Origin of the sequence: Streptomyces sp. Je 1-369, from assembly GCF_026810505.1 — a bacterium.
Classification (GTDB): Bacteria; Actinomycetota; Actinomycetes; order Streptomycetales; family Streptomycetaceae; genus Streptomyces.
In genome coordinates this window covers 8008199-8065869 of sequence record NZ_CP101750.1, presented here as the reverse complement: position 1 = coordinate 8065869, position 57671 = coordinate 8008199, and the positions used below count along the sequence as shown (strand labels likewise).

The following is a 57671-nucleotide window of genomic DNA, read 5'->3' as shown; positions in this document are numbered from 1 at the left end:
TCGAGGACGCGGATGACGGGCATGAGGAGGCGGCGCAGCGGCGAGATGACCGCGACGACCGCGCAGAAGACGCCGAGCGCGCCGAAGAAGGCGGCGAAGCCCTCCGGGACGCGGCCGAGGAAACCGTCTCGGGCCCGTATCCGTCCTCTGGCCTCGGGCTCCTCCGTGCTGACCGTCATGGCACGACTCTAGGAAGAGGTGTGCCACCGCGCAGGTCGAGAGCGGCGGGACGGGGCACGGCGGCCCTGGACGGCATGCCCGGACGACAGGCCAGGACGGCGGGGCGCGGCGGCCCGCCCCGACCGGCCCGGAACACAGGCGGTATGACTGCCTCCGCTAATCTCTCGGCGTGAGTGAAGACCAGTCCCACCAGTTCGAACGCGGCACCGACGGGCCCAAGGTGATCGTCGTCGGGGTCGACGGCTCCGACTCCTCGCTGAGAGCCGCGGCATATGCCGGTGGCCTGGCCCGTCGGCAGCGGGCGCTGCTCGCCGTCGTGTACATCCAGCCGGTGATGGCGGCGGGCGCCGCGTTCGGCGTACCGGTCGCCGAGACCACCGACGAGATCGCCGAGGGGCTGATCACGGAGATCCGGGCCGCGACCGAGCGGGTGAAGGACATATTCGACGTCCGGTGGGAGTTCCATACGTTCCGCGGTGATCCCTACACCGGTCTGGTCACCGCCGCCGACGACCTCAAGGCCGACGCCGTCGTCGTGGGCGCCTCCGAGCAGGCGGGCCACCGCATCGTGGGTTCGGTCGCCGTCCGTCTGGTGAAGGCGGGCCGCTGGCCGGTGACGGTGGTCCCGTAGGGAACCGGTGACGGTGGCCTGGTGTGGCTCCTTCCGTAGCGCCCCTTGCTGGGCCATCATGATCCGCCATCAGCCGACGGCCGGCTGCGAAGAGGTGGAGCTCATGTCGGGACTACGGATGGGGCAGGGCGTGCTGCGCCGCAAGCCCATCGAGCACATCGATGAGTCGGAGCCCGGGGCGGGCGGCGGGCTCGCCAAGTCCCTCGGGCTCTGGCAGCTCACCGCCATCGGCGTCGGCGGCATCATCGGCGCCGGCATCTTCAGCCTCGCCGGGGCGGTCGCCAACGGCACGGCGGGCCCCGCGGTGCTGGTCTCCTTCCTGATCGCGGGGGTCGCGAGCGCGGCCGCCGCCTTCTCGTACGCCGAATTCGCCGGGATGATCCCGAAGGCGGGGTCGGCGTACACGTACGGCTATGTGGTGCTCGGCGAGCTGACCGGCTGGTTCATCGGCTGGGACCTGCTCCTGGAGTACACCGCGATCGTCGCCGTGGTCGCGATCGGCATCTCCGGCTACTTCGGTTTCCTCGTCGAGGAGATGGGGGCCGAGCTGCCGAACTGGATGATGGGCGCGCCCGGCACCGGTGACGGGCACAAGGTCGACCTGTTCGCCGCGGTGCTGTGCCTGTTCATCGCGTACCTGCTCACGCTCGGCATCAAGAACGCCGCGCGCTTCGAGATGATCGTGGTCGTCCTGAAGGTGATCGTGGTCCTCGTCGTGATCGCGGTCGGCTTCTTCCACATCGAGACCGGGAACTACGATCCGTTCTTCCCCTACGGGGTCAGCGGCGCGTTCACGGGCGCGGCGACCGTGTTCTTCGCGGTGTTCGGCTACGACGCCATGTCGACGGCGGCCGAGGAGTCCAAGGACGCGCAGCGCCACATGCCGAAGGCGATCCTCTACTCCCTCGCGATCTCGATGGTGCTGTACGTCCTCGCGTGCCTGGTCCTCACCGGCATGCAGAGCTACAAGGACGTCGACCCGGAGAGCGGCTTCTCCACGGCCTTCAAGTCCGTGGGGCTCGGCGGCCTCGCGGACGTCATCGCGGTCGGCGCGATCATCGGCATCCTCACCGTGATGTTCACGTTCATGCTCGGCTGCACGCGCGTGTGGTTCTCGATGAGCCGGGACGGGCTCCTTCCCAAGTGGTTCGCCAAGACGCATCCGACGCGGCACGTGCCGACGCGCGTGACGTGGATCGTCGGGATCGCGTCGGCCGCCATCGCCGGGTTCCTGCCCATCGGCGAGGCGGCCGAGCTGACCAACATCGGGATCCTGCTGGCGTTCGTCGTGGTGTGTGTCGCGGTGATCGTGCTGCGCTACAAGCGGCCGGAGCTGCCGCGCACGTTCCGCTGCCCCGGCATGCCGGTGGTGCCCGCGATCGGGGTGGTCTTCTCGATCTGGCTGATCACGTTCCTGCAGTGGCAGACCTGGGTGCGGTTCGCCGTGTGGTTCGCGCTCGGCCTCGTCGTCTACTTCGGCTACTCGTACCGGAAGTCGGAGCTGGCGAAGACGGACGGAACCACCACCAAGAGGTGACGCGGGTCAGGAGCGTCCGAGCAGGGGACGACCGCGGCTACTTCCCCATGACGAGGCCGTCCTTGCCCGCGCCGCGGCTGAGGACGACACGGCGGACGCGGTCGCGGACGTCGCTCACGTCGGCGCCGCGGTCGAGGGCGGTGTTGAGGTTGACGACGCGGACGGAGTCCGTGTCGAACCACATCGGCAGGAACTCGGCCTTCTTGACCTGCCAGCGGGCGCCCGGCTCGGCGGGCGGCGCGAAGGTGAAGCGGCCGATGGTGCCCTGGTTGCCGCGCGGGTCGTGCGCGCCTTCGTGGTTGATCATCTCGCCTGCGACCTGGTCGCCCATGCCGTAGACGACCCAGGTGCCGTTGACCTTCTCGTAGGCCTGCGGGACGTGGGCGTGGGTGCCGAGGATGAGGTCGATGTCGGGGCGCCCGTCCGTGCGGGACGCGGTGAGCTGCTTGCCGAGGCGCAGCTGCTGCTTGTCGGGCGCGTCCTGCCACTCGCTGCCCCAGTGCAGGCTGACGACCACGACGTCGGCGCCCGCCTCGCGAGCCGCTCGGGCGTCCGCCACGATCTTGCCGCGGTCGATGAGGTCGACGGTCCACGGCTTGCCCTTCGGCAGGGGGTAGCCGTTCGTGCCGTACGTGTACGCGAGTTGCGCGACCTTGGCGTCGCCCGCCCGCAGCCACGCCGGGGTCCTGTCCTCGGCGGCCGTGCGGGCCGAACCCGCGTGCTTGACGCCCGCCTTGTCGAGCGCGTCCAGGGTGCGGCGCACACCGTCCGCGCCGTCGTCGAGGGTGTGGTTGGAGGCGGTGGAGCACGCGTCGTACCCGGTGGCCTTGAGGGCGCGGGCCACCTGGGGCGGGGACTTGAAGCTGGGGTAGCCGCTGTAGTCGCCGTCCGCGCCGTAGACCGTCTCCATGTGGCAGATCGCCAGGTCGGCCTTGCTGATGACGGGCTTGGCGCCCGCGAGCATCGGCCTGAAGTCGTAGCCGTCGCCGCCCGCGTCCGCGTTGGCCGCACGGATGATCGAGTCGTGTGGCAGGACGTCACCGGAGGCGGCGAGCGTGAAGCCGCGCTTGCCCGCCGCGGATCCGCCGGCCGGATGGGGCGCCGGGGCCGTGCAGGCGGTTGCGCCCGCGAGACCGGCGATGAGGAGGGCCGCGGTGGCGGCCGTCGCGGGACGCGGACGCGGGGCCTTCAATGGTGCATTCCGCGAGGTGTGGGAGGTGGCGGCGGGACGTGTGTGCCGTGTGATCCGTGCGCGCTGCTTCATCGGTCGGACTCCCTGGCTGGGGCGATATTCGGCCAGATGAATCCACATACGTACTTAACGGATAATCAAGGAGCATTGCCGTTCAAGTACCTGAAACGGAGTCATACAATTCCACCTGTGACGCGAACAACACAGGGCCGCCCACCTGCGGTGAAACCGACGCCCGGGTCAAGCCTCCGTAAAGCGCCTTGCTCCGCACCCCTCTCGGGTAATCGGCTGTCCTCACCGTGTGCCGGATTGGGGGGCCAAAGGCCGGTGACGCGCACGGACCGTAGGAAGGCGGAGCGGATGCGGCAGGAAAGCAGCGGGAACACGGATGGCCCCCGGGGCGGCGAACTCGTCGTCCCCATGGCGTGGTTGTACGCGGAGTACATCGCCGACGAGTTGCTGCGCACCGGCGATCTGATGCCGCCCACCTCCTTCGAGTACCGGGCGGGCCGCGACGCCCTGGCCCTGACGATCTTCCTGTCGGACACCAGAGGCGAGCTGTCCGGAATCCGCGTGGTCTCCCAGCTGGAGACGTGGCTGAGCCTGACCGCGTACGGCCAGCCGTGGCAGGACTGGGTGCGCGAGCGGATGGCGCTGCTCACGGCCGACGCCGTCGCCGCGGGCCCCGCGCCCGACCTGGACCTCGCCGACCAGGCGTGGCGCTGGCTCCAGGAGACCGAGCTGCTCGCGCCCGACCTGGACTCCGTGCCCGGCCGCGCCGTCCAGGGCGAGGAGGACGGGCCGAAGGTGTGGACCCCGGCGTGGCGGCTCGGGCTGCCGCTGGGGCATCTGGCGATCCATCTCTTCTGAGACCGTTCGGCCCTTGAGTGATTCCGTCTTCCGCCGCGTACCGGAGGAGGAACGGCACTCCGCACCGACACGGAACGGCAGGGAACGCCATGAGGCCCCTGGAGCGGCATCGTGACGCGGGCGCCTACGCGCTCGGCGTCCTGGACGAGGCGGACGCCTTCCGCTTCGAGGACCACCTCATGGACTGTCCCGCCTGCCTGCTGGAGCTCGACGGACTCCACACGGCGGCGCTCCAGTTGGAGCTCTACGGCCGGGCGACCCGGGCTCCCGTGGAACCGTTCGCCGCGCCCTCCCCCGGCCTCCTGGACCGCCTTCTGAGCCGGGCAGGGCGGCTGCACGGTGTGCGGTGCGGACGACGGCTGTGCGCGGTCGCCGTGGGTGCTGTCCTGGCCCTCGGCGTGCCCGCCGTGACCCTCGCTCCGAAGGACGGTCCGGGGCCGGTGCGGATCACCGCGCGGGACGCCCGCGGCGGGGTCTCCGCCACGCTCACCGCCCGGGGCCGCGCCTGGGGGGCGGAGATCGGCCTCACGGTGCGGGATACGGCCACACACGCGGCGGGCGGGGAGCGGGTCTGCGAGCTGGTCGCCGTCGCCACCGACGGATCCGAGCAGAGCGTCATGTCGTGGCGCGTGCCCGCACCGACCGTGCGGACGGAAGGCACCGCGGCCCTGCGCACCGCGCAGACCGACCGGTACGAGGTGCGCACGGCCCGGGGCGAGCCGCTCCTGACCCTGCGGCGCCCCTGAACCTGCGGCGCCCCTGAACCGCGCCACAACACCGCGCCACACCACCGCGCTACTTCAGCAGCCTCGACATCCTCCGGTCCGCGAGCAGCTTCCCGCCCGTCTGGCAGGTCGGGCAGTACTGCAACGACGAGTCGGCGAAGGAGACCTCCCTGATCGTGTCGCCGCACACCGGGCACGGCTCGCCGGTGCGGCCGTGCACGCGCAGGCCGCTCTTCTTCTCCGCCTTGAGACGGCCCGCCGCGACACCGCGCGAGCGCTCCACCGCCTCGGTCAGCGTGGCCAGCAGCGCCACATGCAGCCCATGGACATCCTCCTCGGTGAGGCTCGACGTGAGCCGGAACGGGGACATGCGGGCCGCGTGCAGGATCTCGTCGCTGTACGCGTTCCCGACGCCCGCGATCAGACTCTGGTCGCGCAACGCCCCCTTGATCTGCCGCCGTTCGCCCGCCAGGAGCTCCGCGAACCGCTCCTCGTCGAAGTCCGCGGCCAGCGGGTCGGGGCCGAGCCGCGCGATGCCGGGCAGGTCGAGCGGCGCCTCCGTGACGTACACCGCGAGGCGCTTCTGCGTGCCCGCCTCCGTGAGGTCGAAGCCCGCCCCCGTGTCCAGGACGACGCGCAGCGCCAACGGGCCCTTGCCGGGGCGCGGCAGGCCTTCGGGGAGGCTGTCGTGCCAGCGGAGCCAGCCCGCGCGGGCGAGGTGGGTGACCAGGTGCGTCCCGTCGGCGTCGATGTCGAGGAACTTGCCGTACCGCTCCACGGCGGTGACGGTGCCCTCCAGGGCGGTGGGCGGTGGGTCGTACGTCTTGAGGACGCTGACGGCGACGGGCAGCACACGCTCGATCTCCCGGCCGACCAGATGGCCCGTCAGGAACTCGCGCAGCGCTTCCACTTCTGGCAGTTCGGGCATGGCTCTTCCCTCACTCCCGCTCTTCTCTGACGGGCACGATGAACTCGCACCACACGCACTTGCCGCCGCCGCGCGCCTCGACGCCCCACGCGTCCGCGAGCCGGTCCACCAGGAGCAGGCCGCGGCCCGACACCCCGGACTCGCCCGCGTCGCGGCGGCGCGGCAGGGCGCTCGACGAGTCCTCGACGTCCACGCGCAGCCGCCGGTCGGTGCCGGTCAGGACGCGCAGGGTCACGATCGCGGACCCATCGGTGTGCATGAGGGCGTTGGTGATCACTTCGTCGGCCGCCAGCTCGATCTCGTCGGCGCGCTCGCCCGCGCCCCAGGCCCGCACCGCGGCCGCGATCATGTGCCGGGCCTCGGCGAGCGCCTCCGGGTCGCTCGGGGCGACGTGCTGCTGGAGGCGGCCGCCCGCGCGGGGCACGTCGTCGGTGCGGCGGCGCAGGAGCAGGAGGGCGGCGTCGTCCTCCCCGCCGCGGCCGTCGACGATGCCGCAGAGCCGGTCGGCGAGCCGCTGAAGGTCGCGGGGTGCGACGGCGGCGAGTTCCGCGAGGGCGCGCATGCCGTCGTCCAGGTCGGCGCCGGGCTCCTCGACGAGGCCGTCGGTGCAGAGCAACAGGGTCTGGCCCGGGTCGAGTTCGAGGGTGGTGACGGGGTAGTCGAGGCGGCCGAACTCCGCGGAGAGGCCGAGGGGCAGGCCGCCGTCCACGGGGACCCGGCGGCAGGAGCCGTCGACGCGCTGGAGGAGTGGGTCGAGGTGTCCCGCGCGGACGAGTTGCACCACTCCGGTGGTCAGGTCGGCGTCGGCGTAGAGGCAGGTCGCGAAGCGGTCGGTGTCCAGTTCGTGCAGGAACCCGGAGGCGCGGGCCATGACGGTGGCGGGCGTGTGGCCCTCCGCGGCGTAGGCGCGCAGGACGATGCGGAGCTGGCCCATGACGGCGGCGGCGTGCGTGTCGTGGCCCTGGACGTCGCCGATGACGGCGCCGACGTGGCCGCCGGGCAGCGGGATCACGTCGTACCAGTCGCCGCCGATGTCCCGTCCGATGGCCGCCGAGCGGTACCGGACGGCGATCTCGGCGCCCGGCACGCCGGGGATGGTGCGGGGCAGCATGGCTTGCTGGAGGTTCTGGGCGAGGTCCTTCTCCTGCTCGTAGAACATGGCGCGTTGCAGGCTCTGCGCGATGCTGCTGCCGAGGGCGACCAGGACGTTGCGCTCGTCCTCGGTGAAGCCCGTCTTGTCCTGGTAGAGCAGGCCGAGCACGCCGATGGGGCGGGCCTGCGCGATCAGGGGCAGATAGGCGGCCGCGGTGATGCCGAGCTCGTCGATGTGCGGCCAGAGCAGCGGGTAGGACTCGGCGAAGTCGTCGGCCGTCTCGATGTAGCGCGGCGCGAGGGTGCGGACGACCTCGCTCATGGGGTAGTCCTCGTCGACGCCCGTGAGGCGGGTGCCGGGCACGAAGCTGCCCGCGGGGCCCTCGGCGACGAGCCGGATGCGGCCGGCCTCGACGAGCCCCATGACCAGGTTCGACGCGCCCAGGTGGGCGAGGCCGTGGGTGTCGCGCAGGACGTCGATGACGTCCCGGACCGTGCGGGCGTGCGCGAGCGCCGCCGTGGTGCCCTGGACGAGGCTCGTGGTGCGGCGCCGCTCCGCCTCCTCCTCGGCGCGCTCGCGCAGCGCGGCCGGGCTGTCGCCGAGTTCCCGGGTGGCGTCCCTGACGAGGCCCACGATGCGGCGCGGGCGGCCCGTGGCGTCCCGCTGGATGCAGCCCTGGGTGTGGGTCCAGCGCAGCGCGCCGGTGTGGCAGCGGATCCGGAAGTACGCGCCGTACGTCTCGCTACCGTCCTTCAGGGCGTGCGAGACAATCTGGTCGAGGCGGTGCCCTTCGACGGTCGGCACGCGGGACGCGAGGGTATCGGGCCGGTTGTCGTACTGCTCGGGGCGTACGTCGAAGACCTCGTGGGCGGTGGCGTCCATCGTCATCAGGCCCGTGTCGAGGTCCCAGTCGAAGCGGCCCGTGCGCAGCGCGGCCCCGTACAGCGCGAGGAAACAGCCGGCCGGTTCCCCGGCCGGCTGTCCACAGCGGCATTGCCCCGCCGGGTCGCGCTCCATGGGCCCACGCTAGGCGGAGGCTCCCGCGCCCGCACGCGGGAGCACGGCGCCCGGAGCGGGGCGGCGGCGGGCGGCGGGCAGGGCTCCGCCGTCCAACCGCGGGCCCCGCCCACTTGGACACCGTGCGACGGGACGGCTGGGCCGTCCGGCGGGACGGTTACGCCGTCTCCGCGACCTTGCTCTGGACCCGCATCGCCACCTCCGCCCACATCTCCGCGCTCTCCCCTGCCAGGTAGGCGACGATGCCCCGGCAGTGCGGCGGGACCTTCTCGATGATCTGGTCCCACTCCTCCATGCTGATCGTGTGGATGTTGAGCAGCCGCAGCAGGGTGCGGCCGATCTCGCTGAAGCGCAGGGCCGGGTCGGCCTTGAGGCGCTTGACGGCGGCGGCACGGTCCTGGGCCGCGTCCCGGTCGGGCACGGCCGAGGGGCGGGCGATCCGCGGTGCGGGGAGGTGGCTCCCCTGGTCGGTCCGTTTTCCGCGCTGCGGAACGGGGTCCTCGCCGCGCATCATGCGGTTGCGCACGTCCCGTACCGTCTCCGGCGAGATGGAGGCGACGCGGGCCACCTGGCGCAGCGACAGGGCGGGGTTCTGCGCGATGAGCTCGCTGGCGACCCTGCGCCCTTCGGCGCCGTTGATGGGCCGCACCCGGCCGTCGTGGCCGATCCGGCTCTCCTCGCCGTCCCTGCTGCCCGGTGCGCGCCTGCGGATGTCCGCGACGGTGCCGGGCGCGATGCCGCTGACCGAGGCGATCATCCGGTCCGACCACTGCGGATGCGTGGCGATGATGCGGGCGGCCGCCCGCTTGCGGTCGGCCGTGGTCAGCGGCAGGCCGTGGGTGACGTTGGACTCGACGGCGAGGACGAAGGCGTCGTCCTCCGCGCCGTCGAAGTACTTCACTGCGATCTTGCGCTGCCCCTGGAGTTCGGCGGCGCGCAGGCGGTGCAGTCCGTCGATGACGCGCATCGTCGGGCGGTGCACCGTGATGGGCGGCAGCGGGGTCTGTACGACCGCCAGTGCCTGTACGTGCTCCGGATCGACTCCGGCTGTCCGCGGTGAGTCAGCCGTCGAAAGCGAGCCGATCTCGACTTCGACGACCATTAATCGGTCGATCTCTGCGTGCTCGGGTGTTGCCAACTCAACTCCCCCTCAAGCTCTGATGTCCCCCGTGCGCGTGTCCCGGCACGCCGACCGGTCACGCCACACCGCCGCTCCGCGTACGCGTTCGCCCTTGGTCGAGGGCCCTGAAGTGAATGCGTTGCGCGCTCTGGAGGCGTGTGTTCTCCCGGATCACGGCGAAGGGTGCGGCGCGCACGGATGCGCCCTTCGCCGTCTTCAACCACCGCAATCGGATTCCGGGAATTCACGGAATCCGTACCGTCAGGCCGCGGGATGTGTTTCCCCGGCCGGGCATGTTCACCTTAACAACGCGTTTTCCGGCCTGGTACCCCTCACTAGTTGCACGCCACGGGCTCCGCCACCCCTATTCACCCCTACCGGCCTGCGCACCGGCGGCGGGCCGCGCCAGGGTGCGCCCCATCAGCGGCGACAGGGCCCCGACGGCGTGCGCCACCTCGTCGACCTCCGCCTGGGTGAGGGCCTGGTCGCCGTCGCAGAGCGCGGTCCCCGGATCGGGGTGTACGTCGATCATGACGCCGTCCGCACCGGCCGCGAGGGCGGCGCGGGTCAGCGGCAGGACGAGGTCGCGGCGGCCTCCCGAGTGCGAGGGGTCCACGATCACCGGCAGGTGGGAGAGGCGCTGGACGACCGGCACGGCGCTGATGTCCAGGGTGTTGCGGGTGGCGGTCTCGAAGGTGCGGATGCCCCGCTCGCAGAGCACGATGTCGAGGTTGCCGCGCTGGGCGATGTACTCGGCGGCCATCAGCCACTCCTCGACGGTGGCGCCGAAGCCGCGCTTGAGGAGCACGGGCCTGCCTGCCGCGCCCACCTCCTGGAGGAGGGCGAAGTTGTGCATGTTGCGGGTGCCGATCTGCAGCATGTCGGCGTAGGGGGCGACGAGTTCGACGCTGGCCGGGTCGATGACCTCGGTCACCACGGGCAGCCCCGTCTCCTCCCGCACATCGGCGAGGATGCGCAGGCCGCTCTCGCCGAGTCCTTGGTAGGCGTACGGCGACGTGCGCGGTTTGAAGGCGCCGCCCCTGAGCAGCGTGGCACCGGCCGCCTTGGCCATCCGGGCGGCGGCGAGGGTCTGCGAGGCGGTCTCCACCGCGCAGGGGCCCGCGATCACGGTCAGCGTGCCCGGGCCGATGGGGACGCCGGCCACGGTCACCACGGAGCGGTCCAGGTGGTGTTCCCTGCTGACCAGCTTGTACGGCACCGAGATGCGCACGACGTCCAGGACTCCGCGCAGGTGGGCGAGGTTGAGGGCGCCGAACGCGGCCACGTCCCCGACGAGCCCGACGATGGTGCGGGTCACGCCCCGGCTGACGAACGCGTCCCCGCCCGCCGTGCGCACCAGATCGACGACCGCGTCCACATCCTGCTGCGTGGCCTCGGGGGCCATCACGACGACCAAGGGTTCCTCCCGTGCATGTGGGTATTCCCCGGAATTCTCTCGGGCCCGTCGTGCGGGCCCCTTCGGGGAATTACGTCGGGCGACCACGGTAGGAGGTGACCAGGGTTTTTCTCAATGAAATCCCGCATTCTTGTCCAACTGCCCAATATCGTCCGCCCCTTTACGTGGATCTCCGGTCCGTATCGGAAAGGCGACTTCCACGGAGAGTCCGCCGTCCGGGCGGGCGCGGGCGCTGATCCCCGCTTCGTGGGCGAGGGCGATGGCGTGCACGACCGCCAGGCCGAGGCCGGGGTGGCCGTCACCGATCGAGCGGCCCGGGCCCCGGAAGGGCGCGAAGAGCCGGTCCACCTGGTCCGGCGCCACCCGGTCGCCGGTGTTGGCGAGAGAGATGACCGCGTGTCCGTCCCGGACGGCGGTGGTGAGGTCCACCCGTCCGCCGGGGCGGTTGTGGCCCACCGCGTTGTCCACGAGGCAGCCCACCAGGCGCTGGACGAGCGCCGGGTCACCCAGGACGGGCGCGGGCCCGGTGGCGGCCGTCACCCGCAGTCCACGCCGCTCGCTCTCCGGGCGCGCGACGTGCAGCGCCCACTCGGCGAGGCGCGCGAGGTCCAGCTCCTCGCGGTGGACGAGGCCGCGGTGGCTGCCCGCGAGCGCCAGCAGGGACTCCAGGAGGCGGGCCTGCCGTTCGCTGATCTCCAGGAGCCGCTCGGTGCTCCCGCGAAACGTTTCCGCGGTGGCGTCGCAGTCGATGAGCGTCTTCCGCAGCAGCGCGCGCTCCAGCAGGAGCGGGGTGTGCAGGGCGTGGGCGGCGTGGGCGACGAATCGCCGGTGGGAGTCGATGGCCGCTTCCAGGCGGCCGAGGAGCCCGTCCACCGTGTCGGCCAGCTCCTTGAGCTCGTCGGCCGGGCCCTGGACGGCCAGCCGCTCGTGGAGGGTGTGCGCCGAGATGTGCCGGACGGTGCCGGTCATCGCCCGCAGCGGGCGCAGCACACGCCGGGCGACCAGGCCCCCGAGGACGGCCGAGACCACCAGCATGACGGCGAGTGCGACACCCGACTGCACGAGCAACTGCCGCAACTGGTCCGTGTGCTGACCGACCGCCTGTTCCTGGAGCTGCGCGAAGACGTCGCCGGAGCGAGCCGCGGGCCGCACACCGGGCAACCCTCCGCCGGAGCGCCCGGTTCCCGCGTCCGCCCCCGCTCCCCCGCCCGCTTCCACCCCGTCCACGAGGACGCGGTCCGCGGGGAACCGGGCGACGAGCAGATACGTGAGCGCGAGCAGGACCGCGCCGGAGGCGACGAGCAGCGCGCCGTACAGCAGCGTGAGGCGTACGCCCGCACGCCGCGAGGGCAGGTGCATGGGCCCCTCAAATTCGCCTTGACGGTGGTGGTGAACGGGTACGTCGCCTCGTCCCACACCCGGTCCAAGAGCTCTTCGGCCGGTACGACACGGCCCTGGGCCGCGAGCAGGTACTCCAGGACCGAGAACTCCTTGGGCAGGTCCCGGCCGAGCACGAGCACGTCGTAGTCGGTCGCCGAGGTGCGGGCGACGGCGACGGCACCGTCACGGACGACGTCGACCACCATGCCCGCGCGGCGCGACACCCGCGCCACCGAGCGGGCGAGCTCGGCGTGGTCCGCGACGACCAGGACCCTCATCGGGACGGAGCTGATCATGAAGTCCACGGTGCCCGAACGTCCGTCACGCACCGGTCACAGCGCGGGCTCGTGCGGGGCGTTCCTGTGTGCCGGTCACAGATCTTCGGACCGCGGTGTGACCGCCTGCCGCGTAGAAACGGAACCGCGTCACCGCAACGGCAGCCACGGCCTCACCGAGGGGGAGACGGACACATGAACGTTGTCCGGCCATCAGCCCACGTGCAGCCGGTCGCAGGCGTCGTGTGTCGCGGGTTCCTCGTCGTCGCCCGGTCCCGTGACCGGGCCGATCTTGGCCGCGAGGTCCGCGCGCCGCTGGACGGCGAGTTTGCGGTAGGCACGCGTCAGGTGCTGTTCGACGGTACTGATGGTGATGCAGAGCTTGTCGGCGATCTGGCGGTTGGTGTGACCTCGGACGGCGAGCGTGGCCACACGGAATTCGGCGTTGCTGAGTTCGTCGGGATGTCGGCGGTTCCCGGCCGACCACGGCTGCTCGGCCGGGTGCGGGCTACCCGTGTCGGCCGCGGACGGCGGCACCGGCATGCCGCACTCCCCCGCCAGCTGCTGCGCCTTGCGGGCCAGGGCCCTGGCCTGACCGACCTTCCCGAGCTCGCGCTGCGTCCGGGCCAACTCGTCGATGGCACGGACGAGTTCGACGCGGTGTCCGCGGTCCCGCAGGATCTCGACGGCCTCGCCGAGCAGCGCAGGACGGTGCGCCGCCTTCAGCGTGCCGGCGAGCACGCGCAGCGATACGGCGCGCACCCAGCCGCCCCGCCCGCCCGCCAGGGCGAGTTGCTCCTCGGCGAGGGCGCGGGCGCGCTCGCGGTCGCCGAGCGACAGATGCGCCTCGGCGGCGTCGGTGCGCCAGGGGACCAGCGCGGGCAGGTCGAACCGGCGGCGGCGCATGAGATCCCCGCAGGTGAGGAAGTCGTCCAGGGCGGCATAGGGCCGTCCCGCGGCGAGGTAGTAGTGGCCGCGGGCGCGGAGGTAGAGCAGGCCGTCGGTCGTCTGGAAGGCCGCGTCCGGTACGGGTACGGCGAGTTGCGCCGCCGCCTCGTCGAGCCTCCCCATGAGGGTGCCGGTGAACAGCGCGGTGGCGACGGGCGCGGCGACGGCCACGCCCCACCCGTCCGCCGGTACGAGCGCGAGCGCCGAACGTGCCAGCTTCCGTGCGGTGGTGAGCGCGCCCACCCTGAGCTCGATGCGGGCCCGCGCCGCGGCCAGCAGCGCCTGCCACAGGGGCGCTCGCCGTTCGGCCGCCTCGTTGATCAGCGTCTCGCACCAGAAGGCCGCCGCCTCGAGCCGGTCGGCGAGGAGCAGGGAGTCGACGGCGACGAGGAGCGCCGTCACGGTGTCGTCGTCGAGCCGGGTGCTCTGCAGGATCTGTTCGGCCCTGACCACCACGTCCTTCCCCGGCCCTTCGAGGAGCGACTTCACCAGGCTCGCGGCCCGCTGGTGCGGGCTGCGGGCCAGGGCCGCCACGTGCTGCGGGGTGGTGTCCTGCGCGGTCGTGTGCTCCGGTGTGCCGCCGGGTGCGGCGCAGTCGGGGACGGAGAGGCCCGGATAGGCGTACGTCAGCCAGAGGCGCGGGCAGTCGTGCCGGTGGGGTGTGCCGGTGCCGGTCCGGCCGGGTTGCGCGGCGCTCTGCCGCTCGACGGCGCGGAGGACGTCCAGGGCCCGTTCCGGGCGGCCGAACCAGAGCAGGTGGCCGACGAGCGCGTCGGCGTGCCGGGTGCCGAGCCTTCCGTCGAGCGCGGCGGCCGTGAGTTCGGGCAGGTGCTGGGCGACGCCGGCCGGGTTGACGCGCCACAGGGCCCGGGTGAGGGCGGCCCGTATCTCCAGGGACTGGTGGGCGTCGGTGCTGGTGTCGCGGGCGATGCGCAGACAGGTGAGGGCGAGGTCCACCTCGTCGTCGGCGAGGGCCCGTTCGGCGGCCTCGATCAGGGTGCGGCGCGCCCAGGGCGCGTCGACCGTCCCGGCCGCGATCAGGTGCCGTACGACCGCGGGCGCGGCCGCTCCGTGCTCGTGCAGGACCCGGGCGCAGCGGGCCTCGACGCGGACGCGGTCGGCGGGCTCCAGGCTTCTCAGGACCGCGGCGCGCCCGGCGTCGTGCCGGAACCAGCCCGCGTCGAGGAGACCCGCCCCGTTCAGCGCGCGCAGGCTGCGCAGAAGCGATTCCCTGCTGGCCCCGAGGACCTCCACGAGTTCGGCGAGCGACATGTCGGGGCCCGCGACCGCCAGCGCCCACGCGGTGCGGCGGGTGGCGAGGTCGCTGCGGTAGAGGCAGGTGGCGACGGCCCGTACGAAGGATTCGCCCGGTACGGGTTCGCCGGAGCGGACGCCCGCGGCGCCCGCGTCGCCCGCGGCGAGGTGGTCCTCGATGAGCGCCCGGGTCAGGAGCGGGCTGCCGCCGCCCTTGTGGAGCAGTTCGGGGACGAGCTTGCGCGTTCCCCACCCCGACGCATCGAATACAGAGATCATTTCTGCGACTCCGGACCGCCGGAGCGGGCTGAGCCTGATATTCCGGCAGCCGGGCAGCCGCAGTAAACCGACGCGCAATCGCGTATTGCCCGCCAGGAAGTCGCTGTTCTCTCCCAGCACGACCAGAATGCGGCTCACGGCCAGTCGACGTGACAGGTAGAGGAGGCATTCGAGCGAGTCCTCGTCGGCGTGCTGCACATCGTCGATACTGAGCACCAGGGGCATTTCCCTGGCTTTTTCGAGCAACAGTCCGCAGAGCTCGGGAATCTCGTCCATCGCCACCGCGGGCCGTTCTCCGGCGTCCCTTCGTGAGCGGGCCGAGCCCGCGACGAGGTCCACGAGCTGTGCCGCCCGACGCGCGTCCGCGCCGTGCAGACCGGCACCGAGAAGCAGTTGCCCCATGACGCCGAGGGGCAGGTCCGTCTCCGCGCCGGACGCCGTGGCCTGCAGATACAGTGCTCCTCTTGAGGTGACGCGCGAGCCGAAGGCCCGCAGCAGCGCGGTTTTGCCGCTGGCGACGGCGCCGCTCACCAGAAGGACGCCGCCATGCCCGCTCTCGGTTGAGTCGAGCATGTGTTCCATGACCGAAAGTTCTTCACCACGTTCCACCAAGTTCATGAGCCGACTTCTCCCCCGCGGCTGACGGCTGGTCCTCGGGGCGACCGGAAGACCGGCTGGATCAATTCCTTGGACTTGACCGGCCACCCGACGGACGACTCTGCCATATATGAAAATCAACTACCAGCGCCATTTGACTCAATGCCACGCCATAACCGACGTGAATGCGCCACTCCCCAACCAATCGGACCCGCCCGCTCCATATCATTCGGAAACTCTTCCGTATTTGCCTGATGACTGAACTCGGCGATATATCAGAACGCGGTTGCGAGCCGGGGAAAGGACTTGCGTGGCGCCAGGGGCGACAGCGACGCGAGGGGCCGGGAACGATTGGCGCGTTCCGCATGGCCCTCTCACCCGCCGCTTGACCGGTATGGCTCGCCCCTACGAGGGCAGCACCGGCGACGCGCAGCCGGGCGGGGCCGGTGACGCGGGGTCCGCGGGCATGCCCGTCCGGGTGGGGCAGTCGGTCGGCGAGTCACCGCCGCCCTCGTCCGGACTGGATGCGTCAGGACTGGTCCCTTCCGGACTCGTCTCGTCAGGACTGGTTTCGTCGGGGCTCGTCCCGTCCGGAACGGTCTGACCGGAGCCGGTCTCGTCCGGGTCCGTCTCGTCCGGGCTCGTTTGATCGGGGCTCGTCTCGTCGGGCTCGGTCTCGTCCGGGGTGGTTTCGTCCGGATCCGTGGGTGTCGGGCTGGACGGGGACGGAGACGTCGGGCTCGGCGTCGTCGGCGTGGGGGTCGGCGTGGGGGTGGGGGTCGGCGGCTTGGTCGGACGGTCGTGGTGCGCCTTCCCGTCGCCGGTCTTCCGCTCGATCCAGGTGTTGTTGACGATGTTCACGATGGTGATGTTGACAATCGGCTGCGGCGCCGGGGTCACCACGACGACCCGCGTCGGCTGATACCCGCTCCACGCCCGCCCGTTGTGCCGGGGCGAGCTCTCGAAGGCGACCGGCGGCTTCAGCGGGTTGCCGCACGCGCAGCGGACCCGCGGCAGGCCCCGGTCGTCGACGAGGACGGCCGTGCCCGTCTGCAGGACGGACTGGAAGCTCGTGGGCGAGCCGCCACGGAACCCGTGGTTGGTGACGCGGGTGTCGGCCCGCAGCACGACGGGCGTCAGCCCGCGCAGATAGCCCGGGACGGCGGCCTCGTCGATGTCGGAGGCCTGCGCGAACGCGCGTGCCTTCGCCGGGTCGGCGGTGAGGAAGCGCACCTGCTGGTCGATGTCACAGCTGCCGACGTTGTGCGTACCGCCGTAAAGACCCGGCGTACCGCCCGGGATGGAGCGAGTGCCCTGCGGGGTCGCCGATCCGGTGGGCGACGGCTGCGGCGAACGGGTGACGGGCGGCGGGGAGGCGGCGGTCTCCGCGGTGGACTCGGTGAACGGATCGGGGCCCTGGGCGGCGACCGGCTGCATGAACAGCTCGCTGCCGCCGTCAGCGGTCTTCTTGTCGCCGTCGCCCGAACAGCCCGCTACCGCTAGGGCCGCGGATATCGCGAAGACGATCGCGTGCGTCCTGGTGGGTGTGCGCACCGGTTCTCCCGCCGTTGCCGTGCAGTGTGCCCCCGCGGACGGGGGTGTTCCGCCATTGTCTGCGGGGGTTCCTGCGGGCTCGCAAGCCGGGCGTGCGGCCCGGTCGCCGCACGGAAAACCCTGGTCGGCAGCACAATGGAGCCGTGGAGTGGTTCACGGCGGATGCGTACTGGCTGAGTCGGCTGATCTTCCAGCGGGCCCTGGCCGTGCTCTACGTGATGGCGTTCCTCGGTGCCGCCCTGCAGTTCCGGGCGCTCATCGGGGAGCGCGGGATGCTGCCGGTGCCGCGGTACGTCGAGCGGGTACCGTTCCGCCGCGCCCCCAGCCTGTTCCAGCTGCGCTTCTCGGACCGGTTCTTCGCGCTCTGCGCGTGGGCGGGGTGCGCGGTCGCGGTGGCGCTGCTCGCCGGTGCGGACGGTCTTCTGCCGCTGTGGGGCGCGATGCTGCTGTGGCTGGTGCCCTGGGCGCTGTATCTCTCCATCGTGAACGTGGGGCAGACCTGGTACGGCTTCGGCTGGGAGTCGCTGCTCCTCGAAGTGGGCTTCCTCGCCGTCTTCCTCGGCAACGACCGGGTCGCCCCACCGGTCCTCGTGCTCTTCCTGCTGCGGTGGGTGCTCTTCCGCGTGGAGTTCGGTGCCGGGCTGATCAAGATGCGCGGGGACGCGTGCTGGCGCAAGCTCACCTGCCTGGACTTCCACCACGAGACGCAGCCGATGCCCGGGCCGCTGAGCTGGTTCTTCCACCACCTGCCGAAACCGGTGCACCGGGTGGAGGTCGCGGCCAACCACGTCACCCAACTTGTCGTGCCCTTCCTGCTGTTCACACCTCAGCCGGTAGCGACGGTCGCGGCCTGCCTGATGATCGTGACCCAGCTCTGGCTGGTCCTGTCCGGCAACTTCTCCTGGCTGAACTGGATCACGATCGTGGTCGCGGTCTCCGCACTGGACCTGTCCGCATGGCACACGGCACCCGACGTCGCGGCCACGCCCGTCTGGTACGAGGTGGTGGTCACCGTCGTGGCGGTCCTGCTCCTGGCCATGAGCTACCGGCCGTTGCGCAATCTGCTGTCCCGCCGCCAGGTCATGAACCGCTCGTTCGACCCGCTGCACCTCGTCAACGCGTACGGCGCGTTCGGCAGCGTCAACCGGGTGCGCCAGGAGATCGTCATCGAGGGCACGGCGGACACGGTGCCCCGCGAGGACTCCGACTGGCTGGCCTACGAGTTCAAGGGCAAGCCCGGCGACGTACACCGCTGGCCACGCCAGTTCGCGCCCTACCACCTGCGGCTCGACTGGATGATGTGGTTCGCCGGGCTCTCTCCCGCGTACGCGCGCTCGTGGTTCGGCCCGCTGGTGGAGCGCCTGCTGGACGACGACCGTGACACCCTGCGCCTGCTGCGGAGCTCCCCGTTCCCGCCCGGGTCCCCGCCCGCGTACATCCGCGCCAGGCTGTACCGCTACCGGTTCACGACCTGGCGCGAGCTGCGCGAGACGGGTGCGTGCTGGGAGCGCACGTACGTCCGTGAGTTCCTGGGGCCGACGCGTCTTGCTCCGACGACTCAGAGCGAGTAGACGCGCCGGGCGGTGCCGCCGAAGACCTCCTGACGCTCGGCGGGGTCCAGCGCGTCCGTCAACAGGCGTGCCGCGTCCAGGACTTCGGTGTACGTCGCCGCGAGAGTGCTGACCGGCCAGTCGGATCCGTACATCAGCCGTCGCGGACCGAAGGCGTCCAGCACGATGTCCGCGTAGGGCCGCAGGTCGCCCACCGTCCACGTCGCGTGATCGGCCTCGGTGACCATGCCGGAGAGTTTGCAGACGGTGTTGGGGCGGACGGCGAGGGCGCGGACCGCTGCCGCCCAGGGTTCCAGGGTTCCGCGGGCGATGGGCGGCTTGCCCAAGTGGTCGAGTACGAAGGTGAGTTCGGGCATTCCTGCCGCCGCCTCGGCGCAGGCGGGCAGCTGGTGGGGCAGGACCACGAGGTCGTGGGCGAGACCCGCGTCGGCCAGGGCGGACAGGCCCCTGCGGACGTCCGGGCGGAGCAGCCACTCGGGGTCCGGCTCGCTCTGCACCTGGTGCCGGATGCCCACCAGGTGCTGCCCGCCCGGGAGTTCGCGCAGGGCGGCCAATGTGTCGGCCACGTCGGGGCGGGTGAGGTCCGTCCAGCCGACGACGCCCGCGACGAGGTCGTTCGCCTCGGCCAGGGCCAGGAGTTCCGGGGTCTCCTCGGGGACGGTCACCGTCTGGACGACGACCGTGGCGCCCACACCGGCCGCGCGGGCCTCGGGCGCGAGGTCGGCGAGGGAGAAGTTCCTGCGGATCGGGGCGAGGGCGTCCCCGGTGATCCAGTCCTGGTCGCGCACGGAGAGGTCCCATACGTGGTGGTGGGCGTCGACGATGCCCGGCGCGCTCTCCGTCACGGCAGCCCCCATACGACGGGCAGGCCCGCCTCCGCACCCTCGGCGGAGTAGTCGTGGACGACGAGGCCGCTGCGCCAGATCGTCCAGGAGGTGGCGCCCGCCCTCCGGATCGCCGCGATGAGCTCGGCGGGCACCTCGCGGTGCGCGGCGTCGTACGCGTCCACGCGGTCCGCACGGACCTTGGTGTGCAGGGCGACTCTCACGGCCGTGCTCCTCCCCGCGCCTCGCCGGGAACCGGCACCTCCGGGGGCAGCAGCCCGGCCTCCCGTGCCTCCCGCCAGAAGTCGGCGGGTACCTCGGCGGCGAACTGCGCGGCCGCGTCGGTGACCTGCTCCGGCGCGCGGATGCCGACGAGCACGCTGACGACGGCCGGATGACCGAAGGGGAAGGCGAGGGCGGCGGCCCGGAGCGTGGTGCCGTGCCGCTCGGCGAGCGTGCGCAGGGCGCGGGCGCGGGCCAGCAGGTCAGGTGGCGCCTCGACATAGTCGAAACGGGCACCCGGCTTGGGGTCGGCGAGCAGTCCGGAGTTGAACACACCGCCGATGACGATCGACGTGCCGCGCTCGCTCGCCGCGGGCAGCAGCCCGGTGAGGGCCCGGTGGTCGAGGAGCGTGTAGCGGCCCGCGCAGAGTACGGCGTCGACGTCCGTGTCTCGGACGAAGCGGGTGAGCATCTCCGCCTGGTTCATGCCCGCGCCTATCGCGCCGACGACGCCTTCGGAGCGCAGTTTCTCCAGGGCCGGGTAGCCCTCGCGGAAAGCTTCTTCCTCGTGGTGGTCGGGGTCGTGCAGGAAGACGACGTCGACGCGGTCGGTGCCGAGGCGGGTGAGGCTGGACTCGATCGAGCGGCGCACGCCGTCCGCGCTGAAGTCCCAGATCCTGCGGTGCGTCCTCGGCACGGCGAAGCCGCCGTCGGCGAGGTCGTCGCCAGGGAGGTTCGCGGGCTCCAGTATCCTGCCGACCTTCGTGGAGATGACGTACGAGGAGCGGTCCCGGCCCCGCAGCGCCTGGCCCAGTCTGCGCTCGGACAGGCCGAGGCCGTAGTGCGGGGCGGTGTCGAAGTAGCGGATGCCCGCGTTCCAGGCGCGGTCGAGTGCGGTGGCCGCCTGCGCGTCGGTGATCGGCGCGTAGAGGTTGCCGATGCCCGCGGCTCCGAAGGACAGCGCGGTCACCTCGACGCCACCGGGGCCGAGGGGACGCCGCTCCAGGGCGCTCACCGGGTCACCGGCCGCAGTCGCAGACCCTGCATGCCGCCGTCGACGGCGAGTGCGGTGCCGGTGGTGGCGCCGGACAGGGGGCTCGCCAAGTAGGCGATGGCGCCCGCGACTTCGTCGGCCGTGACGAGTCGCCCGGTGGGCTGCCGGGCCTCCAGCGCGGCTCGCTCGGCGGCGGGGTCGGGGGCGGCGTCCAGGAGGCGGCCGACCCACGGGGTGTCGACGGTGCCGGGGTTGACGCAGTTGACGCGCACCCCGTCGCGTACGTGGTCGGCGGCCATGGCGAGGGTGAGGGAGAGCACCGCGCCCTTCGACGCCGAGTACAGGGCGCGCTGCGGGAGGCCCGCCGTCGCGGCTATGGAGCAGGTGTTGACGATCGCCGCGTCGGTGGAGAGGCGCAGGTGCGGCAGGGCGGCGCGGGTGGTGCGGACGACGCCGAGGACGTTGACGTCCAGGACGGCGTGCCATTGGGCGTCGTCGTTGTCCTCGACGGTGCCCTGGGCGCCGATGCCCGCGTTGTTGACCAGGACGTCGAGTCCGCCGAGGTCGGCGGCGGCAGCGGCGACGGCGTCCCGTACGGCCGTGTCGTCGGTGACGTCGGCGGCGTAGGCGCGCAGGGGTTTGTCGACGCCCGCCGGGTCGAGGTCGCCCGGATCGAGGTCGCTCGGATCGAGGTCGAGGACGGCGACGTCGGCGCCGCGGGCGGCGAGGAGCTCGGCGGTGGCCCGGCCGATGCCGGAGGCCCCGCCGGTGACGAGGGCCTTGAGGCCTTGGAAGTCGGTCATGCGGCTGCTCCCTTGTCCCGTGCGGTGCGGTCGTGTGCGGGGGCGTCCTGCGCGTGCTGCTCCTGTACGAGGTCCGCGGCCCAGAACGTGCCGCCCGGGTAGGTGTATTCGGCGATGGACTCGGCGCGCATCGTCGCGGAGAAGCCGGGCGCGGTCGGGGCCGTGTAGTGGCCCGCGCGCAGCACGACGGGGTCGGTGAAGTGCTCGTGCAGGTGGTCGACGTACTCGATGACGCGGTTCTCCGTGGTCCCTGCGAGCGCCACGTAGTCGAACATCGACAGGTGCTGGACGAGTTCGCAGAGTCCGACGCCGCCCGCGTGCGGGCAGACGGGGACGCCGAACTTGGCGGCGAGCAGCAGGATCGCGAGGTTCTCGTTGACTCCGCCGACGCGGGCCGCGTCTATCTGGAGGATGTCGATGGCGCCGGCCTGGAGGAGCTGTTTGAAGACGATGCGGTTCTGTACGTGTTCGCCGGTGGCGACCTTGACCGGGGCGACGGCGGCGCGGATCGCGGCGTGGCCGAGTACGTCGTCGGGGCTGGTGGGCTCCTCGACCCAGTAGGGGTCGAACTCGGCGAGCGCACGCGTCCATTGGACGGCTTCGTCGACGTTCCAGCGCTGGTTGGCGTCGACGGCGATGCGGATGTCGGGGCCGATGGCGGCGCGGGCGGTGCGGCAGCGGCGGATGTCGTCGTCGAGGTCGGCACCGACCTTCAGTTTGATCTGCGTGAAGCCGTCGGCGACGGCCTGCCGGGCGAGGCGGGTGAGTTTCTCGTCGCTGTAGCCGAGCCAGCCGGGCGAGGTGGTGTAGCCGGGGAAGCCCCGCTCCAGGAGGGCGATGGTCCGGTCCGCGGCGCCCGTGCGGGCGGACCGCAGCAGGTCGAGGGCGTCCTGCGGGGTGAGGGCGTCGGCGATGTACCGGAAGTCGACCTGGGAGACGAGCCATTCGGGCGTGGCGTCGGCGAGCAGCCGCCACAGGGGTTTGCGGGCGCGCTTGGCGGCGAGGTCCCAGACCGCGTTGACGACGGCGCCGATGGCCATGTGCATCACGCCCTTCTCGGGACCGAGCCAGCGCAACTGGCTGTCGCCGACGAGGTCGCGGTTGACGGTGCCGGGGTCGGCGCAGAGCTCGTCGACCGGGCGGCCGATCACGTGGTGGCGCAAGGCGTGGATCGCGGCGACCTGGACGTCGTTGCCGCGGCCGATGGTGAAGGTGAATCCGTGCCCTTCCAGACCGTCGTCGGCGTCGGTGCGCAGCACCACGTAGGCGGCGGAGTAGTCGGGGTCCGGGTTCATCGCGTCGGACCCGTCCAGCTCCCGCGAGGTGGGGAACCGTATGTCGTGGGTGTCTACCGCGGTGATGCGGGCGGGGGTCGGGGACACAGGGGGCCTTTCCGGAAGGAAGCGGGGACGCGGCTGACTGTGGCGGGTCAGTCCTGTGCGCGGCCGGTGGTGACGCGGGCGATCATCAGGGCGACGAGGATGATTCCGCCGTAGATGGCCTGGATCCAGAAGGACGGCACCTGGGCGAGGGTGAGCAGGTTCTGTACGACGCCGAGGAGCAGGACGCCGGTGAGGGCGCCGAACATGGTGCCTCTGCCGCCGTCGAGGCTGATGCCTCCGATGACGGCGGCGGCGAACACCGTGAAGATCATGTTCTGGCCCTGGTTGGCGTTGATGGCGCCGACGTAGCCGGTCTGCATGAGGCCGCCGACCGCGGCGAGTGCCCCGGCGACGACGAACACGCCGAGCATGACCCGGTCGACGCGGATCCCCGCGGCGCGCGCCGCGTCCGGGTTGCCGCCGATCGCGTACAGGGCGCGGCCCACGCGGTGGTACTTCAGGACGAAGCCCGCGAGGCCGAAGGCGGCCCCCGCGAGCCACACCGAAAGGGGGATGCTCAGGAAGGTGGTGGTGGCGAGGGTGTAGAAGGCGTCGGGCATGCCGAAGAGGGTCTTGCCCTCGGTGGAGCCGACGAGCAGGCCGCGCAGCACGATCAGCATGGCGAGCGTCACGATGAACGCGTTGAGTTTGAGTTTCACGACGAGGACGCCGTTGAAGGCGCCGATGACCGCGCCGACCAGCACGATGGCCAGGATGCCGACGGCCACGGGCAGGTCCGTGCCGAAACCGGCCTGGGCGGCGGGCAGGACGAGGAGCGCGCCGAGGGCGGGCGCGATGCCGACGACCGACTCCAGGGAGAGGTCGAACTTGCCGGTGATGAGGACGAGGGACTCGGCGAGGACGACCATGGCGAGCGCGGCGGACGCGCCGAGGATGGAGATGAGGTTCCGCTCGGTCAGGAACGAGTCGTTGACGAGTGCGCCGAGCAGGACGAGCAGCAACAGGGCCGGGACGAGGGCGAGTTCGCGGGCGCGTCGCAGCAGGACGGCCTTCGCCGCCGCCTTATCGCGTACCGGGCGTACGGGAGCCGCGGTCGAGGCCGACGGGGCCTTCAGGTCAGCCATGGTCCATTCCTTCGATGGAGGCGATCAGCTCGTGGTCGTGGAAGCCCGCGGCGTGCTCGGCGACGATCCTGCCGTGGAAGAGCACGAGCACGCGGTCGCAGCGGCGCAGGTCGTCGAGTTCGTCGGAGACGACGAGGACGGCGGTGCCGTTCTCGCGGGCGTGGTCCATGCGGGCGAGCAGGGACTCCTTGGACTTCACGTCGACGCCCGCGGTCGGGTTGATGAGGACGAGCAGGCGCGGGTCGGAGGCGAGGGCGCGGGCCATGACGACCTTCTGGGCGTTGCCTCCGGAGAGGTCGGAGACGGGCTGGTCGGGGCCTTCGGCGTGGATGTCGAGACGGTCGATGAGGTCGTCGGCGAAGCGACGTCTGGTGTCGGTGCCGATGAACCCGTACCGGCCGAGGCGGTCCAGGACGCTCATGGTGGCGTTGTCGCCGATGCTCATGCCGAAGACGAGGCCCTGGCCGTGCCGGTCGCGCGGTACGCAGCCGACCCCGGCGCGCAGGGCGGCGGTCACGTCGCCGAAGGGCAGGGGGCGGCCGTCGAGCCGGGCGCTCCCCGCGCTCGGGGTGTGCAGACCGGCGAAGCTCTCCGCGAGGTTGATCTTGCCGCTGCCGCTGGATCCGGCGAGTCCGACGACCTCGCCCTTGCGCACGGTGAGGTCGATGCCGGTGTACGACTCGCTGGTGAGGCCCCGCACGTCGAGCAGTACGGGCGCGTCGGCGGGCGCCCCGGCGCGGGCCACGGCTTCCTCGGCGTCGGCCTTCTCGGCGATGACCTCGCCCGCCATGGCCGCCACGAGGGCGCCGCGCGGCAGGTCGGCGACGGGGGCGCTGGTGATCCAGCGGGCGTCGCGCAGGACGGTGACGGTCTGGCACACCTCGTACACCTCTTGGAGGTGGTGCGAGATGAACAGGAACGTGACGCCGGATTCCTGGAGGGCGCGCATGCGCGTGAAGAGCCGCTCGATCTCCTTGTTGTCGAGCTGCGCGGTCGGCTCGTCGAGGACGATGAAGCGTGCGCCGAAGCTCAACACCCGTGCGATCTCCACCATTTGGCGGTCCTCGACCTTGAGGTCGGCGGTCCGCGCGTCGGGGTCGACGTGTACGTCCCACGTGTCCAGTACCTCCGCGGCTTCGTTCCGCAGCCTGCGCCAGCTGATGAAGCCGCCGCGGCCCGTGGGCTGCCGGTTGATGAAGAGGTTCTCGGCGACGGTCAGTTCGGGGACGACGGTCGGCTTCTGGTAGACGCAGGCCACTCTGCGGCGCCAGGCGTCGCGGTCGCCGAGCGGCGGCGCGGGTTCGCCGTCGAAGCGGACGGTGCCGGCGTCGGGGGCCTGGAGTCCGGTGAGGACGGTGACGAGGGTGGACTTGCCCGCGCCGTTGCGGCCGACGAGGGCGTGGGACTCGCCGGGCAGGACGGTCAGCCGGCCGTCCTGGAGGGCGACGGTGGGTCCGTACCGCTTCACGATGCCGGACGCCTCGACGAGCGGGGGGACGTCGGTCCGGCCAGTGGGGAGCTCGGTGGTCGTCATGTGACCTTGTTGCCCCACAGCTCGGAGTCGTCGACGTTCTTCCCGGTGACCAGCGGGGCGGGCAGCTGGTCCTCCAGGATGCCGCTGGGCAGCTTCACGATCTCGGATCCGTGGTCGGTCGGTCCGGGCTCGAACTTCTTCCCGTTCATCGCGGCCTTGATGTAGTACATGCCGTACTTGGCGTAGGCGTCGGCGGGCTGCGAGACGGTCGCGTCGATCTGGCCCTTGCGAATGGCGTCGAACTCCTGCGGGATGCCGTCGTTGGAGACGACGGTGATGTGCCCCTTCTCCCCCGCCTTCTTCAGCATCCCCTTGGACTTGAGGGTCTGCAGGGTGGGCGCGAGGTACACGCCGCCCGCCTGCATGTAGATGCCCTTGATGTCGGGGTGGGAGTTGAGCAGGGTGTCCAGCTTGGCGGCGGCCGTGTCGGACTCCCACTTGGCGGGGATCTCCAGGACCTGCAGCTTCGGGTGCTTCCTCTTCATACAGTCCCGGAAGGCCTTGGAGCGCTCACGCCCGTTGACGGAGGCCAGGTCGCCCATGATCTGTACGACCTTGCCGGTCTTGACCTCGCCCCCGAGGTAGTCACAGGCCTTCTCCCCGTACGCGACGTTGTCGGCCCGCACGACCATCGCGACCTTGCCCTTCTCGGGGGCGACGTCGACGGTGACCACGGGCACGCCCTTGCGCTCGGCCTGGTCGAGCCCGGCGGCGATCGCGGCACTGTCGAGCGGTGCGACGACGAGCCCCTTGACCCCCTGGTTGAGCTGGTTGTTGATGTCGGTGATCTGCTGCGAGGGGTCACTGTTGGAGTTGACGGTCTTCATCGCGTCGACGTCCTCGGACTTCGCCATCTTGGGCACGTAGTCGTTGTACGACTGCCAGAACGGTGAGGTCAGCAGGGGCAGGATCACACCGACCCTGCCCTCTCCGCCGCCACCCGCGCCGGGCGACGCGGTGTCCTTCGTACTGCCGCAGGCGGCGAGGACGAGGGCCGCGCAGGCGGTGACGGCCGCGGCGCGCACCGCCCGTGACGTCCCGTTCCTGCTGAGCCTGTTGCTCGGTTTGCTGCGCACGTTCCGGCTGGCCATCTGCGGACTCCTCATCGACGGGGGAACGAGGGGGGAACGGAAGAGGGAAGGAGGGGGAGGGAGGGCGAGGGAGGGGGAAAGGAGGGGGACCTGATGACGCGAATATTTATCAGACCACTTGCCGCCCACAACACCCCTCGTCGGCGACTTTCCCCGGTTTCCGGCCGTAGTGGTCGGACCACATCTCTGACTAGACTGCGGCGACCCGGCCAGTGGAGGAGCGTTACGTGGACCAGCCAGACCAGGCCGCCCCGCAGAAGGGCACCGTGACGCAGCGGGCCATCGAGCAGATCAAGACGATGATCCGCGAGGGCGGGCTCGAAGCAGGTCAACGCCTGCCCACGGAAAGGGACTTGGCGGCCCAGCTGGGCATTTCCCGCAGCTCGATGCGGGAGGCCATCCGGGCACTGACGGTACTCGGGGTGCTCGAAGCCCGGCACGGCTCCGGCATCTACGTCACCCAACTGGAGGCCGGAGACCTCCTGGAAACCTTCGGCGTGGTCGCCGACCTGTCCCGTGGAGCGCGCCTCGTCGAGCTCCTCGAAATCCGCCGGGTACTGGAGTCCACCGCGACCGCACTGGCCGCCGCCCGCATCTCCCCGGACCAACTGGCCGACGTCGAGAAGCACTTGGAAGCCATGAACGCCACGGACGACCCGGAGGAGATCCTCTCCCACGACCTGGCGTTCCACCGCACGATCGCCCTGGCCGCGGGCAACGACACGATGGCCGCGATCCTGGAGGGCCTGTCGTCGCGGACGTTCCGCGCACGGGTCTGGCGCGGCTACCAGGAAGAGGGCGCGTTCGAACGCACCCGGCGCGAGCACGCCCGCATCCACCGCGCACTCGTCGCCCGCGACCCGGAGGCGGCCCGCGCCGCGGCGGCGGCGCACGTGGGCGAGGTGGAGGAGTGGCTGCGGGCGCAGGTGGAGGGGTGAAGCGCACTCCTCGGGACGACCGTCAGCCGTCAGCCGTCAGCCGTCAGCCGTCAGCCGTCAGCCGTCAGCCGTCAGCCGTCAGCCGTCAGCCAGGGTCCGTTCGATCCGGCCGACGAAGGCGCGGGCCAGCTCGTCGAGTTGCGCCTCGTAGCCCGGCAGGTCGTTGACCTCGCCGAAGCGCAGCCAGCCCACGGTGCTGCCCACCCGAAGGACGGCCATGGCGTTCGTGCTGTCCTCGGGTTCCTTGTAGTACGTGAAGGTCGAGCTCTTGTCGCCGAGGGCGGCCAGGGAGAGCGGTGTGGTCCTGTCGTAGCCGGACTGCTCGCGTACGAGCTGCTTGCGTACGCGCTCCGCCTGGGTGGGCGAGGTGCAGCCGAAGATCTGGAACTCGGCCCTGACGGACCCGGACCCCGATGCCGTCATCGCGTACCGCGTGTCTCCCTCGTGACAGGCGCCCGCTTGCTCCGCTTCGACGGCATCGGCCGGGCCCTCCTGTGACCAGCCGGGCGGCATGTCCTTCGGCGTGGGCAGGGCGTCGCGCGTCTGCGCCACGGTCAGCGCACGCGTCCGATCGGCCTTGCCGCCGGCCGAGTCGGCGGCTTTTCCCTCGTCCGGCGCGGCCTTGCCGCCGCTCTCCTCCGTATACGCCGAGCGCCACCAGGGCCAGTAGCAGTACGCCGGTCACCGCGAGGACGGCGAGCGAGCCCGGCGTCTTGTTGACCGTGATCGGTCCGAGCGAGATGTGGCTGCGCGAGATCGTGCTGCGGTCGATGACCACCGAGTCACGGTTGTACGTCGTGGGGGTGTTGAGGTGCAGGGCGAGCTGCCGCCCCAGCTCGGGGTCCGCCTCTATTTCCTCGCGCAGGACGGCCTGCGCCTGGGCTTGCGTCTGCTCGGGTCCGCTCGCCCCGCCCCCGTCGATCCCCGCCAGCGCCGCGCGCCCCCGCTCCGTGCGGGCCAGCCGTGACCTGACCAGCTCGGTGACGGCGGCTCCCGCGGCCTCCCCCACACCGGTCGCCGCCCCCGTGGCCACCGCGGTGACGACACCCACCGCAAGCACCGCGAGCTCCGTCGGTTCCATGCCACACCCCCGTTGCGCGACAGACTCAGGAGCTCATCATGTTGCACCGGGTCACGAATGACACCCCTCTCCCCGCAAGGCGGCGAAAGAAATACGGGCGACGCGCACGGGCCACCTCTGACAGCATCCCCGCGTGATCACCGACTCGCACGCCACCCCGTTCCTCACCGCGGCCGTACACAACAACGCCGACTGGTGCGACGCCGTCTGCCGCTCCCACGGAGTGGAAGGCACCATCGAAGGAGGCGTATGGGCAAGCGCTCTGCGCACTCCCCCGCTGTACCCCGACGCCGTGACGCTCTCGCCCGCGGCGACCCCCGACGACGTACTGCCCCGCATCGACCTCTCCTCCCCCGGCGCCTCCGTCAAGGACAGCTTCGGCACGCTGGACCTCTCCGGGACGGGCTTCGAGGTGCTGTTCGATGCGCAGTGGATCTACCGCGCGGCGACGGACCCCGCCCCGCCGCGTGCCGGGGACTGGGAGCCGGTCGACGGCGCCGGACGACTGCTCGCGTGGGAGGCCGCGTGGAGCGGTGCCGGGGAGAGCGAGGGGCTCTTCCGGCCCGCGCTGCTCGACGCCGGAGCGGTGTTCCTGACACCCGCGGCCACCGGTCCCGTCACCGCGGGCGCCATCGCCTACCCCGGTGCCGGAGCCATCGGCGTATCCAACCTCTTCGCCACCGACGACGACCTGGACGACGCGTGGCGTTCCTGCCTGGAGGCCACGGACCGGCTGTGGCCGGGCGTGCCCGTCGTCGGATACGAGCACGGCGACGACCTCGCGGCCGCGCTCCGCCAAGGGTTCGAGCCCGTCGGCCCGCTGCGCGTATGGCTGCGGACCGACGGCTGAAGGGCCTCACCCGCGTTTCAGCCCCGCGTGAACCGCAGCGTCACCAGCTCGAACGGCCGCAGCGTCACCGCGACCGCGTCACCCGCGAGCTCCGGCGCCTGCACCCCGTCGAGCGGCCGCTCCAGCAGGTCGGTCACGGCGACCGAACCCGCCGCGAACCCCGTGGTGAGCGTGGCCTTCGCCCGCCCGCCGTGGGCCTCATGGAAGCGGACGACCACGTCACCGCTGCCGTCGTCGGCGAGCTTGACCGCCGTGACGACCACCGCGTCGTCGTCGACCGTCACCAGCGGCGCCACCTCGACCGCGCCCCCCGTGATCCTGCGCTCGGGCAGGTTGACCCGGTACCCCTCGCGCACCGCGTCGCCGATCCCCGCGCCCGGCACCAGGGCGTGCCGGAAGCGGTGGACGCCCTGGTCCGTCTCGGGGTCGGGGAAGCGCGGGGCGCGCAGGAGCGAGACACGGACCGTCGTGGTCGTGCCGGAGTCCTCGGCGCGCACCGTGCGTGTCACGTCGTGCCCGTACGTCGAGTCGTTGACCAGCGCGACGCCCCAGCCCGGCTCCTCGATGTGCACGAACCGGTGGTTGCAGGCCTCGAACTTGGCGGCCTCCCAGCTCGTGTTGGTGTGCGTGGCGCGGTAGAAGTGCCCGAACTGGGTCTCCGAGGCGTACCGCTCCGCGTGGATGTCCAGCGGGAAGGCGAGCTTGAGGAACTTCTCCGTCTCGTGCCAGTCGACCTCGGTGTCGATGTCGAGGCGCCGGTCACCGGGCGCGAGCGTGAGCACCTGCGTGAGGCGCGAGTCACCGAAGGTGCGCACGACGCGGACCGAGGCACCTCCACCTTCACCTTCGCCTTCACCGGCTGTGACCTCGTCCGCCTCCACGAGATCGGTCACGGTGTTGCGGTAGAACTCGTCGACGTCCCACGCGTCCCACATGTTCGGGAAGTCGGCGTGGATCTGGGGCAGGTTCGCCGCCCGGCCCGGCGCGACGGTCTCGCGGTCGGCCACCAGGTCGTACGCGGAGACGACCAGGCCGCGCCCGTCGATCTCCACCCGCAGCAGCCCGTTGTCGAGGACGTAGCCACCGTCCGCACGCGGGGCGGTCGTCGCCGTGCCGTCGGCCGCCGCGGCCCGCGCGCCGCCCGCGGGCACGCCGTCGCGGGCGTGCGGAGTGGAGTTGAAGACGAGCGAGCCGGTGCCCTCACCGGCGAGTGCGCGCTGCGCCTCGTCGATGATGCCGTTCAGTTCCTGGGCGAGCGCCGCGTAGGTCGCGCGGGCCTCGCGGTGCACCCAGGCGATGGACGATCCGGGCAGGATGTCGTGGAACTGGTGGAGCAGGACCGTCTTCCAGATGCGGTCCAACTGCTCGTAGGGGTACGCGAAGTCGCCCCGCACCGCCGCCGTCGCGGCCCACAGCTCCGCCTCCCGCAGGAGGTGTTCGCTGCGGCGGTTGCCCTGCTTGGTGCCTGCCTGGCTGGTGAGGGTGGCGCGGTGCAGTTCGAGGTAGAGCTCGCCGACCCAGACGGGCGCGTTCGGGTACTCGGCCTCGGCCTTCTCGAAGAAGGCGGCGGGCGTCTCCCACTCGACGGTCGCCGAGCCCTCCAGGTCACGGAGGCGCGCCGCCTTGGCGATCATCTCGCGGGTGGTGCCGCCGCCTCCGTCGCCCCAGCCGGTGGGGGCGAGGGAGTGCCGGGCGACGCCCTTGTCCTTGAAGTTCTTCGCCGCGTGGGCGATCTCGCTGCCCTTCATCGAGCAGTTGTACGTGTCGACGGGCGGGAAGTGCGTGAAGATCCGGGTGCCGTCGATGCCCTCCCAGTTGAAGGTGTGGTGCGGGAAGCGGTTCGTCTGGGACCACGAGATCTTCTGCGTGAGCAGCCACTTGGAGCCGGCCGCCTTGATGATCTGCGGGAGTCCTGCGGCGAAGCCGAAGGTGTCGGGCAGCCACGCCTCGTCGTTCTCGACGCCGAACTCGTCGAGGAAGAACCGCTTACCGTGCACGAACTGACGGGCCATCGCCTCCGAGCCCGGCATGTTGGTGTCCGACTCGACCCACATGCCGCCCGCGGGCACGAACCGCCCGTCGGCGACGGCCTTCTTGACCTTCGCCCAAACCTCCGGGCGGTGCTCCTTGATCCACGCCCACTGCTGCGCCTGCGACATGGCGAAGACGAAGTCCGGCTCGTCCTCGATGAGCGCGGTCATGTTGGACGTCGTACGCGCCACCTTGCGCACCGTCTCGCGCAGCGGCCACAGCCACGCCGAGTCGATGTGGGCGTGGCCGACGGCGCTGATGCGGTGCGCCGACGGCTCGGCGGGGGTGGTGAGGACGCCTTCGAGCTGCGCCCGCGCCGCGGCGGCCGAGCCGTTCACGTCCTGGAGGTCGACAGCGTCCAGGGCACGGCCGACCGCGCGCACGATGTCGTAGCGCCGCCCCGAGTCCTGGGGCAGTTCCTGCATGAGCTCACCGAGGACCTCGAGGTCGATGACGAGCTGCCACACCGTCTCGTCGAAGACGGCGAGATCCATGCGCTCCAGTTTGTACTGGGGCTCGCTGCCCGCGGTCTCCTTGTCACCGAGCTGGGTGGGCAGGAAGGGGTGGTAGTCGAGGATGACGGGGTTGGAAGCGGCCTCGATATGCAGCCGCACCTCTTCGCCGCCCTCGGCGGGAGCGGCGACCCGCACCCATTGGTTGCGCGGGTTGAGGCCCTTCACCGGGGTGCCGTCGGGGCGGTAGACGAGGCCCTCGCACTGGAAGCCGGGCATGTTCTCGTCGAAGCCGAGGTCGAGGATCGCCTCGACGGTCCTGCCCGCCCACTCCCGCGGCACGGTCCCGGTCACCCGGAACCAGCTGGTCCCCCAGGGCGCCCCCCACTTCTCGCCGACCACCGTCGGCGACGGCTCGGCGGCGAGCCCTTCGGCGACCGGCACGGGCTCGCCGGGCGCGTTCCACACGGCCACGTCGAGGGGTACGGAGGCGGGGTACACGGCGGGCCTGATGCGCTCGTCCAGAACGCGCTTGAGGCGGCCTTCGACCAGGCTGCGGTCGTCATGCATGAGGGTTCTCCGATGTTCGAAATTTCAGCCCCTCCGGCGCACGGGGAGCCGGGGGACATTTCAGCCCTTCCGGCGTACGAGGAGCGGGGGAGATATTCAGCCCCTCCGGCGTACGAGGAGCGGGAGAGATATCCAGCCCCTCCGGCGTACGAGGAGCGGGAGAGATATCCAGCCCCTCCGGCGTTTGAGGAGCGGGGTCCGGGGCGGAGCCCCGTGCGAGACGGACGGACAGACGAGCGGACGGACGGGCGGACGGGCGGACGGACGAGCGCGCGCCTACCCGACGTCCGTCGGAAGCAGCACGTCGCGGATACCTCGCGCAGCGAGGTGCCCGGAGTCCGCCACCCGTCCGGCAAGGACCACCGTGGGGCGCACCCCGTCGGCGACAAGCCGCGCGAACGCCTCGAATACCGCGCCTCCGGGAGCGCACTCCGAGCGCCGTGACATCGCGTCGTCGACGACCACCGCGGTCGTCCGCGGCGCCGGCGCGTACGTACGGCCGCTCCACTCCCGCACGATCCGCGCGATCGCCTCGCCCGCGGGCTTGACCTTGCCCTCGCTCGTCAACAGACCGAGGCTGTACTCCAGTTCGGGAAAGTCCGCGAGGTCGCGCGAGACGTCGTGGGAGCACCACCACGTCACGCCCCACACGTCCTGGCAGTCGAGCGCCGCCTCGATCGTGTCCTCGGTGAAGGCCGCCGCGTGCTCGGCGGGTATGAGCGGCGCGGGCGCACCGACCTCCTGGAGCCAGACGGGGCGGCGCGGATCGGTCGCCCACGCCTTGGACAGTTCGATCATGTACGCGGCGTGTTGCCGCGTAGCCGCACCCGTGCGACCGTGGCGCTGCGCCGTGCCGTTGAACACCCAGGAGTGCACGGCGGTCACCGCGCCGAGCCCGGCGGCCTGCGCCGGGGTGAAGGGCTGGTCGTCCTGGTACCAGGCGGCGTCGTACTCGGCGTGCAGGTGCAGCTTGCCGGGGGCGCCCTCCTCGCAGGCGGCGAGTACGGTGCGCAGCCAGCTCTCCGCCTGTTCCTCGGTGATGCGGTCGGGGTCGGGGTGCGGGCCCGCCGAGAACTGGTTGATCTCGTTGCCTATGGTCATGCCGATGAAGTTCGGCCGGTCCGCCAACGCGGCGGCCAGGGTGCGCAGATAGGCGGCCTGGCCGGAGACCACGTCGGGGTCGGTGAAGATGTTCCGCCGGTGCCAGGTCTGCGTCCACGCGGGCAGGAAGTCGAAACTCGACAGGTGCCCCTGCAAACCGTCGACGTTGACGTCCAGACCGCGTTCGGCGGCGGCGTCGGCGAGCTGGACCAGCTGGTCGACGGCGCGCGGCCGGATGAGGGTGCGGTTCGGCTGGAAGTACGGCCAGATCGGGAAGACCCGGATGTGGTCGAGGCCCAGCGAGGCGATGGCGTCGAGGTCGGCGCGTACGGCATCGAGGTCGAAGTCGAGCCAGTGGTGGAACCAGCCCTGGCCGGGCGTGTAGTTGGCGCCGAAGCGCGGCGCGCCCGAAGGCGATGCGGAGGAGAGCAAGGCGGATCCTGGTTCTGGGGGATGAGGGGGGCGCGGCGGATCGTGGGGCGGGGCCTCAGCCCTTGACCGCGCCCTCGCCCACGCCGCGGAAGAAGTACCGCTGCAGACAGGCGAAGAGGATGATCAGCGGGAGTACGGCGATGACGGTGCCCGCGGCGACGAGGCGCTCGTCGTTGGCGAACGTGCCGTGCAGGTAGTTGAGGCCGATGGTGAGGGTGAACCGGTCCGGGTCGCTGAGTACGATCAGCGGCCACAGGAAGTCGTCCCAGGCCCCCATGAAAGCGAAGATCGCGACGACGGCGAGGGTGCCCTTGACGGCGGGCAGCGCGATGCGCAGGAACCGCTGCCACACGTTCGCGCCGTCGACAAAAGCCGCTTCCTCGATCTCGTACGGCACGTTGAGGAAGGCGTTGCGCATCAGCAGGACGTTGAGTGCGGAGACGCAGCCGGGCAGCAGCACACCGATGAGGGTGTTGTTCAGACCGAGCTCACGCATGGTGGTGAACTGGGCGATGATGATGCCTTCGACGGGCACCAGCATGGCCAGGATGAAGACGATCGTGGCCGCCTTGCGGCCGCGGTAGCGCAGGCGTGCCAGGGCGTACCCGGCGAGGGCGGCGCCGACGCAGTTGGTGACGACGTTGGCGGCGGCCACCTTGAGCGAGTTGAGCGCGTAGTCCCAGACGGGGATGGTGTCGGCGACGCGTTCGAAGTTGTGCAGGGTCGGGTCGGCGGGCAGGAACTTCGGCGGCGAGCTGAAGATGTTCTCGTGCGGGCCCTTGAGTGCGGTGGACAGCTGCCACAGGAACGGGCCGATCATCAGCGCGAGGACCGCGATGAGGAGGAGGTAGCGCAGGACGATCTCCCAGACGGGCATCCTGCGGCCGTTCTCGTCGGTGATCCGCATACGGCGCGGCTTCGACTTGCGAGCCTTGCGGGCCTTACGGGACTTGTCGGTACGGGTCTCGTGGCGCGCACCGCCGTCGATGGTGGTCACGCGTCCTCCTTCCGGTCCGCCCGCAGGACGAGCAGCATGAGCGCGACGGTGACGACGAAGACGACGACGGAGATGGCCGAGGCGTAGCCGACGCGCCCGGTCAGGCCGGTGCCGACGCGCTGGACGAGCATGACGAGGGTGGTGTCCTCGCCCGCGGGGCCGCCGGTGGGCCCCGCCATCAGGTAGACCTCGGAGAACACCTTGAACGCGGCGACCGAGGAGAGGGCGGCGACGAGCACCATGGTGGAGCGCACGGCGGGGACGGTGACGCTGAAGAAGCGGCGTACGGCACCCGCTCCGTCGACGGCCGCGGCCTCGTGGAGCTCGCGGGGCACGTTGGCGAGCGCCGCGAGATAAATGATCATGTAGTAGCCGAGGCCCTTCCAGACCGTGACCGTCATGGCGCTCAGGAGGAGGAGCCACTGGTCGCTGAGGAAGCCGGCCTTGCCGACGCCCACCGCCTCCAGCAGGGCGTTGACCAGGCCCCGTTCGTCGAGCATCCACACCCAGATCAGGCCGACCACGACGATGGATGCGACCACCGGGGTGTAGAAGGCGGAGCGGAAGAACGTGATGCCGGGGATGTGCTTCTGGACGAGCAGGGCGAGCAGCAGCGGCAGGATGACGAGCGCGGGCACGACCCCGAGGACGTACAGCGTGCTGTTGCGCAGGCCGATCCAGAACATCTCGTCGTGCCACAGCTCCTGGAAGTTGGCGAAGCCGACGTAGTCGCCCTCGATGAGGGTCCGCTTGTCGGTGAACGCGTTGTTCAGGGTGCTGAGGAACGGATAGAGGATGAAGATGCCGACGATCGCGAGGCCGGGCGCCGCGAACAGCCAGGGACTGGTGGGCAGTTGGCGGCGGATGCCGCGGCGGGGGCCGCGCCCGTGGGGGCGCGGCTCCTTGCGTGCGGCGCCCGCGGTGGCGAGGTCGGTGGGGGCGGCCTGGGAGGCGGTGGTGCTCTTCATGGCGGTACCGGTTCCTGGTCTCAGCTCTGCTGCAGCAGCCGGTCGCAGTTCTTGACAGCGTTGTCAAGTGCTTCCTTGGGGCTCTGCTTGCCTTGCAGCGCCCTGGCGACGGAGTTGCGCAGCTCGACCTTCATCTGCTCGCTGAAGAGCACGGGGGTGTAGTTCACCGCGGTCTTGATGGACTTGGCGGCGGCGACACGGACGCGCGTCTCGTCCTTGCCGTCCTGCTTGGTGAAGTACGGGTCGTCGAGGGACCCCTCGGTGCTCGGGAAGATCGCGACCTTCTTGGCGAACTCCATCTGGCGCTGGGCGTCGGTGACGTAGTGCGCGAAGGCGACGGCGGCGGGCGTCTGCTTCGTCTTGGTGTTCACCATGACGCCCATGACGTACATGTTGTCCTTGCCGGTGCTGCTGATCTGCGGCGTGATGCCGATGTTCTCGTACAGCCGCGGCGCTTCCTTCTTGAACTTCTCCAGGTCGAGGGCGCTGCCGGGGTTCATGGCGACGGCCTCGGTGAGGAACTTCTTGCCGGTGGACTCGGGTGTCGCGGTCAGCGCCTGCCCGTCGAGGGCCTTCGCGTCGTACAGCTTCTTGTACTTGGTGAGGAGTTCGACGCCCTTGGCGTCGTTGAAGGTGAAGCCGGTGCCTTCCTTGTTCATCAGCGGGACGCCGTAGCGCCCGAAGTCCTCGATCGTGGGGACGTTGGCGAGCGTGGCCACCTTGCCGTCGCTCTTGTCCGCCAGCTCCTGGGCGTCGTCGAAGAGCTCGTCGTACGTCGTCGGGGGCTTGTTCTCGTCGAGGCCCGCGTCCTTGAAGAGGCGCTTGTTGTAGAAGAGGGGGCCGGTGTTGAGGTACCAGGGGAAGGCGTACGTGCCGTCCATGCCCGGTATCTGGTGGCTCTTCCAGGCTCCGGGGAGGTACTCCTTCTCGTACTTCGACGCCGACTTGTCGAGGTCGAGGGCGAGGCCGGCCTTGGCGAGCGGGGCGACGAGGTCGGGCGAGACGTTGACGACGTCGGGCAGGGTGCCCGCGGCCGCGTCGGCGCTGATCTTGTCGGCGTAGCCCTCGCCGGGCTGGTCGATCCACCGGACCTTCGCGTCCGGGTACTTCTTCTCGAAGCCGTCCACGACGCCCTCGAAGTACGACTTGAAGTTCGCCTTCAGGTTCCAGGTCTGGAAGGTGATCTCACCCTCGACCTTCCCCGACGCGTCGGTCGAACCTCCGCCGTCGTCTCCGTCACCACAGGCGCTCAACGGCAGCAGGACGGCGAGGACGGCGCCTGCGGCGACCGCTCTGCGGGGGTTACGGGAGATACGCACGGTGAAACGGCTCCTTTGCTCGGCCCAGCGTGAGACGGCGGTGACTGCGACCGTCCGAACCGGGCAATCCACGCCGAGGCAGACCCTGCACGGAACGGTGGCGCAAAGTCAATGGATTCGGGGAAATTCGGGGAACAGAAATCGAGGATCGGCCGATCGATCGCACAACTCACCAGGTCAGAAGGGTGTGTTGGAAGTCTTGCGGCTGATGACTAATGCGCTTTAGAGTCTGAGCGCTCAAGCGCATTAGTATCCGGGAGCCAGGAAAGGGGCAACGGGTGCAAGGCAAGCGGTCACCGGCGCGCCGGCCGACCATGAAGGACATCGCGCGCCGCGCCGGGGTCTCCGAGAGCGCCGTCTCCTTCGCGCTCAACGACCGGCCCGGCGTCTCCGACATCACCCGTGACCGGGTGCGCAGGGTCGCCGAGCAGCTGGGCTGGCGGCCCAGCACGGCGGCGCGCGCCCTGTCCGGCGAGGGCTCGGCGACGGTGGGCCTGGTGGTGGCGCGGCCCGCGGCGACGCTGGGCGTCGACTCGTTCTTCCTGCAGCTGATCTCCGGGGTCCAGGAGGTCCTCGCGGAGCGGCACTTGGGGCTGCTCTTCCAGGTCGTGGAGGACGTGGACGCCGAGTGCGCGGTCTATCGCCGCTGGTGGGCGGAGCACCGGGTCGACGGCGTCCTCGTGGTGGACCCGCGCACGGACGACCCGCGGCCCGCGCTCCTTGACGAGCTGGGGCTGCCCGCGGTGGTGACGGGCGGCGTGCCCGATCCGGAGGCGGGCCATCCGGGCCTGTCCACGGTGTGGGCTGACGACGCGGGCGCGATGGCCTCGGTCGTGGGCCATCTGCATGCGCTCGGGCACCGCCGCATCGTGCACATCGCGGGCCTCGAAGGGCTCGCGCACACCGAGCGCCGCATCCGCACGCTGCGCGTCGAGGCGGCGGGCCGCGGCCTGTCGGGGGTCCGCTCGGTGACGACGGACTACTCCGACACCGAGGGCGCCGCCGCGACCCGGCGGGTCCTGGAGTCGGCGGAACCCCCGACGGCGCTGGTCTACGACAACGACGTGATGGCCGTCGCCGGGGTCGCCGCGGCGTCCTCCCTCGGCTTCACGGTCCCTGACGACGTGTCGGTGGTCGCCTGGGAGGACTCGGCGCTGTGCCGCATGGTGCACCCGTGGCTGACGGCCCTCTCGCGGGACACGGTGTCCTTCGGCAGGACCGCCGCCCGCGAGCTCCTCGCCCTGTTGGACGACGGTCCCGCGGCGACGGTCCAGGTCCCGCTGCCGCGACTCATCGAACGCGAGAGCACGGGGCGGGCCAGGGCGTGACCCGGCGTCAGGCGGGCGGCCCGGGAGGCCATGGGAGCCCGGCGAGAATCGGAAGTAGCGACTCCTCCTCGTGGTCGAGGTGGGCCGTCAGCTCCTCCGCCATGCGGGCGAGTTCGGCACGGAACCCTACGGGGTCCGCGCCGTTGACGTCCGCGAGGAGCGCGGCGAGTTCGCCCTGGAGACGGGCGATCTTCCGGTGTTCCCCGGCGAGCCGGTCGAAGGTGTCGCGCAGCTCGGGGTGATACCCCACCATGGTCGGGAAGAGGTGCGCGTCCTCACCACGGTGGTGGAACTCCAGGGCGTCGCAGAACGCCAGGCAGTGCTGGCGGATCTGCAGCCCGAGGCCGGGTGACGGCGGGGCGCCCGGCCCCCGGTGCGCGGCGAGCGCCGCGAAGTACGCGTCGGTCTCGTCGCGTACGTGGCGCAGCTGACCACGCAGCCAGAGGTGCACCTGAACCATCTTCTCGGCGAAGTTGGAGGCGTCCTCCGGGATGTCCGCCTCGTGCGGTGGCCGTTCCAGGACGACCACGGGCAGGACCCGGTCCGTCCGCGCCTGGTACTCGCCGTAGCCGGGGTCGGCGGCCACGATCCGCTCGAAGAGCCGCTCGCGCCGCTCCCCTTCGGCGGGAACGGCGACGGCCTCGAACGCCTCGGTGCCGAGCTCGACGTTCACCGTGGGGTGGGCGAGGACGTTGTGGTACCAGTCGGGGTGGCGCGGGCCGCCGAGGTTCGACCCGATGACCAGGAGCAGGCCGCCGTCGCGGACGTAGCCGAGCGGGGTCGTGTGCTGCTTGCCGGACCGTGCGCCGGTGGTGGTGAGCAGGAGGAGGTCGCCGCCCTCGAAGGGGCCGCCGACCTTTCCGCCGTTCGCTCGGAACTCGTCGACGACGGACTGGTTGAAGGGTGTGGGCATGACGGTGTCGCATCTCCGTACGGGTGCGCGGGACCGCGTCGGCAGCGTCGGCCGACCGCGTTCACCACGGCGTGGATGAGGGGGAGTCACGGCCACGCGTGAGGCGTGGCCGGAGGACGCGCAAAAGCGCGCGGGTCAGGCGATGGCCTGGGAGCAAGAACTCATGACGTAGTCATCGGCGTCGTCCTTGAGCGAAGGTGCTCGCCCGGTCACCGACCTGCCCACTGCTCTTTGGTCGGCGCCACGCGGCACGAGCACCATTACAGTCACCCGCTCCCCCACGTGTCAACGCGGGTCTCACCAGTCGCGCCTGGCCCACCTCGATGCCCGCCAGTGGCAGGAGTACCTCGCGGATCAAGCGATGACGGGGCCGGACACACCTGTGCCCCCGGTCGTCAAGGACAGGGGGCACGTGGCGAAGCGGGCCGGTGCGGTACCGGGCCGGTTGCGACTCAGTCGATACCGGGGAGGATGTGCGGCTCGGCGAGGTCGTCCTCGTAGCCGGCCAGACGGATGGGGGCCGCCTTGGCCCACGCCTCCAGGTTGCGGAGCTTGTGGGGCCGTCCGGCCCGCTCGCCGCCGCGTTCCGCCGGTCGCTTTTCGTGCTTCGTCAGATCTGGTGTCACCGCGCACTCCTTTGTGTCGCGTAACGGAAGGACTAGGGGCAGTTCGGTCGCGGTGGCGCCGTTCTCTGGCGGGACCGCGGCCGTGGTTGCCGGCCTGTCCCCGGAGCGGCCGAGGGACGTTTGTGGATCTCTCGTGGCCGCCCGTTCGCACTACATTAACCAAATGAGCGCCGCCTCGCTCGATGGGGACCTGAGTCGGGGTGGAATCCGGACAACGCCGCAGGAAGCGGCCGCGTGAGACGCCGGGGGTCAGGGCGCCCCAGGAACCGAACGGGACCCGCGGCCGACAGCGCCCCGGCGGCGGCGGACACGTACCGGCGCAACTCCGCCACCAACCGTGACAGCGGCGGGTGTTGGGGTGCCGCGCGGTCAACCGGTGACCGCGAGCACACGCCCGGTCACGACTGGCGAAAAAAGGGGCAGCCGGTCCGGAGCGCCCCGTGCGAGGCGGTCCGGACCGGCTGCCCGGAAACTTTCGTCGACCATCCGAATGCTGAGACAGGGGTCTCAGCCGACCAGCACGGTCCTAGTCGGCTACCACTTGCCCGGCTCGTAGTCCTTCAGGAAGACGCCGTACACGTCGTCGCCCGCCTCGCCGCGCACCACCGGGTCGTAGACGCGTGCAGCGCCGTCGATCAGGTCGAGCGGGGCGTGGAAGCCCTCCTCGGCGAGGCGCAGCTTGTCGTAGTGCGGGCGCTCGTCGGTGATCCAGCCGGTGTCCACCGAGGTCATGAGGATGCCGTCGGTCTGGAACATCTCCTGGGCGCTGGTGCGCGTCACCATGTTCATCGCGGCCTTCGCCGCGTTGGTGTTGGGGTGCCCCGCACCCTTGTAGCCGCGGCCGAAGACGCCCTCCATCGCCGAGACGTTGACGATGTGGGCCCGGCCGCTCCGCGCCTTCTTCGCGGCGTCGGCCATGGCCGGGCGCAGCGCGCTGATGAGGATGAACGGCGACGTGTAGTTGCACAGCTGGGTCTCGAGGAGCTCCACGGGGGAGATCTGCTCGATGGTCTGCACCCACGTGTTGCTGTCGACGACGTCAGGGACGAGGCCGCCCGCGTCGATGGCGGTGCCGTCGAGGTGCCGGGCGACGCTGGCGTTGCCCGCGACGAGGGCGAGGTCGGCCACCTTCTGCGCGTCCAGGCCGCTCGTGCCGACGGGCAGCGCGGCGAGGCCGTCGACCGCGCCGGAGTTGAATGCGCCGATGACGGAGTGGGCGGGCAGCTCCCCGGCGGGCAGCGGCGCGCTCTCGCCGTCGACCAGCGCGGCGTAGGCGGAGGGCAGGCGGCGCACGGTCTGCGTGGCGTTGTTGATCAGGATGTCGAGCGGGCCCGCGGCGCTGACCTGCTCGGCGAGGGCCACGGACTGGGCCGGGTCGCGCAGGTCGATGCCGACGACCTCCAGGCGGTGGAGCCAGTCCGCCGAGTCGTCCATCGCCTTGAAGCGGCGGATGGCGTCCTTGGGGAACCGGGTGGTGATCGTCGTGTGGGCGCCGTCGCGCAGGAGGCGGAGCGCGATGTACATGCCGATCTTGGCGCGGCCGCCGGTGAGCAGGGCGCGCTTGCCGGTGAGGTCGGTGCGGGCGTCGCGCTTGGTGCGGTTCAGGGCGGCGCAGTCGGGACAGAGCTGGTGGTAGAAGTAGTCGACTTCCACGTACCGGGTCTTGCAGGTGTAGCAGGAGCGCGGGCGCTGGAGTATCCCCGCGATCCTGCCCTCCTCCGTCTGCGACTGGGGCAGCAGGCCCTCGGTCTCGTCGTCGATGCGCTGCGCGGAGCCGGTGGCGGTGGCCTCGGTGACGGCCTTGTCGTGGGCGGTCTTGGCGGCGCGGCGCTCCTGGCGGCGGCGCTGCTTCACCGTCCGGTAGATCCCGGCCGTGGCGCGGCGCACGGCGATCGCGTCCGGGTGGTCGACGTCGAGTTTGTCCAGCTCGTCGAGCACGCCGAGGCAGACGGCGAGGCGGTCCGGGTCGATGCCGGGGCCGTACGCCGTGTAGTCGGCGCGCCCCTCCTGGCTTTCGTCTGTCACCGTCATCGCCGCTGCCCTCGTTGTCCGTGCCACGGTGCGTCCGGTCGTCCGCGGAACTCCAAAAGCGGAAGTTTACGTAGCGGTGGGCCCGGGAACCAAACCCGCTTCCCGCGCACAGACCGCCACGAGTCCCGCGAGCTCGTCCCGCAGGCTCTGCGCGAGGAGCTCCAGGTCGGGTACGGCGGCGGCGTCCGCGACCAGCCCGTAGTGCACGCGCCCCCGGTAGGTGGAGACGGCGACGGCGAGGGACTGGCCCCGGGCGAGGGGCGCGAACGGATAGACCTCGGTGAGGCGGCAGCCGCCGAGCCGCAGTCCCACGCCGGGCAGCGGAACGCTGGTGACGAGGATGTCGAAGAGCAGCCGGGCGGCCTGGGCGACGACGGGGCCGCCGATCCGGTGCCCGAGCGAGGGCACGTGCTCGGCGAGGAGCGCCACGGCTCCGGCGCCCCGCTCGGGGCCGGTGTCCTTGTTGCGGTCCATGGCGGTACGTACCCCGCGCAGCCTGTCGAGCGGGTCCTCGCAGCCGACGGGGAGGCGGACCAGGTAGCCGGAGAGGCGGTTGCCCGGGGGCTGCGCGGTGCGGGGGCGGCGGCGGGAGACCGGGATGAGGGCGCGTGGTTCGACTCCCTCGCTGCAGTCGCCGCGCTCGTCGAGCCAGCGGCGCAGGGCACCGGCGACGACGGCGATCAAGACGTCGTTGACAGTGCCGCCCACTGCCTTGCGGACCTGGTGCACGTCGTCCAGGTCGAGGACGACTCCTGCGGTGCGGCGGGTGCCGGTGGCGGCCGCGGAGAGCGCGGCGCAGGAGCGTACGTCGAGTGCGGCGCGGGCCACGGAGGTGCCGATGCCGAGGGCCTGGCCCACTTCCGCGACGGTGCCGCGGACGCGGCCGGGGAGGGTGCGGGGGTCGAGGGCCGACCAGGGGGAGGTGGCGGGGGCCGGGGGGCGCGGCCGGGACGCGGGCAGGTCGACGGGGTCGAGGAGGGCGGCGCCGAGCGTGAGGGCGCGCAGGCCGTCGGCGAGCGCGTGGTGGAACTTGAAGAGGACCGCGAAGGACGTGCCGTCGGCGCCCGGCAGGACGTGCGCCTCCCACGGCGGCCGGTCGCGCGCCACCGGACGCTGCATCAACTCGCCTGCCGCGGCGTGGAAGTCCGCCACGGGGGCGGCGAGCCGTATGTGCTCCAGGGGGTCGAAGGCGGGCATCGGTACGCGCATGGCGCCGCCGACGGGCAGCCAGACGGAACGTATCCGCATGCGCAGTCCCGGCACGGTCGCCGCGCGGGTCGCGAGCAGCCCCGCGGCGCGGTCCGCGGCATCGGGTCCGTCGGCCTCGAAGACCCCGAGGGCGCCCAGATGCATGGGGTGTTCGGAGGTCTCGATGTTCCAGAAGGCCAGGTCGAGAGGGACGAGCAGGTCGGAGCTCTGAGCAGACGTAGAAGTCACGGACTCGCTCTCGCGTCGAGGACGAAGACGATGCGGGGGATGACGAACGAGAAGTCAACCCTTCCGGTCGACTACGGTCAAGTACGATCAAGCTACGCTGAGTTAACGGTGCGTTAAGGCCGGTCCTGCCCCTCGGTGTCCCCTTCGGTCACGATTGAGCACGCCTTCAAATAACCTGCACATCGAAATCGCACGCCAGTCACGGAATTCGGGCCCGACCCCCCGTGAATTTCCATGCATCGGCCACACGAGCCGCACCTCCGCGGGAAAGTGTCCGATTTGTTGGAAGGAGTCGCTCCGCATCCTTGATTCCCGTCTGTGAATCTTGTGAAGGAGCTGCCGCGACGCGGTGAACCCGCCTGCACGCAGCGGTGATACGCCGCCACAACCGCGCTCGGCCGCCGTTCCGTCGATTGGATGTACGAGCTGCGAACGTGCTTTGATCCTGGCTCGCCGCGGAATTCGAATCCCCAGGTTCCACGGCGTGGGTAAAACCTATGCACATTCATTGAGAAGGGCAGCTCACATCATGAACAACGTCCCCCAGGTCGAGACCCTCGAGATTTCCGACGCCGACCTCGACAACGTCTCCGGTGGCCTCGTCGCCGGTGTCGCGTCCAACGTCACCAGCACCGTTGACTCCATCGCCCCCGTCTCGGGCGTCGTCGGCGGCGTCGTCGGCACGGTCGAGGGTGCCACCGGCCTGAACACCGGCGCCGTCACCGGCCTGGCCGACGGCCTGACCGCCGGTCTCTGAGCCTTTCCGCTCATAGACACGCCGTGCTGCGGGAGCCCCGGAACCTCAGGTTCCGGGGCTCTCGGACGCATCGGCGCGATGGCCAAGGCACAGTAAGGGAAACGTTCCGTGCAGTTCCGCCAACAGGCCCTGTCCAAACTGCAGTCGCCCGAGGAACTCGACCTGCCGGTGCGCTACGCCCGCCCCCAGGGCCTCCTCGTCCTCGCCGTCACCCTCGTCGTCATGGCCGCGTCGGGCGTCTGGGCCGTCACCGGCTCCCTCTCCTCGACGCTCCGCGCACCGGGCATCCTCACCCACGGCCAGGGCAGTTACGTCCTGCAGAGCCCCGTCACCGGTCAGGTGACCCGCGTCCTGGCCGAGGAGGGCAAGCGCCTCGCCGCGGGCGCCCCCGTACTCGAGGTCCGCACCGAGCGGGGCGACAAGGTCGTGCGCGCGATCGCCGCGGGCCGCGTGACGGCACTCGTCGCCAGGATCGGCACCGTCGTCACCACCGGCGCCGACGTGGCGACCCTGGAACGCGTGGCGGGCACCGACGCCCCGCTGACCGCGATGTTCTACGTACCCGCCGACAGCGCGGCCACCGTTCCCGTCGGCGCCCCGGTCGACCTCACCGTCCAGTCCGTGCCCACGGAGCGGTACGGGACGCTGCGCGGCCGAGTGGAAGCGGTCGGCCGGGCCGCGCAGAGCCGCCAGAAGATCACCGGCTTCCTCGGCGACCGCGACCTGGCCGGGCAGTTCACGAAGGACGGGCCTCCCGTGGCCGTCCTCGTCCGGCTCGACCCCTCCTCTGCGACCAAGTCCGGCTACGCGTGGTCCACCGCGGACGGGCCGCCCTTCGCGCTCGACTCCATGACCCCGGCCACCGGCGCCTTCCACCTCGCCGAGCAGCGCCCGATCGATTGGCTGCTTCCGTGACCGCTCCCCACCCCTCCCCCGCCCACCAGCAGCAGCTGCCGCCCCCCGGCGGCCGCCGCAGGCACCGCCCCGAGGAGCCGCCGCGCCGCCGCCGCGCCGCACCGCGCCCCGCGTCGAAGGGCCGACGGCCGAAGACCGTCCGTACCCCCACCGTCCTGCAGATGGAAGCCGTGGAGTGCGGCGCCGCCGCCCTCGCCATGGTCCTCGCCCACCACGGACGGCACGTGCCCCTGGAGGAGCTGCGCATCGCGTGCGGCGTCTCCCGCGACGGCTCACGGGCCAGCAACGTCCTCAAGGCGGCGCGCGGTTACGGCCTGACGGCCAAGGGCATGCAGATGGAGCCGGCCGCGCTCGCCGAGGTGAAGGCGCCCGCGATCCTCTTCTGGGAGTTCAACCACTACGTCGTGTACGACGGCATGGGGCGCCGCCTCGGGCGCCGCGGCGTGTACATCAACGACCCGGACAAGGGCCGCCGCTTCGTGCCGTCGGAGGACTTCGACACCAGCTTCACCGGTGTCGTCCTCGTCCTCGAACCCGGCGCCGACTTCCGGCCGGGAGGCCGCAGGCCCGGCGTCATGAAGGCGCTGCCCGCACGGCTGCGCGGCACCACTGGCACGATGCTCGCCGCGCTCCTCGCCAGCCTGCTGCTGGTCGCGGTCGGCGCCGCGCTGCCCGCGCTCAGCCGGACGTACATCGATCTGTTCCTGATCGGCCATCAGACCTCGTTGCTCGGCGCGCTGTTCGCGTCGATGGGTGCGATGGTGGCGCTCACCGTGGTGCTGACCTGGCTGCAACAGGCGAACCTGCTGCGCGGCCGCATCATCTCCTCGACCCTCGGCAGCGCCCGCTTCTTCCGCCACCTGCTGCGGCTGCCCGTCACGTTCTACGCCCAGCGCTCCCCCGCCGACCTGGTGCAGCGCCTCGCGTCCAACGACGCGGTCGCCGAGACCCTGGCCCGCGACCTCACGGCCGCCGGGGTCGACGGCATCGTCGTCCTTCTCTACGCGGCCCTGCTGTGGACGTACGATCCACAGCTCACCCTCGTCGGTGTCGGCATCGCCCTGCTGAACATCGTGGCGATGCGCGTCGTCATCCGGCTGCGCGCCACCGGTACGCAGAAGCTGCGCGCGGACAGCGCCAAGCTCACCAACACCTCGTACACCGGCCTGCAGTTGATCGAGACGATGAAAGCCACCGGCGGCGAGAACGGCTACTTCCGGAAGTGGGCGGGCCAGCACGCCACCACACTGGAGGAGCAGCAGCGCCTCGGTGTGCCGAGCGCGTGGCTCGGTGTCGTCGCGCCGACCCTGGCGACCCTCAACAGCGCGCTGATCCTGTGGATCGGCGGTCTGCGCGCCGTCGAGGGGCAACTGTCGATCGGGCTGCTCGTCGCCTTCCAGGCCCTCGTCACGCGGTTCACCGCGCCGATCACCCGCCTCAACGGCGTCGCGGGCCGCATCCAGGACTTCGCCGCCGACGTCGCCCGTCTCAAGGACGTCGAGAACTTCCCCGTCGACACGCTCTACTCGCGCCCCGAGCCCGCCGCCAGCACCCGCCGCCTGAAGGGACACGTCTCCCTGGAGAACATCACCTTCGGCTACAGCCCCCTCGACAAGCCGCTCCTGACCGGCTTCTCGCTGACGGTCGGGCCGGGGCAGCAGGTGGCGCTCGTCGGCGGTTCCGGCAGCGGAAAGTCGACGGTCTCCCGGCTGATATCGGGTCTCTACAGCCCGTGGGAGGGCACGATCCGCATCGACGGGCAGCGCCTGGAGGACATCCCGCGCGGCGCGCTGTCCGCGTCCGTGTCCTTCGTGGACCAGGACGTCTTCCTCTTCGAGGGCACGGTCCGCGACAACATCGCCCTGTGGGACCCCTCGCTTCCCGACGACGCGGTGGTGGCCGCCTTGCGGGACGCCTGTCTGTACGAGGTGGTGGCCCGCAGGCCCGGCGGCATCCACGGCCGCGTGGAGCAGGACGGCCGCAACTTCTCCGGCGGGCAGCGTCAGCGCCTGGAGATCGCACGGGCCCTGGTCCGCCGCCCCAGCATCCTCGTCCTCGACGAGGTGACCAGCGCGCTGGACGCCGAGACCGAGCAGGTCATCATCGACAACCTGCGCCGCCGCGGCTGCGCCTGCGTCGTCATCGCGCACCGTCTGAGCACCGTGCGCGACAGCGACGAGATCGTCGTCCTCGACCACGGGCAGGTCGTGGAGCGGGGCCGCCACGAACATCTCGTCGCCGTCGGCGGCCCCTACGCCGACCTGGTCAAGGAGCACTGAGGTGACCTCCGTACCGGAACAGCACGCGTATGCGCACGACGCGGTCGCCGCCGCCTTCGGCACACTCGGCACCCCGGTCGACTGCGCGGGCCTGCGCAGTGTGCACCTCGAGGGACCGCAGGTGCTGTGGCTCGTCGTGGCCGGCGCCCTCGACCTGTTCGCCGTCGACGCCGCGCAGCAGGGCCACTGGCACTACCTGGGCCGACTCGAACCGGGCACGCTGCTCCTCGGCCCGGTCGAGGGCCCCCAGCACACCCTCGTCGGCCGTCCCCTCCAGGGCTGCGAGCTGCGCCGCGTCCCGCTGCGCGAGCTGTACCGCCCGGACTACGGCGACACCTGGTCGTACGAGCAGCAGTACCCGACCCAGTACGACACCCAGGACGCGGCCCTGAGCCTCCTGGAGCACGCCTTCGCGCTCGGCATCGGACGCGGCCACCGGGTCCTGTTCGAGGCGCCGCTCGACGGCAGGACCATGGGCGACGAGGTGGTGGCGGACGACGACATCCTGTGGATGCCGGTCGCGCCGGGCAGCGTGCAGTACGGCGCCGCCTACAGCGCGGAGGCCGCGGGCGATCTGCTGGTCGACGCCGCCATGTGGCAGCGGATGGTCAACCAGCAGCACCGGCTCCTGGCCACGCTCGACCGCTGGATCGAACACCTGGAGCGGGCCCACGAGGACCGCACCGCGGCCGGCATCAAGGCGGGCGAGAGCGTCCGTGAGCAGGCGGACCGGACGCTGATCGCCTCCATCGGGCGTTCGGGGCGGCGCGGTGGACGGCGTAACGCATCCGGTGGCGGTCATGACGCGACGTACGCCGCCTGCCGCCTCGTCGCACGGGCGGCGGGCATCACGCTGTCGGACGCCGCGCGAGGCGGGGCGGTGAGCGACCGGGTCGATCCCGTGGAGCAGGTCGCGGTGGCCTCCCGGATCCGCACCCGCGCCGTCCGTCTCGACGGGCGCTGGTGGCGAGAGAACGCGGGCCCGCTCGTGGGGCACCGAGCCGCGAGCGGCGCGCCGGTCGCGCTGCTGTGGCGGCGCGGCGGCTATGAGTCGGTGCATCCGACGTCCGGACGGCGCACCCGTGTCGACGCGGACAACGCCGACGAGTTCGAACCGCAGGGCGTGATGTTCTACCCGCCGCTTCCCGAGCGGCCGTTGACGCTCGGGCGGCTCTTCCGCTTCAGCCTGCGCGGCACCGGCGGCGACGTGCGCAACCTCGTGCTCGCCGGTCTCGTGACCGTGACGATCGGGGCGCTGGTGCCGGTCGCGACGGGGCAGGTGCTCGGTGTGTTCGTGCCGAACGCCGAGAAAAGCCTCATCGTCCAGGTGTCCCTGGCCGTCATGGTCACCAGCATCGTCTCGGCGGCGTTCCTGCTGCTCCAGAACCTCACCGTGCTGCGGATGGAGGGGCGGATGGAGAGCACGCTGCAACCGGCGGTCTGGGACCGGCTGTTGCGGCTTCCCACGCGTTTCTTCGCTTCACGGTCCACCGGTGAGCTGGCGAGCGCGGCGATGGGCGTCAGCGCCATCCGCCGGGTCCTGTCGGGCATCGGCCCCGTCGCGCTCCAGGCCGGTTCGGTCGGCGCGATGAACCTGGTCCTGTTGCTCTTCTACAGCGTCCCCCTCGCCCTGGCCGCGCTCGGCATGCTGGCCGTCATCGCCACCGTGTTCCTCACCCTCGGCCTGTGGGAACTGCGCTGGCAGCGACGGCTCGTGGAGCTCGGCAACAAACTCAACAACCAGGCGTTCCAGACACTGCGCGGCCTGCCCAAGCTCCGCGTGGCGGGCGCGGAGAGCTTCGCGTACGCGGCCTGGGCGGGCGAGTTCGCGCGCAGCCGTGAACTGCAACAGCGGGCCGGGCGCATCAAGAACGTCACGACGGTCCTCAACGCGGTCTACCTGCCGCTCTGCACACTCGTCATGTTCGTGCTCCTCGCCGGCCCCGCACGCGGCAGCCTGACCGCGGGCGAGTTCCTCACCTTCAGCACCGCCGTGACGATGCTCCTGACATCCGTCACCCAGCTCACCGGCGCGCTGATCTCGGCGGCTTCGGTGCTGCCGATGTTCGAGCAGATCAAGCCGGTGCTCGACGAGGCTCCGGAGGTCCGCTCCGGCAGTACGCAGCCGGGCGAACTCCAGGGCGCGATCGAGGCCCGCGGTCTGTCCTTCCGCTACGCCGACGACGGCCCGCTCGTCCTCGACGACGTGTCGCTTTCGATCCGGCCCGGCGAGTTCGTGGCCGTCGTCGGCCCGAGCGGCTGCGGCAAGTCGACGCTGCTGCGCCTGCTGATCGGCTTCGACGAGCCGGTCTCGGGCAGTGTGCTGTACGACGGACAGGACCTGGCGGCGCTCGACCAGTCGGCGGTGCGCCGCCAGTGCGGTGTCGTCCTGCAGAACGCCCAGCCCCTCAGCGGGTCGATCCTCGACTGCATCTGCGGCGCCGAGTCGTTCACGCAGGACGAGGCGTGGGAGGCCGCGGCGATGGCGGGGCTCGCCGAGGACATCAAGCGCATGCCGATGGGCCTGCACACGATGCTTTCGGGCGGCGGCGCGGTTTCCGGAGGACAGCGCCAGCGCCTGATGATCGCCCAGGCCCTGATCCGCCGCCCCCGCGTCCTCTTCTTCGACGAGGCGACGAGCGCCCTGGACAACGAGACGCAGCGCACGGTCATCGACAGCACCCGCGCCCTGAACGCCACCCGCGTCGTGATCGCCCACCGCCTCTCCACGGTCATGGACGCCGACCGCGTCGTCGTCATGTCGGAGGGCCGCGTCGTCCAACAGGGCCAGCCCGCACAGCTGTTGGCCGACACGGGCGGGCGGCTGCACGAACTGGTGCGGCGGCAGATGCGGTGAGCTACGGGTCGACGCTCTCGACCGGCTGACGCAGGACGGTCCTCAGCTTCTCGGGGGCGGTCCTGCGCGGGTCACTGAGGTAGATCTCGTGGTGCAGCCCCGTGGGCCGCAGGCGCTGGGCGGCGAGGTAGGTGTGGTGGAGTTCGTGCAGCACGGGCGCCTCGTCGTCGTAGGAGCCGATGTGCAGCACTTGGGCACTGCGGCCCTCGTGAAGGGTGAGGTGCCGGACCCGGGAGATCGCGGGGAGCTTCTTCTTGACCAGAGCGGCCTGTCCGGCGTCCTCGATCATCTCCTTGGTGATCCAGGACGGCATGCCGATGAGCATCGTCCAGCTCCAGGTGTCCTTGGCGCCGCTGGTGAAGGCCTCGGGCGTGTCCGCCCACCACAGCCCTTCCAGCGGGGCGACGACGAAGTCGCCGCCCGCCGTGCGCTTGGCCGCGAACTTGAGGGTGTAGGCGACCGCGTAGAGGGCCGCGACCGCTTCGGTGTAGGCGGGCGCCGTGTTGGGGTCTCCCGCGCCGTCGAGGGCGATGAACTGCTGCTCGGGCACGTCCACGATCGCCCAAGCCGTGTTCTTGGGCGCGTAGCACTCTTTCCGCTCGCGCTTGACGTCGTACGGCGCCATGGGTGCCTCATTCCTCTCGTCTGCCCCCCCATCTTGCCGTGCGGGCCCCGGTCTCCGGCCCGCCCTCTCGGCGGGCGGGCCGGAGACCCCGGGCTCAGGAGTTCGTGCAGCCCTCCACCGTGGCCCGCGACGCGTCGCGGATCAGCGCTTCGTGCGCCGCCTTCACCCGCTGCACGTCCGGCTTGACGACCTTGCGGTCATAGGTGAGCAGTCCGTTCAACTCGCCTTCCACATCGGTGATCTGGGTGTAGACCGCGCCGTTGTTTCCCTTGCAGGCGAGGGCGCGGACTTCGCCGAGTTTGGCGATGTAGTCGTCCGTGTACGTCGCCGGGTCCACGTCGACGTAGCTCTGCTGGACGGACCAGGCGTGGCCGGGCACCGCGAGTCCGAGGCCGCCGTACTCGCCGACCACCAGGGCCCGCTTGCCGTCGGGGCGCGGCGGGATGGCGGGGCTCGGGTAGCCGTGCTCGTCCATGATGTCGCCGGTGCCTCCGTCGGCCCCCAGGTTGAGCCCCGACATGTTGTTGACCAGCCGCGTCGGGTCCCAGGCCTTGGCCTGCTCGGCGATGCGGCCGATGTCGTACTGGCCCCAGCCCTCGTTGAAGGTCACCCACATGACGATCGACGGACTGCTCGCGTGCTCGTCGATCATCTGCTTCATCTCGCGCTCGTACTGGGCGCGGGCGGCCGTGTCCGGCGTGCGTCCCGCCTCCATCGACGGCATGTCCTGCCAGACGAGGAGACCCAGCTTGTCGGCCCAGTAGAACCAGCGGTCGGGTTCGACCTTGATGTGCTTGCGGACCGAGTTGAAGCCCATTTCCTTGTGCATCCTGAGGTCGTACGCGAGGGCCTCGTCGCTGGGTGCGGTGTGCAGGCCGTCCGGCCAGAAGCCCTGGTCGAGCGTGGCCATGAGGAAGACGGGCTTGCCGTTGAGGACGGTGCGCGGGGTGCCGTTCACCTTCTCCACGGCGATGGACCGCATGCCGAAGTAGCCGGTGACGCGGTCGCTGCCGACGCGTACCTGGAGGTCGTAGAGGAACGGGTCGTCCGGCGACCACAGGCGGGGGTCGGCGATCTTCAGCTTGAGCGGCTTCCCGGTGCGTCCGCTGAGCTCGGCGACCTTCTTCCTGCCCTCGTACGCGGCCGCCGTGACCGGCACGCCGTCGCGCACGCCCCGCGTCTCGACGGTGACCTGTTTGCTCTCGACGTCCGGGGTGATCTTGAGGGAGTCGGCGTGGTCGGCGGCCACCGGCTCCATCCACACGGTCTGCCAGATGCCGGACGACGGGGTGTACCAGATGCCGCTGGGGTCCAGTCGCTGCTTGCCGACGGGCGGGTTCGCGCCGTTGTCGGCGTCGGTCGGGTCGTAGACGCCGACGATGAGTTCCTGGGTGCGTCCGGGCTTCAGCGCGTCGGTGACGTCGGCGGTGAACTTGTCGTAGCCGCCCTTGTGTTCGGTGACCTTGCGGCCGTTGACGTACACCTCGGACTGCCAGTCGACGGCGCCGAAGTTGAGGTTGAGCCGCTTGCCGTCGCCGATCCGCCAGTTCTTGGGGACGGTGAAGGTCCGGCGGTACCACATGCGGTCCTCGTGCCGCTCGATGCCGGAGAGCTGGGACTCCACCGGGTAGGGGACGAGGATCTTCTCCTTGAGGTTCTTGCCGACCGGGGGCTTCTCGCCCGCTTCGGCGGCGGCGAACTGCCAGGAGCCGTTGAGGTTCTGCCAGTCCTTGCGCTTCAACTGCGGCCGGGGGTACTCACGGTGGGCGTTGCCCGGGGTGACGTCGTCGGCCCACTTGGTGCGCAGCTGATGCTCGGAGTGGTTGGGGCCGCTGGTCCAGAACTGGCCTACGGCGTCCCCGTCCTTGCCGTTCAGGCCGCCCTTTCCGTCGTAGCGGATGTCGGCGAGACCAGGGGCGTCGCCCGCCTTGTTGCCGACTACGGGTTCCTTCAGGCCGACGAGGAGGCTGCGCTCGTCGGCGGGGTCGGTCCTGACCGTGCCGAGGGGCCACTTGGCGCCGCCGATGACGGCGTCGAGGTGGTCGGTGAGGCCTGCGGGCGGGGTGGCGAGCTTCTGGGCGAAGTCGAGTTTCAGGCTGCGGCCGTCCTTGAGGACGGTGGCGTTGACGGCGCCGTCGTAGTCGAAGTCCGCGGGGATGCGCAGCGCGGTGCGCGGGACGGCCTTCTTCTCGCCGCCCGGCGGGGTCCACTTCAGGCGGAGGTTGGAACCGCCGTAGTGCTCGAAGTACTCGACCTTGATGTCGTAGGCCTTGCCCGCCGTCAACTCGACGGGCTTCGAGCTCTGTTCCTTGTCCCAGTCGTCCTGCCAGTGGTCGATGGCGATCCTGCCGTCCACCCAGAGGCGGAAGCCGTTGTCGCCGATCATCGAGAAGGTGGTGGCGCCGGTCTTCTCGGGCACGATCCGGCCGGTCCAGCGGACGCTGACGTCGTCGGTCTGTCCGGTGGTGGACTTGAGGCGGGATTCGAGGTTGCCGAAGTCGATGTCGGGGTCGAGGCCGGTGGCCTTGAGCTTGTCGAAGTCGAAGGCGCCCGGGGCGGACTGGGTGAAGTACTCGCCCTTGAGGCCCTGGATCTCGACGGGGTCGTCGGCGGCGGTCGCGGCGGGGACCGCGGTGAGTCCCGCGATGCCGAGGGCGCCCGCGAGCAGCAGGGCGAGGTGTCGGCCCAGGTGTGCGGGGCGTCCGGGATGTCGTCTGAGGCGCACGGATCCTCCTTGGTGAGGAAGGGTGGCGGCTTGTCGCTGCAGTCGGTACAACGAGTCTGTACAACGTTGGAAGGAACGACAGTTGGCATGACAGCACGCGTTCCGGCGCGCTGTCCAGGGTCACGACAAACGCCCCGGCGGGCCGGGGCGGCCACCGACGCAGGGAGATCCAGTGCGGGTTAGCCTCAAGGACGTCGCGGAGCACGCGGGCGTCTCGATCAAGACCGTCTCGAACGTGGTGAACAAGTATCAGCACGTCGCCCCGGCGATGCGGGCCCGCGTCCAGGAAGCCATCGACGAGCTCGGATACCGACCCAACCTGACGGCACGTCACCTGCGCAAGGGCCGCACCGGGATCATCGCGCTCGCCGTCCCCGAGCTGGGCAACCCGTACTTCGCCGAGCTCGCGGGCGCCGTCATCGACGCGGCGGCCGAGCACGACTTCACGGTGCTGCTCGACCACACCCGCGGCGACCGTGAGCAGGAGGTCCTGGTCAGTCAGGGTTTCCGGGCCCGGGTGATCGACGGTCTCATCCTCAGCCCGCTGGAACTGGAGGCGGAGGACCTGCGGGCCCGCGAGGACGACGTGCCGCTGGTGCTGCTCGGGGAGCGGAGCTACGACCTGGACTACGACCACATCGCCATCGACAACATCGCCGCGAGCCGTACCGCGGTACGTCACCTCATCGGGCGCGGCCGCACTTCGATCGCCTACCTGGGCGCCCGTACGGACTCCGCGAACCGCCCCGCCCACCTGCGGCTCCAGGGCTGGCGCGAGGAGCTGACGGCGGCGGGGATCGCCGCGCCGGAGAGCCTGGTGGGCCCGGTCGGCGGCTGGGACCGGTGGGACGGGGCGAAGGCCATGGCGCGGATGCTGGACGCGGGGGTGCGGCCCGACGCGGTGTTCGCGTACAACGACCTGGTGGCGATCGGCGCGATGCGGGTGCTGCACGAGCGTGGCCTGCGCGTGCCGTGGGACGTTGCGGTGGTGGGTTTCGACGACATCGCGGAAGGGCAGTTCGGAGCCGTCACGCTGACCACGGTGGCGCCGGACAAGCAGGCCATCGCGCGTCTCGCGGTCGAGTCGCTGTTGCCCAAACTGGCTCATCCGGAACGGACCGGCGGACGTGAACTGGTCGCCGACTTCCGACTGGTGGAGCGGGAGAGCACGCTGGGCCGACGCTGAACGCCGCCCGCGCGATCCGGGTGCCCGGCGTCCCCGCGAAGAGTGCGCGGAGGGTTTACAGCGTCCTTTCAACGATGTAAAAAGCTCCCCGTACCGCCGAGTTGACCGCAAGTGCCGTCTCTCCCGTGAGCGCTCTCAGTGCCGGGGCCGTGCCGTTTGGGGATCCGATGAAGCCGACCACTCTTCTCCGCCGTACCTCCGCGAGGACCCTCGTCGCCACCGGTCTCGCCGCGAGTCTCCTGTTCGCCGCCGGATGCGCGAAGTCCGAGGACGACGAATCCGGCGGCGACAGTGCCGCGTCGCAGGACCAGGCCGACGCCGGGCAGGAGGTCGCGTCGGACGGCGACGCCGGTGGCAGGACCTGCGCGATCGGCGCGTACGGCGGCGAGAAACTGGACCTGAAGCACGCCACCGTCGGCTTCTCGCAGTCCGAGAAGGAGGCCAACCCGTTCCGTATCGCGGAGACGGCCTCCATCAAGGCCGAGGCCGAGAAGCGCGGCGTCAAGCTGCTCACCGCCAACGCCCAGTCGCAGTTCTCCAAGCAGATCAGCGACGTCCAGGACCTGATCGCCAAGGGCGCCGACCTGCTCGTCATCGCACCGCTCAACTCCGACGGCTGGGAGCCGGTGTTGCGCGCCGCGGGCGCCAAGCACATCCCGATCGTCACCATCGACCGCAAGATCAACGCGACGGCCTGCAAGGACTACGTGAGCTTCATCGGCTCCGACTTCGTCGAGCAGGGCAGACGCGCCGCGGACCGGATGATCGAGACGACCGGCGGCAAGGGGAAGATCGCTGTCCTGCTCGGCGCCGCGGGCAACAACGTGACCACCGAGCGCACCAAGGGCTTCCAGGACCGGATCGCGGAGAAGGCCCCGGGCCTCAAGGTCGTCTTCAAGCAGACCGGCGAGTTCGCGCGGGAGAAGGGCCAGCAGGTCACCGAGCAGCTGATCCAGTCCAAGCCCGACATCACCGGGATCTACGCCGAGAACGACGAGATGGGCCTGGGTGCCGTGAACGCCCTCAAGGGCGCGGGCAAGAAGGCCGGCGACGTGAAGATCGTGACGATCGACGGGACGAAGGGCGCGGTGCGCGGCATCGTCGACGGCTGGATCGACGGCGTCATCGAGTCCAACCCCCGCTTCGGACCGCTCGCCTTCAAGACGCTGGACGCGTTCACCAAGGGCGAGAAGGTGTCTCAAGACATCGTTATCAAGGACAGCGCCTACACCAAGGACAACGCCAAGGCCGACCTCAACAAGGCCTACTGACATGCTCTCGGTGTCCGGCCTGTGCAAGTCCTTCCCGGGCGTACGTGCCCTGGACGGGGTCGACTTCACCGCGCGCGCGGGCGAGGTGCACGCGCTGATCGGCGAGAACGGCGCGGGCAAGTCCACGCTCATCAAGGTCCTGACGGGCGTGTACGCGCCGGACGCGGGCGAGGTGACGTACGACGGCCGCCCGGTGCGCTTCGCCACCCCGCTCGAAGCGCAGCACGCGGGCATCTCCACCATCTACCAGGAGGTCAACCTCGTCCCCCTGATGAGCGTGGCCCGCAACCTGTTCCTCGGCCGCGAGCCCCGCGGCCGCCTCGGTCTCATCGACTTCGGCCGGATGCACCGCGAGGCCGAGGAGGCGCTGCGGGGCCTCGGCGTCCGCGTCGACGTGCGCCGACCGCTGCGTGAACTCGGCCTGGGCGCACAGCAGATGGTGGCGCTGGCCCGCGCGGTCTCGGTCGACGCGCGTGTCGTCGTGATGGACGAGCCGACGTCGTCCCTCGAACCGCGCGAGGTGCAGACCCTGTTCGGCGTGATCCGCATGCTCCGGGAGCGCGGCATCGCGGTGATCTACGTCAGCCACCGCCTCGACGAGCTGTACGAGGTGTGCGACGCCGTCACCGTGCTGCGCGACGGCAAGGTGGTGCACACCGGCCCGCTCGCGGAGCTCGACCGGCTGCGGCTCGTCGCGCTGATGCTGGGCCGCGAGATCCAGGACGTACGGGAAGAGGGCCTCACCCAGTTCACGGGCGCGCACGAGGCGACCACCGAACCCGTTTTGCGTGCGGAGGAGTTGACCGCTCGCCACCGGCTGCACGGGGTATCGGTCACCATCAGGCCCGGGGAGGTGGTGGGGCTCGGCGGGCTGCTCGGCTCGGGCCGCAGCGAGACGGCGAAGGCCATCGCCGGGGCGCTGCCGACCGACTCCGGGACGGTCGCGATCGGCGGCACCCGCATCCGTACGGGCTCCACGCCCGCCGCCATCCGCGCCGGCATCAGCCTGCTCCCCGAGGACCGCAAGGCGGAGGGCATCGTCCCCGGCCTCTCGGTCCGCGACAACATCGCCCTGGCCGCGCTCCCCCGCCTCTCCCGCCTCGGCCTGGTCAACGAACGGAGCATCGACGACGTCGTCGACACCTTCATCGACCGCCTGCGCATCAAGGCGTCCGGCCCGCACCAGAAGGTCGGCGAGCTCTCCGGCGGCAACCAGCAGAAGGTACTGCTCGCCCGCTGGCTCGCGATGCACCCCAAGGTCCTGCTGCTCGACGAGCCCACCCGCGGCATCGACATCGGCGCCAAGGCCGAAGTGCAGGCACTCGTCGACGAGTTGGCGGCGGACGGCCTCGGCGTGCTCCTCATCTCCTCGGACATGGAGGAGCTGCTGGAGGGCTCGGACCGGGTGATCGTACTCAAGGACGGCACGGCCGTCGCGGAACTCACCGGCACCGCGGTGACGGAGGAGAACCTGCTGCG

General features: G+C 71.0%; 44 protein-coding genes and 1 pseudogene (2 of these 45 running past the window's edge). 15 read left to right on the top strand and 30 right to left on the bottom strand.

Annotation, left to right across the window (positions count from 1 at the left end):
• Positions 1-179, bottom strand: the beginning of a protein-coding gene (lysX, locus tag NOO62_RS35765; RefSeq protein ID WP_268774943.1) for a bifunctional lysylphosphatidylglycerol synthetase/lysine--tRNA ligase LysX. 3109 nt of this gene lie to the left of the window's left edge; 179 of the gene's 3288 nt are visible here — the first part of the coding sequence; it begins with the start codon at positions 177-179; the stop codon falls past the left edge of the window.
• A 170-nt stretch (positions 180-349) separates the two neighbouring features.
• On the opposite strand from lysX, the gene NOO62_RS35760 reads away from it, so the two are divergent.
• The gene (locus tag NOO62_RS35760; protein WP_268774942.1) at positions 350-811 is read left to right on the top strand and encodes a universal stress protein; all 462 of its coding nucleotides are present in this window, start codon (positions 350-352) and stop codon (positions 809-811) included.
• Positions 812-914: 103 nt separating this feature from the next.
• Positions 915-2348 carry an amino acid permease gene (locus NOO62_RS35755; protein WP_268774941.1) on the top strand — a complete coding sequence of 478 codons (1434 nt, stop codon included), beginning with the start codon at positions 915-917 and terminating at the stop codon, positions 2346-2348.
• A 37-nt stretch (positions 2349-2385) separates the two neighbouring features.
• On the opposite strand, the gene NOO62_RS35750 is transcribed toward NOO62_RS35755, so the two are convergent.
• Complete coding sequence (locus tag NOO62_RS35750) at positions 2386-3540, bottom strand: CapA family protein (RefSeq protein WP_414930944.1); 1155 nt, start codon at positions 3538-3540, stop codon at positions 2386-2388.
• A 360-nt stretch (positions 3541-3900) separates the two neighbouring features.
• On the opposite strand from NOO62_RS35750, the gene NOO62_RS35745 reads away from it, so the two are divergent.
• The gene (locus NOO62_RS35745; protein WP_268774940.1) at positions 3901-4410 is read left to right on the top strand and encodes a hypothetical protein; all 510 of its coding nucleotides are present in this window, start codon (positions 3901-3903) and stop codon (positions 4408-4410) included.
• 89 nt (positions 4411-4499) lie between these two features.
• On the top strand, positions 4500-5156 hold the full coding sequence (locus tag NOO62_RS35740) for a zf-HC2 domain-containing protein (protein ID WP_268774939.1): 657 nt from the start codon (positions 4500-4502) through the stop codon (positions 5154-5156).
• A 49-nt stretch (positions 5157-5205) separates the two neighbouring features.
• Here NOO62_RS35740 and NOO62_RS35735 read toward each other — a convergent pair whose 3' ends face one another.
• The 8 genes and pseudogenes from NOO62_RS35735 to NOO62_RS35700 all read right to left on the bottom strand — a co-directional run bounded on the left by NOO62_RS35735 (position 5206) and on the right by NOO62_RS35700 (position 16997).
• A complete protein-coding gene (locus NOO62_RS35735; RefSeq protein WP_268774938.1) occupies positions 5206-6063 on the bottom strand; it encodes an Fpg/Nei family DNA glycosylase in 858 nt (285 codons plus the stop codon).
• Positions 6064-6073: 10 nt separating this feature from the next.
• On the bottom strand, positions 6074-8173 hold the full coding sequence (locus NOO62_RS35730) for a SpoIIE family protein phosphatase (protein WP_268774937.1): 2100 nt from the start codon (positions 8171-8173) through the stop codon (positions 6074-6076).
• Between the two features lie 157 nt (positions 8174-8330).
• Positions 8331-9275, bottom strand: a complete 945-nt coding sequence (locus tag NOO62_RS35725; protein WP_268774936.1) for a ParB/RepB/Spo0J family partition protein — start codon at positions 9273-9275, stop codon at positions 8331-8333.
• A gap of 382 nt (positions 9276-9657) precedes the next feature.
• Positions 9658-10701 (bottom strand): 3-deoxy-7-phosphoheptulonate synthase, encoded by a 1044-nt coding sequence (gene aroF / locus NOO62_RS35720; RefSeq protein WP_268775934.1) that lies wholly within the window; start codon positions 10699-10701, stop codon positions 9658-9660.
• A gap of 120 nt (positions 10702-10821) precedes the next feature.
• On the bottom strand, positions 10822-12069 hold the full coding sequence (locus NOO62_RS35715; RefSeq protein WP_268774935.1) for an ATP-binding protein: 1248 nt from the start codon (positions 12067-12069) through the stop codon (positions 10822-10824).
• Between the two features lie 23 nt (positions 12070-12092).
• Positions 12093-12296: pseudogene (locus tag NOO62_RS35710) on the bottom strand (DNA-binding response regulator); the annotation flags it as partial.
• Positions 12297-12578: 282 nt separating this feature from the next.
• Positions 12579-15464, bottom strand: coding sequence for a helix-turn-helix transcriptional regulator (locus NOO62_RS35705; protein ID WP_268774934.1), 2886 nt, complete (start codon positions 15462-15464; stop codon positions 12579-12581).
• A gap of 384 nt (positions 15465-15848) precedes the next feature.
• Entirely contained in the window at positions 15849-16997 is a 1149-nt protein-coding gene (locus NOO62_RS35700) for a DUF6777 domain-containing protein (protein ID WP_268774933.1), read from the bottom strand.
• A 143-nt stretch (positions 16998-17140) separates the two neighbouring features.
• Here NOO62_RS35700 and NOO62_RS35695 point away from each other — a divergent pair, with 143 nt between their 5' ends.
• Positions 17141-18568, top strand: coding sequence for a lipase maturation factor family protein (locus tag NOO62_RS35695; protein WP_268774932.1), 1428 nt, complete (start codon positions 17141-17143; stop codon positions 18566-18568).
• On the opposite strand, the gene NOO62_RS35690 is transcribed toward NOO62_RS35695, so the two are convergent.
• Genes NOO62_RS35690 through NOO62_RS35655 form a run of 8 tightly spaced genes read right to left on the bottom strand, consistent with a single transcriptional unit; the run spans position 18556 to position 26503 of the window.
• Positions 18556-19425, bottom strand: a complete 870-nt coding sequence (locus NOO62_RS35690) for an amidohydrolase family protein (RefSeq protein ID WP_268774931.1) — start codon at positions 19423-19425, stop codon at positions 18556-18558. The genes NOO62_RS35695 and NOO62_RS35690 overlap by 13 nt on opposite strands.
• A complete protein-coding gene (locus tag NOO62_RS35685) occupies positions 19410-19616 on the bottom strand; it encodes an L-rhamnose mutarotase (RefSeq protein ID WP_268774930.1) in 207 nt (68 codons plus the stop codon). The genes NOO62_RS35690 and NOO62_RS35685 overlap by 16 nt, the downstream gene beginning before the upstream one ends.
• On the bottom strand, positions 19613-20629 hold the full coding sequence (locus NOO62_RS35680) for an aldo/keto reductase (RefSeq protein ID WP_268774929.1): 1017 nt from the start codon (positions 20627-20629) through the stop codon (positions 19613-19615). Before NOO62_RS35680 ends, NOO62_RS35685 begins: the two co-directional genes overlap by 4 nt.
• A complete protein-coding gene (locus NOO62_RS35675) occupies positions 20626-21411 on the bottom strand; it encodes an SDR family NAD(P)-dependent oxidoreductase (RefSeq protein ID WP_268774928.1) in 786 nt (261 codons plus the stop codon). The genes NOO62_RS35680 and NOO62_RS35675 overlap by 4 nt, the downstream gene beginning before the upstream one ends.
• Positions 21408-22793 carry an L-fuconate dehydratase gene (locus NOO62_RS35670; protein ID WP_268774927.1) on the bottom strand — a complete coding sequence of 462 codons (1386 nt, stop codon included), beginning with the start codon at positions 22791-22793 and terminating at the stop codon, positions 21408-21410. The genes NOO62_RS35675 and NOO62_RS35670 overlap by 4 nt, the downstream gene beginning before the upstream one ends.
• Before the next feature lie 47 nt (positions 22794-22840).
• Positions 22841-23878, bottom strand: a complete 1038-nt coding sequence (locus NOO62_RS35665; RefSeq protein WP_268774926.1) for an ABC transporter permease — start codon at positions 23876-23878, stop codon at positions 22841-22843.
• Entirely contained in the window at positions 23871-25412 is a 1542-nt protein-coding gene (locus NOO62_RS35660) for a sugar ABC transporter ATP-binding protein (RefSeq protein ID WP_268774925.1), read from the bottom strand. Before NOO62_RS35660 ends, NOO62_RS35665 begins: the two co-directional genes overlap by 8 nt.
• Positions 25409-26503, bottom strand: a complete 1095-nt coding sequence (locus tag NOO62_RS35655) for a sugar ABC transporter substrate-binding protein (protein ID WP_268774924.1) — start codon at positions 26501-26503, stop codon at positions 25409-25411. Before NOO62_RS35655 ends, NOO62_RS35660 begins: the two co-directional genes overlap by 4 nt.
• 227 nt (positions 26504-26730) lie before the next feature.
• Here NOO62_RS35655 and NOO62_RS35650 point away from each other — a divergent pair, with 227 nt between their 5' ends.
• Positions 26731-27441 carry a FadR/GntR family transcriptional regulator gene (locus NOO62_RS35650; protein WP_268774923.1) on the top strand — a complete coding sequence of 237 codons (711 nt, stop codon included), beginning with the start codon at positions 26731-26733 and terminating at the stop codon, positions 27439-27441.
• A gap of 78 nt (positions 27442-27519) precedes the next feature.
• Here the strand turns inward: NOO62_RS35650 and NOO62_RS35645 are convergent, their stop codons facing one another.
• Positions 27520-27993, bottom strand: a complete 474-nt coding sequence (locus tag NOO62_RS35645) for a hypothetical protein (RefSeq protein ID WP_268774922.1) — start codon at positions 27991-27993, stop codon at positions 27520-27522.
• A 662-nt stretch (positions 27994-28655) separates the two neighbouring features.
• Here NOO62_RS35645 and NOO62_RS35640 point away from each other — a divergent pair.
• On the top strand, positions 28656-29372 hold the full coding sequence (locus NOO62_RS35640) for a hypothetical protein (protein ID WP_268774921.1): 717 nt from the start codon (positions 28656-28658) through the stop codon (positions 29370-29372).
• A 17-nt stretch (positions 29373-29389) separates the two neighbouring features.
• Here the strand turns inward: NOO62_RS35640 and NOO62_RS35635 are convergent, their stop codons facing one another.
• The 5 genes from NOO62_RS35635 to NOO62_RS35615 all read right to left on the bottom strand — a co-directional run bounded on the left by NOO62_RS35635 (position 29390) and on the right by NOO62_RS35615 (position 37242).
• Positions 29390-32425, bottom strand: coding sequence for an alpha-mannosidase (locus NOO62_RS35635; RefSeq protein WP_268774920.1), 3036 nt, complete (start codon positions 32423-32425; stop codon positions 29390-29392).
• Positions 32426-32701: 276 nt separating this feature from the next.
• The gene (locus NOO62_RS35630; RefSeq protein ID WP_268774919.1) at positions 32702-33958 is read right to left on the bottom strand and encodes a glycoside hydrolase 5 family protein; all 1257 of its coding nucleotides are present in this window, start codon (positions 33956-33958) and stop codon (positions 32702-32704) included.
• Between the two features lie 55 nt (positions 33959-34013).
• On the bottom strand, positions 34014-34865 hold the full coding sequence (locus tag NOO62_RS35625) for a carbohydrate ABC transporter permease (RefSeq protein ID WP_268775933.1): 852 nt from the start codon (positions 34863-34865) through the stop codon (positions 34014-34016).
• An 86-nt stretch (positions 34866-34951) separates the two neighbouring features.
• Positions 34952-35923: a carbohydrate ABC transporter permease gene (locus tag NOO62_RS35620; RefSeq protein ID WP_268774918.1), complete on the bottom strand. Its 972-nt coding sequence runs from the start codon at positions 35921-35923 to the stop codon at positions 34952-34954.
• A 20-nt stretch (positions 35924-35943) separates the two neighbouring features.
• Positions 35944-37242, bottom strand: a complete 1299-nt coding sequence (locus NOO62_RS35615; protein ID WP_268774917.1) for an ABC transporter substrate-binding protein — start codon at positions 37240-37242, stop codon at positions 35944-35946.
• A gap of 314 nt (positions 37243-37556) precedes the next feature.
• Here NOO62_RS35615 and NOO62_RS35610 point away from each other — a divergent pair, with 314 nt between their 5' ends.
• Positions 37557-38570, top strand: coding sequence for a LacI family DNA-binding transcriptional regulator (locus NOO62_RS35610; RefSeq protein ID WP_268774916.1), 1014 nt, complete (start codon positions 37557-37559; stop codon positions 38568-38570).
• A gap of 7 nt (positions 38571-38577) precedes the next feature.
• On the opposite strand, the gene NOO62_RS35605 is transcribed toward NOO62_RS35610, so the two are convergent.
• From NOO62_RS35605 to NOO62_RS35590, 4 genes are all read right to left on the bottom strand, one after another.
• Positions 38578-39483: a nitroreductase/quinone reductase family protein gene (locus tag NOO62_RS35605; RefSeq protein WP_268774915.1), complete on the bottom strand. Its 906-nt coding sequence runs from the start codon at positions 39481-39483 to the stop codon at positions 38578-38580.
• A gap of 452 nt (positions 39484-39935) precedes the next feature.
• Entirely contained in the window at positions 39936-40109 is a 174-nt protein-coding gene (locus NOO62_RS35600; protein ID WP_165283318.1) for a hypothetical protein, read from the bottom strand.
• A gap of 534 nt (positions 40110-40643) precedes the next feature.
• Positions 40644-42140, bottom strand: a complete 1497-nt coding sequence (locus tag NOO62_RS35595; protein ID WP_268774913.1) for an SDR family NAD(P)-dependent oxidoreductase — start codon at positions 42138-42140, stop codon at positions 40644-40646.
• A gap of 66 nt (positions 42141-42206) precedes the next feature.
• Complete coding sequence (locus tag NOO62_RS35590; protein ID WP_268774912.1) at positions 42207-43577, bottom strand: wax ester/triacylglycerol synthase family O-acyltransferase; 1371 nt, start codon at positions 43575-43577, stop codon at positions 42207-42209.
• Positions 43578-44106: 529 nt separating this feature from the next.
• Between NOO62_RS35590 and NOO62_RS35585 the strand changes: the two genes are divergently transcribed.
• The 4 genes from NOO62_RS35585 (at position 44107) to NOO62_RS35570 (ending at position 50385) form a co-directional block, all read left to right on the top strand.
• A complete protein-coding gene (locus NOO62_RS35585) occupies positions 44107-44334 on the top strand; it encodes a type A2 lantipeptide (protein ID WP_150214471.1) in 228 nt (75 codons plus the stop codon).
• Positions 44335-44442: 108 nt separating this feature from the next.
• Complete coding sequence (locus tag NOO62_RS35580) at positions 44443-45249, top strand: HlyD family efflux transporter periplasmic adaptor subunit (protein WP_268774911.1); 807 nt, start codon at positions 44443-44445, stop codon at positions 45247-45249.
• Entirely contained in the window at positions 45246-47528 is a 2283-nt protein-coding gene (locus NOO62_RS35575) for an NHLP family bacteriocin export ABC transporter peptidase/permease/ATPase subunit (RefSeq protein ID WP_268774909.1), read from the top strand. The genes NOO62_RS35580 and NOO62_RS35575 overlap by 4 nt, the downstream gene beginning before the upstream one ends.
• A gap of 1 nt (position 47529) precedes the next feature.
• Complete coding sequence (locus tag NOO62_RS35570) at positions 47530-50385, top strand: NHLP bacteriocin export ABC transporter permease/ATPase subunit (RefSeq protein WP_268774908.1); 2856 nt, start codon at positions 47530-47532, stop codon at positions 50383-50385.
• A gap of 1 nt (position 50386) precedes the next feature.
• Here NOO62_RS35570 and NOO62_RS35565 read toward each other — a convergent pair whose 3' ends face one another.
• Complete coding sequence (locus NOO62_RS35565) at positions 50387-51010, bottom strand: GyrI-like domain-containing protein (RefSeq protein ID WP_268774907.1); 624 nt, start codon at positions 51008-51010, stop codon at positions 50387-50389.
• 94 nt (positions 51011-51104) lie between these two features.
• A complete protein-coding gene (locus NOO62_RS35560; RefSeq protein WP_268774906.1) occupies positions 51105-53735 on the bottom strand; it encodes a PA14 domain-containing protein in 2631 nt (876 codons plus the stop codon).
• A gap of 172 nt (positions 53736-53907) precedes the next feature.
• Between NOO62_RS35560 and NOO62_RS35555 the strand changes: the two genes are divergently transcribed.
• The 3 genes from NOO62_RS35555 to NOO62_RS35545 form a co-directional block, all read left to right on the top strand.
• Positions 53908-54921 carry a LacI family DNA-binding transcriptional regulator gene (locus tag NOO62_RS35555; protein ID WP_268774905.1) on the top strand — a complete coding sequence of 338 codons (1014 nt, stop codon included), beginning with the start codon at positions 53908-53910 and terminating at the stop codon, positions 54919-54921.
• 167 nt (positions 54922-55088) lie between these two features.
• Positions 55089-56192 carry an ABC transporter substrate-binding protein gene (locus NOO62_RS35550; RefSeq protein ID WP_268774904.1) on the top strand — a complete coding sequence of 368 codons (1104 nt, stop codon included), beginning with the start codon at positions 55089-55091 and terminating at the stop codon, positions 56190-56192.
• A gap of 1 nt (position 56193) precedes the next feature.
• Positions 56194-57671: the 5' portion of a sugar ABC transporter ATP-binding protein gene (locus NOO62_RS35545; RefSeq protein WP_268774903.1), read on the top strand. Its footprint extends 37 nt past the window's final position; only the first 1478 of its 1515 coding nucleotides appear in the window; the start codon lies at positions 56194-56196; its stop codon lies off the right edge, out of view.

Bases quoted from the DNA above. Each gene is read 5' to 3' on its own strand.
- NOO62_RS35755 (WP_268774941.1), top strand. From the start codon at position 915: ATGTCGGGACTACGGATGGGGCAGGGCGTGCTGCGCCGCAAGCCCATC.
- NOO62_RS35745 (WP_268774940.1), top strand. From the start codon at position 3,901: ATGCGGCAGGAAAGCAGCGGGAACACGGATGGCCCCCGGGGCGGCGAA.
- NOO62_RS35740 (WP_268774939.1), top strand. From the start codon at position 4,500: ATGAGGCCCCTGGAGCGGCATCGTGACGCGGGCGCCTACGCGCTCGGC.
- NOO62_RS35735 (WP_268774938.1), bottom strand. From the start codon at position 6,063: ATGCCCGAACTGCCAGAAGTGGAAGCGCTGCGCGAGTTCCTGACGGGC.
- NOO62_RS35730 (WP_268774937.1), bottom strand. From the start codon at position 8,173: ATGGAGCGCGACCCGGCGGGGCAATGCCGCTGTGGACAGCCGGCCGGG.
- NOO62_RS35725 (WP_268774936.1), bottom strand. From the start codon at position 9,275: ATGGTCGTCGAAGTCGAGATCGGCTCGCTTTCGACGGCTGACTCACCG.
- NOO62_RS35715 (WP_268774935.1), bottom strand. From the start codon at position 12,069: ATGCACCTGCCCTCGCGGCGTGCGGGCGTACGCCTCACGCTGCTGTAC.
- NOO62_RS35705 (WP_268774934.1), bottom strand. From the start codon at position 15,464: ATGAACTTGGTGGAACGTGGTGAAGAACTTTCGGTCATGGAACACATG.
- NOO62_RS35690 (WP_268774931.1), bottom strand. From the start codon at position 19,425: ATGGGGGCTGCCGTGACGGAGAGCGCGCCGGGCATCGTCGACGCCCAC.
- NOO62_RS35675 (WP_268774928.1), bottom strand. From the start codon at position 21,411: ATGACCGACTTCCAAGGCCTCAAGGCCCTCGTCACCGGCGGGGCCTCC.
- NOO62_RS35665 (WP_268774926.1), bottom strand. From the start codon at position 23,878: ATGGCTGACCTGAAGGCCCCGTCGGCCTCGACCGCGGCTCCCGTACGC.
- NOO62_RS35660 (WP_268774925.1), bottom strand. From the start codon at position 25,412: ATGACGACCACCGAGCTCCCCACTGGCCGGACCGACGTCCCCCCGCTC.
- NOO62_RS35655 (WP_268774924.1), bottom strand. From the start codon at position 26,503: ATGGCCAGCCGGAACGTGCGCAGCAAACCGAGCAACAGGCTCAGCAGG.
- NOO62_RS35635 (WP_268774920.1), bottom strand. From the start codon at position 32,425: ATGCATGACGACCGCAGCCTGGTCGAAGGCCGCCTCAAGCGCGTTCTG.
- NOO62_RS35625 (WP_268775933.1), bottom strand. From the start codon at position 34,865: ATGCGGATCACCGACGAGAACGGCCGCAGGATGCCCGTCTGGGAGATC.
- NOO62_RS35620 (WP_268774918.1), bottom strand. From the start codon at position 35,923: ATGAAGAGCACCACCGCCTCCCAGGCCGCCCCCACCGACCTCGCCACC.
- NOO62_RS35610 (WP_268774916.1), top strand. From the start codon at position 37,557: ATGAAGGACATCGCGCGCCGCGCCGGGGTCTCCGAGAGCGCCGTCTCC.
- NOO62_RS35605 (WP_268774915.1), bottom strand. From the start codon at position 39,483: ATGCCCACACCCTTCAACCAGTCCGTCGTCGACGAGTTCCGAGCGAAC.
- NOO62_RS35595 (WP_268774913.1), bottom strand. From the start codon at position 42,140: ATGACGGTGACAGACGAAAGCCAGGAGGGGCGCGCCGACTACACGGCG.
- NOO62_RS35585 (WP_150214471.1), top strand. From the start codon at position 44,107: ATGAACAACGTCCCCCAGGTCGAGACCCTCGAGATTTCCGACGCCGAC.
- NOO62_RS35565 (WP_268774907.1), bottom strand. From the start codon at position 51,010: ATGGCGCCGTACGACGTCAAGCGCGAGCGGAAAGAGTGCTACGCGCCC.
- NOO62_RS35550 (WP_268774904.1), top strand. From the start codon at position 55,089: ATGAAGCCGACCACTCTTCTCCGCCGTACCTCCGCGAGGACCCTCGTC.